Below are 44585 nucleotides of genomic sequence, written 5' to 3'. Positions count from 1 at the left end.
CGTTTTTACTGTTTTTGGTTCATCGAACCGTTCTTTTGAATGTAAAGAATTTTCGAGAATCGTATGTGTTTCACTGTTTAGTTATCAAGGTTTTCTGTCTTGCGACAGCTTTTATACTTTATCACATCTTTTTTTCTTTGTCAAGAACTTTTTCAAGTTTTTTAAAAGTTTTTTAAAAGTTTTTTAAAAGTTTTTTCGATGCATTTTCTTTTGTTGTTTTCAGCAACTCGTTTAGTATATCATATATTGAATCGCTTGTCAACAAGTTTTTTAAGTTTTTTTCAAACTTAAAACGGAGAAGGAGGGATTTGAACCCTCGCGCCGCGTAAACGACCTATACCCTTAGCAGGGGCACCTCTTCGGCCTCTTGAGTACTTCTCCAGACTCCGAACTTCATAATTCCTTATTTAATTCGAATGCGCATTTCCACAGCGCATGGATTATTATAACTAAGAAAACCCGTCTTGTCAACGGGTTTTCTAATGTTTTTTTATTTATTTTTGATTTTATTTCTGATTATTCTTCCCATCCACCATTTTCCTGGATTGTTTTTTCGATTCTTTTCTTTACTTCTGCTGCTATTTCCACTGATTTCATATCTTTATATTCTTCATATAACAGTGGCTCCAGAAAATGTACCTGTACCGTCAATGGTTTAATTGATCCTGTATCAAAAGACTTATAGGAATCAATCAATGCAACTGGAACAATTGGACATTTTGCTTTTATAGCAGCCTTAAAGCTTCCACCTTTAAATTCCTGCGGATGATTTCCATTTTTACTTCTCGTCCCTTCCGCAAAGATGAGATAATTTCTTCCCTCTTTTACTTCTTTGGTTACATTCATGATTACCTGCATAGACTGTCTGATATCTTCCCTGTCTATGATATAAGCTTTCATACAGGCAAATACCTGTTTTAAAAATGGAATATCGGCTACTTCTTTTTTGGCCACTACAGAAAATGGCACAGGACATACTGCAAGAATGGCCAGCACATCATATAAACCCTGGTGATTCGGATAGAACATAAATCCATTCTCTTTGGGTATATTTTCTACACCATGAGCGTCAATAATGAGATTTCCTCCCTTATTCGCACGGTCATCAATGTATTTCAACAGAGAATACCTCTCCTCTTCCGTATATCGGTCCACATGTGACGCATACCAGCAAAGCTTGATCCATCCATATGGAACAAACAGGAGATTTCTCAATACCATCATAATAATTCTTTTCATTTCATTATCCCCCCGCTTCCAGAACAGAATCAGCTCAGCTTGCCGGCAATTTTATCCTCATATCCCGGATTCTTTTTGGTAAATGTCTCGTATTCTTTTACATAATTTTTGTATGTATTGGTAGTCATAAATTTTGCATAATCCGAAGCCGCCTGTTTTCGCATATCATCGGTCACTTTTGAAGATGACAGAATGTAATATCTGCCATCTTCCTTGTCCGTCATATACGTATTGATACAGGGATAGGACTGACTGTTTTCAAGCTGCATATCATATGTCACATAGACATATGTGTATTTATCATTTTCCGATAACACATCACATTCTTTGATTTCCACATCTTTCAGATTATGCGCGTCAAAATATCTGATTGTAGCGTCTATTTCTTTCTGAAGAGATTCCTCCGTATCTTTTTTTGCACCGTAACAGTCTTTGATTTTTTTCTGATTTCCATTTGCATAAGCCTTAATCAGTGACCTGGCAACGCCCTCCGGCGATTTATGACTGACTCCACAGCTCCTGAGTCCAAAAATCAGAGCCAGAAAAACAATCAGGACAACGGCGCCTATGATAATATACCGCTTATATCCCATTATCTTTTTCATGACTGTTCAGCTTCCCCTTCTGTATCCTGTACGGCCGGTTCCTTTGGCTGTTCTTCATCCTTCTTCTCGCGGACTTTCGCGAAACTTGCTACTTTGACACCATCGGAAAGATTGATCAGTTTTACTCCTGAGGTAATTCTTCCAAGAATGGAAATTTCCGCACAGGATATCCGGATAATAATACCTTCCGTTGTGATGATCATGATTTCATTTTCTTCGCTGACAGCCTTTGTGCCGATTACATTTCCTGTCTTTTCTGTAATCTTATAGCACTTCACGCCTTTACCGCCACGGTTCTGACAGGTAAATTCACCCATGGAAGTACGTTTGCCCATACCATTTTCGGAAACAACCAGAAGATAATCTCCCTGAGAATTCAGCTGCATTCCCACAACTTCATCTCCATCCTCAAGATTGATTCCTCTTACACCCATGGAAACTCTTCCCGTCGTTCTCACGTCAGTTTCTTTAAACCGGATGCACATTCCGTCTTTTGTTACAAGAAGAACATCTTTCTTATTGTCCGTACATTTTACCTCAATCAGTTCATCATCGTCCCGCAGTGCAATTGCTGCAAGTCCGGTTTTGCGCACATTGACATAATCCTGAACCGGTGTTTTCTTCACAAGACCGTTTCTGGTTGCCATCATAAGATATTTGCCTTCTTCAAATTTATTCAGCGCAATTACAGCTGTAATTCTTTCTCCAGGCATAAGCTGAAGCAGATTGATAATTGCCGTTCCTCTGGCTGTTCTGCCTGCCTCCGGAATCTCATACGCTTTGAGACGATATACTCTTCCTGTATTGGTAAAGAACATCAGATAATGATGTGTTGTTGTCATCATCAGTTCTTCTATGAAGTCATCCTCCAGTGTCTGCATTCCTTTGACGCCTCTGCCTCCTCGTCCCTGACTTCTGAAATTATCTACTGTCATTCTCTTGATATAACCCAGTCTTGTCATGGCAATGACGGTATTTTCTCTTGGAATCATATCTTCTGTAGTAATATCAGAATCATCATAACCGATGGCTGTTCTTCTTTCATCGCCATATTTCTCGGCAATCTGCAGAATTTCTTCGCGGATTACACGAAGAAGGAGATTTCTGTCTGCAAGAATCGCTGTTAATTTACGGATTTTTTCCATCAATTCCGCATATTCCGCTTCCAGCTTCTCCCGTTCCAAACCGGTCAGCGCACGAAGACGCATATCTACAATTGCCTGTGCCTGAACATCTGTCAGTTCAAAACGATTCATCAATTCTTCTTTTGCAGCCTGAACATTTCTGGAATTGCGGATAATCCGGATAACTTCATCAATATTATCCAGGGCTTTCAAAAGTCCTTCCAGAATATGAGCACGTTCCTGCGCTTTGTTCAGATCATATCTGGTTCTTCTGGTAACGACCTCTTCCTGATGTTCCAGATAATATTTCAGCATGTCCAAAAGACTCAGCACCTTCGGTTCCAGTCTGCCTCCTCTGGAAACAAGACAAAGCATAATCACACCGAATGTATCCTGAAGCTGCGTATGTTTATAGAGCTGATTCAAAACCACATTGGCATTGGCATCTTTACGCAGATCAATACAGATCCGCATGCCTTCTCTGCTGGAATGATCATTCAGATCTGTGATACCATCTATCTTCTTGTCGCGGACAAGCTCGGCAATTTTTTCGATCAGCCTGGCTTTATTAACCAGATACGGAAGTTCTGTTACAATAATGCGCGATTTGCCGTTTGGCAGCGTCTCAATGTTGGTCACCGCACGCACACGGATTTTTCCACGGCCTGTACGGTAAGCTTCCTCAATTCCTCTTGTTCCGAGAATTGTAGCTCCTGTAGGAAAATCCGGTCCTTTTACAATTTCCAGAATTTCATCTATGGATGTTTCACGCTGTTCTTCAACGATATTATCAATAATTTTTACAACTGCCTTTATGACTTCCCGAAGATTATGCGGAGGAATGTTGGTTGCCATACCTACTGCAATACCTGAAGTACCGTTTACCAGAAGGTTCGGATAACGGGAAGGAAGTACAACCGGTTCCCGTTCTGTTTCATCAAAGTTCGGCTGGAAATCTACTGTATCTTTGTTGATGTCCGCAAGCATCTCCATGGAGATCTTACTCAGTCTTGCTTCTGTGTATCGCATGGCGGCAGCACCGTCTCCATCCACAGAGCCAAAATTTCCGTGGCCGTCTACCAGCGGATATCTGGTAGACCACTCCTGTGCCATATTAACCAGTGCTCCGTATATGGAACTGTCACCATGGGGATGATATTTACCCATGGTATCACCGACAATACGGGCACATTTACGATGAGGTTTATCCGGTCCATTGTTCAGCTCGATCATAGAATAAAGAACTCGACGCTGAACCGGTTTCAGACCGTCTCTTACGTCCGGCAGAGCCCTGGATGCAATAACACTCATGGCATAATCTATATAAGATCTTTCCATGGTTTTCTGCAGGTCTACCTCATGGACTTTATCAAAAATATTATCTTCCATTATGCTCTCCCCTTATTCGGATCAGATATCCAGATTTTCTACAAATCTTGCATTCTCTTCAATAAATTCACGTCTCGGTTCTACTTTATCACCCATAAGGGTCGTAAATGTAAGATCCAGTTCTGATGTGGTAGATTCGTCCATCACAACCTTCAGAAGAATTCGTTTTTCCGGATCCATTGTTGTTTCCCACAGCTGTTCTGCATCCATTTCTCCAAGACCTTTATACCGCTGTATCTTATTGTTGTTATCACGGCCAATCTCGCTGAGGATCTTATTCAATTCCGCATCATCATAGGCATACCATATTTTTTTATTTTTCTCTATTTTATAAAGAGGCGGCTGCGCAAGATATACATATCCCTGCTTGATCAGCTCCGGCATGAAACGATACAGGAATGTCAAAAGCAGCGTAGCAATATGAGCACCGTCCACATCGGCATCTGTCATAATGATAATCTTATGATAGCGCAGCTTGGAAATATCAAAATCTTCGTGAATACCTGTTCCAAATGCGGTGATCATAGCCTTAATTTCATTATTTCCATAAATTCTGTCAAGACGTGCCTTTTCTACGTTAAGAATCTTACCTCTCAGAGGAAGGATTGCCTGTGTCGCACGATTTCTCGCAGTCTTGGCAGAGCCACCCGCAGAATCTCCCTCTACGATATAAATTTCACAATTTGACGGATCCTTGTCAGAACAGTCAGCAAGTTTGCCCGGAAGCGCCATACTGTCCAGTGCGGATTTTCTTCTGGTCAATTCACGGGCTTTGCGTGCTGCCTCCCTGGCTCTCTGTGCAAGAACCGATTTCTCAACGATTACTTTTGCTACCGACGGATTCTGTTCAAGAAAAATCTCCAGTTGTCTGCTAACCACATTATCTACCGCACCTCTGGCCTCACTGTTGCCAAGTTTCTGCTTGGTCTGACCCTCAAACTGCGGTTCCTCGATTTTTACACTGACAATAGCCGTAAGTCCTTCACGAATATCTTCACCGGTAAGGTTTGGCTCACTGTCTCTGAGCAGTTTATTTTTTCTCGCATAATCGTTAAAAGTCTTGGTAATCGCATTGCGGAAACCTATAATATGAGTTCCGCCTTCCGGTGTATTAATGTTATTTACAAATCCATAGCAGTTCTCTGTATAAGAGTCGTTATGCTGCATGGCAACTTCAACTGAAACGCCGTCCTTTTCTCCTTCACAGTAAATGATTTCCGGATACAGAGCTTCTTTGCTCTTATTCAGGTAAGTAACAAATTCCCTGATACCGCCTTCATAATGGAAAATCTTCTCTCTTTCCATTCCCTCACGGGTATCCTTGAGACTGATCTTCAGACCTCTGGTGAGAAATGCCATCTCCCGGAGACGCTGTTTCAGAATATCATAATCATATATGGTATCCTCAAATATTTCTTTGTCCGGAAGGAACATAACAGTGGTTCCTGACTTATCCTGTTCACAGGTTCCGCAGACTTCCAGCGGATACATGGTATGTCCCCTCTCATATCTCTGTTTATATACCTTGCCTTCTTTATAGATTATAACTTCCAGCCATTCAGAAAGAGCATTTACAACAGATGCTCCAACTCCGTGAAGTCCTCCGGAGACTTTATAACCTCCACCGCCAAATTTGCCGCCTGCATGAAGGATGGTAAATACAACTTCTACAGCCGGCAGACCTGCTTTATGATTGATTCCTACAGGGATTCCCCGTCCATTATCAATAACTGTTATAGAATTATCAGGATTAATGATCACCTGGATTTCCGTACAAAATCCAGCCAATGCTTCATCTACTGCATTGTCTACGATTTCATACACAAGATGATGAAGTCCGCGGCTGGATGTGCTTCCAATATACATTCCCGGTCTTTTGCGCACGGCTTCCAGTCCCTCCAGAATCTGGATCTGATCGGCGCCGTACTCTGTATTTTCTACGCCCATTTGATTCCTCCTGTTATTTTCCATATATTGAACACTGCTTCACTGTTTCTCTTTTTCTCTTTTCACAAAACAGTTTCCGCAAATGTAAAGCACTATGATTGCGTATAAGTACGCCATACACGGACACACTTATACTAATTTATTATAACACAAAAACCCTGTGTTTTCCATTAAAAAAGTAGGAATTCCTTATATTTTCTACATTTCCCTTAATATAAAAAAGTACTCCCCATACGGAAAGTACTTCTGGAAATTCATTTTGTTATTCAATTTTTCTGTATCATATACTGATAGATTTCTCTCTTCGTTACACCACGATCCTTCGCCACAAGTTTCATGGCTTCTTTTCGCTGGATTCCCTGCTTCTCGTAAATTTCCATATGTTCTTCTATGGAGATTTCCTCCCAGGACTGTCTTGCCTCCTGTTCTATTTCACTGCGGCTGCGTCCTTCAATCACAAGCACACATTCGCCAAGCGGCTTTTCTTTTTCATAATAAATCAACAGATCTTCGATGGTCGTACGGAACGCAGTTTCATGTTTTTTTGTCAGCTCCCGGCACAAAGTCATCCTTCTGTTTCCAAGAGTCCCTCTTAATTCCTCCAGTGTACGGACCAGTCTGTGAGGTGCCTCATAAAGAATAATTGTTCTTGTTTCTCCGGCAAGCTCCTCCAGAATCTCTTTTCGTTCTTTTTTATCTGCCGGAAGAAAAGCCTCAAAAGTAAAACGTCTGGTCGGAAGCCCTGACAGCGTCAATGCTGTTATACATGCAGAGGGGCCCGGAAGAGAAGTCACTTCAATTCCGGCCTCCACACACATGGCTGCCAGTTCTTCTCCCGGATCTGAAATTCCAGGTGTTCCGGCGTCGGTGATCAGTGCGATATTCTGTCCCTGCTGCATTTTTTCTATAAGAACATATGCCTTGTCAATTTTATTATACTCATGATAACTTGTCATAGGCGTCTTAATATCAAAATGATTCAGAAGTTTTATACTGTTGCGGGTATCTTCTGCTGCGATAAGATCCACTTCTTTCAGCGTCCTAAGCACACGCAGCGTGATATCTTCCAGATTTCCTATGGGTGTTGCACACAAATATAATTTTCCGCTCATTTCTCTCTCCTTCTGCTGCCCAGAATTTTATAATAACCAACCATTATCATACCATTCCGTAAATATCCAGAATCGATTTTGTATATTCTCCCGGCTTCTCGTAGACGATCAGCGGCCGTTCCACGGTAATTCTTGAATTTCCGCCTTTCAGGGCTTCGATCAGTACCATGTTCGGCTCTCTGTCTATGTAGGGATATACAAGCTGCATTCTTTTTGGCTCCAGCTTGTATTTTGTCAGAACATTCATGATTTCCGTAAGCCGGAACGGTCTGTGGACCATATAAAACCGCCCTCTGTCTTTCAAAACTTTTGCCGCCTGACTCACCACATCTTCCAGCGTACACAAAACTTCATGGCGTGCAATTGCTTTTGGCATATCAGGATTACGCAGTCCATGGGCTCCGATCATGTAGGGCGGGTTACAGGTAACTACATGAAAAGAAGCTGCTCCAAAAATTTCAGCAGCCTCCTTGATATCTCCCTGCACAATCCCTATCTCTGAGTCCAGTCCATTATACGCAACACTTCGTTCTGCCATCCGGGCACATTCTTCCTGGATTTCCAGACCTGTAAAATGATCACCTTCTGTTCTGGCACGGAGCAGGATGGGTATAATGCCGGTACCGGTTCCCATGTCCAGTACCGTCTCACCCTTTTTTACCCTGGCAAAACCGGAAAGCAATACAGCATCCATTCCAAAACAGAATTTCTTCGGATCCTGTATGACAAAATAACCATTCTGCAGATCATCTACACGCTCACCCTGTTTTACCAAATCATTTCTCATTTAGTTTGGAGTCTCCTCCCTTATCTTCCAGATTCTTCAGTTCCTTCATTTCCTGTTCGGAAACTTTTATTTTTTTCTTACGCGGACGGAATTTCAGTTCGCTTACCGGATATTCCTGAATTTCCTTTTCGTCATTGACCTCCACGATTACTTTGACTCTCTGACGAAGAACATTCACACTCTGCACATTTCCCTGAAGTCCGTCAGGAAGTGTGACAGCATCACCAAGTCCCGGAAGTTTCTTGTTCAGTTCCTCATAAGTTTCCTGTTCATTTTTCAGACAGCACATCAGTCTTCCGCATACACCGGAAATTTTCGTCTGATTCAGTGACAGATTCTGTTCTTTGGCCATTTTGATGGATACCGGTGCAAATTCTGATAAATACGTATGGCAGCAGAGACATCTGCCGCAGATGCCAATTCCTCCAAGAATCTTCGTCTCATCACGGACTCCGATCTGGCGAAGTTCAATCCTCGTCTTAAAGATAGATGCAAGATCCTTTACCAGCTGACGAAAATCAATTCGTCCGTCTGCTGTAAAATAAAACAATACTTTATTGTTATCAAAGGTATATTCCGCATCGATCAGTTTCATTTCCAGACCATGTTCCCGGATTTTCTTCTGACAGATTTTGAATGCTTCTTTTTCTTTCTTACGGTTATTGGCTTCTCTTTCATCGTCCTCTCTGGTTGCTACACGAAGAACTTCCTTAAGCGGATGTACAACTTCCTCATCCGGAATTTCCTTCGTTCCAAGAACAACTCTTCCGTATTCCACACCACGGGCAGTCTCCACGATCACATGGTCACCCGGTTTCATGTTATATCCCTTCGGATTAAAATAATAAATCTTTCCTACATTTCGAAATCTTATGCCTACTACTTTTGTCATGTTATTTCTCCCTGATTGTCAGGAACAGAAGCTCCAATGCAAGCTCAAAATTGACATTCGCCCGCAGTCGGACTTTCGTCTTGGCAATGGCATCCAGAATCTTTTCCAGATTCTCATAAGAACGCTGGCTGGCCTGTTCCTTGATAAAATTAATTTCCTGCTTAAATACCAGATTATCGATTTCTCTGGTTGCCTTAAACATCAATACATCACGGAACCAGAACTGGAAAATATCCAGATAGTCATTGATGTTATGTTTTTCTTCAGAAAGCTTCTTAATCTCATCTGCAAGTTCATATACTTCCATCTTGTTGGCGTATTTCAGAAGTTTAAGAGCATTCTGGGTCATATTGGAAAATTCTTCTGATGTAGCAGCTTCTCTTGCCCTTCCTATACTTCCCTGTGCAAAAGAAGCATCTATTTCCGCCTGATAATCCGGAACATGAAGATGTTCCATCAGGTATTTCTTCACAAGACTGTCATCTACCACTTTCAGATCCAGACGCACGCATCGGGACTGAATAGTCGGAAGCAATGCATCCACGTTCTGCGTCAGAAGCATGATCACTGCATATTCCGGAGGTTCTTCGATTGTCTTGAGAAGTGCATTCTGAGCCTGCGGCGTCATCAGATCCGCATCCGGAATAATATAGATCTTATGAGGACTGTAATAAGGCTTGACTGCCACATCATGTATCACCTGTTCACGAATCTCATCAATGGTAATGGTTCCGGGCTTCTCATGATTTACCATAATAATATCGGGATGATTCTTTCCAATTGCCTTTTTACATGATTCACACTTCTGACAGGGCTCTGTACCTCCCGCTTCACACTGAAGTGTCATTGCAAAGGTTGTTGCCAGAAGTTTCTTACCGGAACCAGCTCCTCCTGTAAATATATAAGAATGAGACACTTTCCCTGTCTGCATGGCATTCTTCAGATGCCTGATAATCTCTTCATGTCCAATAATATTGTTAAAACCAATCATTAAGAATCACCTCACTTATATTCGTATTTGTATTATATCATAAATATTTTTCTTATTGTACAGATTTTATATATTTTACTATTTCTTCGACACAAATATCCAGATTCTCATTTTCAAACCTTTTCCGGATTCCTGCCCTGTAAATATTTTCTTCGGAAAAATCCTCTTCATCCGCCAGAAATCGTCTGCACATTTCCGCATATTTCGGATGATCCTGTGTTTTTTCTCTGGCAAGTGCCCGGGTCAGACGTTCCCCTGTCTCTACCTGAATATAAACAGGAATTACCGCTTCCTCGCCATAGTATTCTCTCATTTTTACAAAGGACTCCAGTGTCCCTATTCCCAGATAATCGGATTTTTCCAGATCTGCCTGGCCGTCATCTGCTGTAAAATAAGTCCAAAGCCCATGTACGGTATGATATTCTCTTTTTTCAATAACAAGTCCCTGACTCTCCAGTTCCGCCAGTTTCCTGTCATCTGTAAAAAAATACTCTCTTCCGTTTTTTTCCCCGTCCCTGATCGGCCGGGTTGTATACAAGATCAGTTTCTTAAGGGAAAGTTCCTGATTCCCTATAAGCCGGGAATAAATCTTATCTTTGCCGGCTGCACTCTTTCCCATAATGTAAAAAATTTTTCCCACAGTTACTCTCCAACAATACAAATGGTTTTATTAGTATAATCACTGAGTCCCTGTAAATCAAGACCCTGATCCATGTATAATCTCATATTTCTGACAAATTGTCCAGTAATCTGTTCTCCCGGAACCAGAATCGGAATTCCAGGGGGATAAAGATATACAAATTCCGCGGATACTCTGCCAATACTTTCTTCCAGCGGGCATCTTTTCATCGGAGCTTCCATTGCATCAGCGATTCCTGAGATCTGTTTCATGGGAATATAAGGAGAAAATTTCTCAGGAATATCTTTCTTCTTTTCTTCTCTTATTTTCAACGATTCGCGACGGTCAATTTCTTCAATTGCCTCGCACAAACGCATCAGCCCTTCTCCTGTATCTCCCACAGATGCAATGGCAGTAACATAATTCAGAGAATCCATTTCCATCTGCAGATGAAATTCACTGTTCAAAATCTCATGCAGCATTCTTCCATTCAGAGAACTCCTGTCTGTAAAAAACAAAAGCTTGGATCTGTCATAATCAAAAATCCCTGCATGTCCGATCATATCAGAAGCAGCCAGCCTGATACAGCTGCATTTCTCCAGTCTCTCACGAATTTCACCAAGATTCTTTGTAAATTCCTGGAACATTTCTCTGCCATCCCTTTTCATTTTATCCATACATGCATCCATGCTTGCCATCAGGATGTAGGAAGGACTGCTGCTCTGATAAATTCCCATAAATCTCTGCAGACTTTCTCCGGATACCCGGTCGCTGCACCGATGTAATACTGCTGTCTGTGTCATAGATGGAAGTGTTTTGTGAAAGCTCTGAACGACAAGATCGGCTCCAAGATCCACGGCTGATCCGGGAAAATAATCAGAAAACCGGAAATGAGCTCCATGAGCCTCATCCACGATCAGAGGGATATTATGTTCCGCTGTCACTCTCGCAATACCTGCAATATCAGAAACAACCCCGTCATAAGTAGGAGATGTGACCAGAACAACTTCAATATCCGGATTTTCCTCCAGCGCCCTTTTCACACGGGATGGCGTGATTCCTCCATTGATTCCAAACTCATCTACGATATGAGGATAAATATACGTTGGTTTTAAATCTCTCAAATATACCGCATGATATACGGCCTTATGACAATTACGCGCCATAAGGATCTGTCCGCCTCTTTTTACACTGGCTGAGACAGCGGAAAGTAATGCAGCTGTACTTCCGTTCACACTGAAAAAGCATTCTCTGGAACCATACAACTGCGCTGCCTCCTTCTGAGCATCAAGAATAATTCCCTGCGGATGATGAAGATTATCGAATCCATCAATCTCCGTAATATCCCTTTCAAAAGGGAAATCCGCGTCTACTGTCAGCGGATTTCTCTTATGCCCTGGCATATGAAATGGATAATCCCCATTCCTGCTGTATTTTTCTAATTCTTTATATAATCTTTCCATGCTTTCCTTTCAAATTTCCAAATATTCAAACGAGAAAAAATACCTGCCGTCCTGAATTGATCCGGACAGCAACTCCTGATTTCAGGAAATTTCTATCATTCCATCATACCTTAAACCGGTAGCCAACTCCCCAGATGGTTTCAATGTATTGCGGTTTAGCTGTATTAAATTCAATTTTCTCACGGATTTTTTTGATATGAACAGTTACTGTTGCAATATCGCCCACAGACTCCATATCCCAGATCTGACGGAACAGTTCTTCTTTCGTAAATACTCTGTTGGGATTTTCGGCAAGAAATGTCAGAAGGTCAAACTCCTTTGTGGTAAAAGTCTTTTCTTCACCGTTGATCCAGACACGCCTTGCTGTTTTGTCGATTTTGATTCCACGGATTTCTACGATATCATTTTTTACGACATTAGCACCCACAAGGCGGTTATATCTCTCCATATGTGCTTTGACACGGGCTACAAGCTCACTCGGGCTGAATGGTTTGGTCATATAGTCATCAGCTCCAAGTCCCAGTCCGCGGATCTTGTCTATGTCGTCTTTTTTGGCAGAAACCATAATGATGGGGATATTTTTTTCTTCACGCACCTGACGGCAGATATCAAAACCATCTACTTCCGGAAGCATCAGATCCAGAATAATCAGATCAAATTCTTCTTTGAGGGCGCGCACCAGTCCCTCATCTCCTCTGTTGGATATCTCCACTTCAAATCCGGAAAGTTCCAGATAATCCCTTTCAAGATCTGCAATGGCTTCTTCATCTTCTATAATCAGTATCTTACTCATCTGATAGGTACCTCCTGGTATTTTCTAAGTACAAAATACATAATTGTGCCGATTCCCTGCCTGCTGGTCGCCCAGACTTTTCCTCCGTGATCTTCCATGATTTTTCTTACAATGGAAAGTCCGATTCCGCTTCCGCCCTTGGAAGAATTTCTGGAGACATCCGTCCTGTAAAAACGATCAAAAATGTACGGAAGATCTTTCGTTGCAATTCCTTTTCCGTTATCTTCAATCTCTACCTGAATAAAATCGCCTACGTCCTTTACGCGGATCTGTATCACACCTTTGGTCTTGTCCATATATTTTACAGCGTTACTGATAATATTATGGATCACACGGCGGATCTGTTCCCCGTCGGCAATTACAAGGACATCCTTTTCTACGTAATTTGCATACAGAAGCTCAATTCCTCTGGTCTCCATTTCGATTGCCAATTCTTCTGCACAGTCACTGAAATAGTCATTCACGTTCAGTTTACTGAAGGTATAAGGAATTCGATTCGTATCGATTTTTGAATAAAATGTCAGTTCATTGATCAGATGATCCATTTCGTTCGTTTTATTATAGATTGTTCTTACATACCGGTCCATCTTTTCCGGTGTATCAGCCACACCGTCTATGATCCCCTCCACATATCCTTTTACTGCAGTGATCGGTGTCTTCAGATCATGGGAAATATTACTGATCAACTCCTTATTTTCTTTATCCATCAGGATTTTTTCTTCTGTTGATTCCTTCAGACGCCGACGCATTTCCTCAAAATCCTGGCAAAGCTCAGAAAACTCATCAGTCCCATCTACTTCAAGAACAAAATCCAGATTTCCTTCTTTGATATTCTGTGTGGCTTTTTTTAATTTTACAAGAGGTGTGGCAATGCTTCTGTAAATCCATAAACCAATTGCCAGAGCAGTAGAAATCAGAATTACAAACGCAGTCATAAGCACATCCTTCATCATAAGATGGATCCGCGCCTGACTATCGACGGACTCAGAAATAGCAATATCATAAACCGTATTTTCTCCGGTACTCTGGGATACCAGTGCCTGACTGTTCTCCTTACCTGCCTGTGTCCGCGCAAAACCATAAAGTGTAGCAGAAAAAAGCAGCAGCGGCACCATAATAATCATGGCAAATCCCACAATGATTCTTGTTTTTAATTTCATATGTATCTCCAGTCATGTTTATTTTCATTATGTCCATTATATCATAACCGTCATTCTCAATCTCTAAATTTTCTATAAAATAATCCTGCCCGGCGGGCTTCTTTATAGCATAGGAAAATACGAAGCACTTTTTTGCTATAAAGAAAATCTCCCGCAGCCGCAGGAGATTTTCTGAAGTTATCCACATTCTTTATAAATATTTTTTAAGACTATCCACTTTGTCCAGTTTTTCCCATGGAAGATCCACATCTGTACGGCCAAAATGTCCGTATGCGGCAGTCTGTTTGTAAATAGGTCTTCTCAGATCCAGCATTTTAATGATTCCTGCCGGGCGGAGATCAAAGTTTTCTCTGATGATTTCTACCAGTTTTGTATCGGAAAGTTTTCCTGTTCCGAACGTATTTACATTAATAGAAGTCGGGTGTGCAACACCGATTGCATAGGAAAGCTGAATTTCACATTTGTCAGCAAGGCCTGCTGCTACCATATTTTTTGCAACATAACGTGCTGCATATGCTGCGGAACGGTCTACTTTGGTACAGTCTTTGCCAGAGAATGCTCCACCGCCATGACGTCCTGCTCCGCCGTAGGTATCTACGATAATCTTGCGTCCGGTAAGACCGCTGTCTCCATGAGGTCCTCCGATTACAAAACGTCCGGTCGGATTAATGAAATATTTGGTATCTTCATCAACCATATCTGCAGGAATGATTTCATCAAATACATATTTTCTGATATCTGCATGAATCTGTTCCTGTGTAACATCCGGATCATGCTGTGTGGAGCATACAACTGCATCAATACGGATCGGCTTTCCATTTTCATCGTACTCAACCGTTACCTGTGTTTTTCCATCCGGTCTTAAATAGCTGAGAGTACCATCTTTGCGCACTTTTGTCAGCTGACGTGCCAGTTTGTGTGCCATATTGATGGCATATGGCATATATTCTTCTGTTTCGTTGGAAGCATATCCAAACATCATACCCTGGTCTCCGGCACCGATGGCATCGATTTCATCCTCTCCCATCTTTGCTTCCAGAGCTTTGTCAACGCCCATTGCAATATCTGCAGACTGCTCGTCAATTGCTGTGATCACACCGCAGGTATCTGCATCAAATCCGTATTTTCCACGTGTATAACCGATTTCACGAACAGTATCTCTTACAATTTTTTGAATGTCTACATAAGCATTGGTAGTAATTTCTCCCATAACCAGTACAAGACCGGTCGTTGTTGCTGTCTCACAGGCAACACGGCTCATTGGATCCTGCTCCATCAGTGCATCAAGGATGGCATCAGAAATAGCGTCACACATTTTGTCAGGATGACCTTCTGTTACAGATTCAGAGGTAAATAAAATTTTTTCCATTTTTTCTCCCTTTCTTTCGTCAAAAAAACAGCCCGAATAATCGGACTGTTCTGGTTTCTATCACAATCCTCTTATTGTTCGATCACTCGCTCAGGTTGGCACCTTCCATGATTCATCAGGGGTTGCCGTGGCTTCACAGATCCTTTGTATCTCCACCACTCTGAATAAAAGGCTATTTTTCTATGAAATTGTTGCAAGACATACAATATACTTATTTTTATCTGATGTCAAGCATTATTTATAAAAAGTACCGGACAACAAACGTTTCCGTCAGTTATTCACTACCTTCAGGCGAAATTTCTGAATTTCCTTTTCACTGGAAACCTTTTCGATTTCCGCACCAAGGCTTCTTAATTTCTCTTCAAAGTTCTCGTATCCTCTCTGGATATAAACAATATCATCTACAATCGTAATTCCTTCTGCTGCAAGTCCGGCAATTACCAGCGCTGCACCTGCACGAAGATCCGGTGCGCTTACTCTCGCTCCGGTAAGCTTCTTCACTCCGTCAATAATTGCAGAATTACCCTCTACCTTGATATTGGCACCCATACGGGAAAGCTCATCCGCATATTTGAACCGGTTTTCAAAAATACTTTCTGTAACGATACTGGTTCCTTCTGCCAAAGCCAGTGTAACTGCAATCTGCGGCTGCATATCTGTAGGATATCCCGGATAAGGAAGCGTCTTTACATGAGTACGGCGAAGTCTGCCTGCTGCGCGCACACGCACCGCATCATCAAATTCTTCCACCTCGCATCCAATTTCTTCCAGCTTGGCTGTAGTAGCTTCCAGATGTTTGGGAATTACGTTTTTTACAGTAACATCACCGCCAGTAGCAGCTGCCGCAAACATAAACGTACCTGCTTCGATCTGATCCGGAATAATAGAATATTCTGTACGGTGAAGTTTTTCCACACCTTTGATACGAATCACATCGGTACCGGCACCTTTGATATTGGCACCCATACTGTTCAGGAAGTTGGCCACATCAACAACATGCGGCTCTCTTGCTGCATTCTCAATAATAGTCCTTCCCGGAGCCAAGGATGCAGCCATCATAATATTGATCGTAGCTCCAACAGAAACCATATCCAGGAAAATATGACTTCCATGAAGGTTCTCAGCCTGTGCCACAATAGCTCCGTGAATAATATCTACCTTGGCACCAAGAGCACGAAAGCCCTTCAGATGCTGGTCGATCGGGCGGCTGCCGATATTACAGCCTCCTGGAAGCGGAACTTCCGCATGCTTATACTTGCCAAGCAGCGCTCCCAAAAGATAATAGGATGCCCGAATCTTCTTGATATATTCATAATCCACGCTCACATTGCCAATGGTAGAGCCATTGATCTTAACGGTTGACCTGTCAATACGGTTCACCTGAGCGCCAATTCCGGCAATTGCTTCCAGTAAAACATTTGTGTCTCTTACGTCGGGCAGATTTTCAATAAGGATTGTTTCATCCGTCATAATAGCAGCTGCAAGAATTGCAAGTGCCGCATTCTTGGCACCGCCAATTTCTACTTCACCTACCAGCGGATGTCCTCCTCTGATTACATACTGTTCCATAAAACACCTCTATAATTATTTTCACTCCGCAAGACGAAGCGAACGCCAGGAAAATCAATTACATTTTTCATCAAATGGCTTTCCGCCAAATATCGGTTTTATATTATAGCACATATTTCCCATTTGTAAACAAAAAATTAATGATTTATAAATAACGTTCCTGCTTCTTTCGTTTTTAATCAGTTATTTTCCCCTGAATTCTGTCTAAAAGTGACTGCAGACTTGCTTCCAGATCTTTCCCTTCTTCACTTACCACAATATCCGCATATTTCTCATACAATGGAACTCTTTCTTCGTATAAATCCTGAAGTGTCTGTCCTTCTTTCAGCAAAACACCTCTTCCCTTCAGATTCCCGAGACGTTTTGATAAAGCCTGGAGCGAAAGCTCCAGATAAACCACTTTTCCTATGGATTTCAGATGTTCCATTGCCTCTTCGCAGTAAACAACACTTCCACCGGTAGCTATGACTGTACTCTCAGTCTCAATGGATGCATTTACGCGGTTCTCTATTGCCTTAAATCCTTCGACACCTTCCTGCTCGATAATCTGCCACAGACGTCTTTTTTCTTCTTTCTGTATCAGAAGATCCGCATCCAGAAACTGGTATCCAAGAACCTTCGCAAGAACAACCCCCAATGTACTTTTTCCTACACCCGGCATTCCGATCAGTGTGATATTATTTTTATTCATCTTAATCCTCCATGCCTTGTATTTCAGTACGTGATATTCTTTATAAAACTAATATGTACATCTTTTTGCCTTATCATTCTAACACAAGTTGCTAAATCCTGCAATCCCAAACAGTTTTGCCTAATTCTGCCTGCCGGACCTGCCTGTTTTTTTCGATTTTTTTGTTTTTTTCCTTACACTGTATCCAAAAGTCCCCAGAGGTTTTCCTATGCCGGAATATTCCCCATGAGAATAAACAAGCGGTCTGGAAAGCTTCAGATCAAATTTATGATTTTCATCCATATAAGCTTCATCTGCATGAACAGCCAGTACATCTGCAAGGAACATATGATGTGACCCCAGTTCTTTTACTTCTCTCACACGGCACTCAATAGAAACCGGAGATTCCCTGATCATGGGAGCCTGCACAAATTCAGCCTTCTCTTTTGTCAGTCCGGTTTCTTTAAATTTATCCGTATCTCTTCCTGAACGAACTCCGCAGTAATCTGTCGCAAATGCCAGTTTTTCTGTAGTAAGATTGATCACAAATTCTCCTGTTTCCCGAATCATCTGATAAGAATATCTCTCCGGGCGAACAGAAATCGAAACCATGGGCGGATTGGTACATACCGTTCCCACCCATGCGATCGTAATAATATTATCTTTGCCTTTTCCGTCAGTCACACTGACCATCACCGCCGGAAGCGGATAAAGCATATTTCCGGGTTTCCATGTCTGTTTTGCCATTTTTTCACTCCTGAAAAGAATTATGCATAATCCGCACCACTAAACTGTGCAGCTTCCATCAATGCCGGAATCAGCTGTTTCTTTCGTGAAACAATTCCCTCCAGATGGAATACGCCATCCTCCGGTTCCATCTGGAACGCCAGTCTTGCCATTTCCTCGCTGCCTTCTCCGTAATAAAGAAGTTCTGTTGAACGGCCCATAATATTTGTCAGCATAAAATAAACTCTTGATATTCCATGGCGTCCGCATTCACTTACCATGAACGGAACCAGTTTTTCTTTGATTCTCTTCAGTTCCTCTTCATCCATGGAACTGATCTGACCGACACCGAAACTGATATCATCCTCTGCAATAAACTTCTTGTAATCCTGATAGAAAATTTCTTCAGGTGCTTTGTCCTCCAGACTGCTTCCGGCCTTGAACATTTCTTTTGCAAACTTTTCAATATCAATATCTGCGATCAGCGCCAGTGCACCTGCAGCCATTTTATCCTGGAGAGTACAGGTCGGTGAACGGAACATCAGAGTGTCTGAAATAATTGCTGCACAGAGAAGTCCTGCTATTTTCGGCGGAATATCCAGTCTCTGTTCTCCATACATCTGGTACATAATGGTTCCTGTACAGCCCACAGGCTGGTTACGGAAAGAAATCGGCTGCATCGTTTCCAGGGATCCCAGTTTATGATGATCGATAATTTCAAGAATTTCCGCTTTCTCGATATTATCGACAGCCTGTCCCTGTTCATTATGGTCTACAAGCACCACTTTCTTTTTCTTCATATCCAGAAAATTACGGCGTGAAATCGTACCGACACACTTTCCTCTCTTGTTGATGACCGGAAATGCGCGATGACGGTGTTTGATCATCACATCCTGGATATCATCTGTATAATCCTCGGTACTGAATGTAATCAGGTTATCTGTCTGCATGATATATTTTACAGGAATACTCTGATTGATCAGTCTCGCAATAGTAAAGGTATCATAGGGAGACGTAATAATCACAATATCTTTTTCATGGGCAAGCTTCAGCACTTTCTCGGAAACCTGGATTCCCATTCCGACAATGATGCAGCTGGCATTCTGTTTGATTGCCTGCAGGTGATCTTCTTCTCTGTCCCCCATGATAATCATATCATTCTCTTCGATATAATCTTTCATCATATCAGGATTTGCCGTTCCCACAAGAACCTTACCCTTGATAAAATATCCGTGTTCATTTCCCTCTGCCACGGTTCCCCCAATGGTCTCTGCAATTCTCTTATACTGGGTTCTGGCTCTGGACAGCAGATAACTGTCCGTTGTATCCATGTAAGTCTGGGCAATGTCACCAATCGTAATGATTCCCTCAAGTGATCCGTTTTTGTCCCTGATCGGCAGTGTAACAATGCTGTTTTCCTGCATCAGATCCCATGCATTTTTCAGTGAGATACTTTTGTCTGCATCCGGGCTTATTCGGATATCCATATCTTTTACCTGGGTTCCGATATTGCTCAGATACCCCGGCGGCTGCACTCCAAAACGATTCAGTACATACTCTGTTTCCTCGTTGATCTGGCCTGCTCTTTTTGGAATGTATTTTTTATCCTGAGTTGTACGGTTCTTAATATCTGCATATGCGATCGCCGAACAGATGGAATCTGTATCCGGGTTTTTGTGCCCGATTACAAAAATTTTCTCCTGATTTCTCATTCTTTTTTCATCCTTCTATGAATTCAGTTTGATATTTGCAAAAAGTGATCCAAGAGAAGTAGTTGCTTCTTCACCGGAATCCGGAACTTCATACACTTCTTCTTCGATTTCTTTTGCCATCATGTCAGATGCTTCTTTGATACTGAGACTCAGTTTGCCGTCTTTGACTGCAATGACTTTTACTTTTACCTTATCTCCTACCGCGATTGCTTCTGATGGTTTCTTTATTCTCTTCTCACAAATCTGTGAAATATGAACAAGTCCGGACAATCCGTTTCCAAGATTTACAAAAGCTCCATAAGGCTGCAGGCTCTCTACAGTACCTTCTGTTACCAGACCAACCTGTACATTGGATATTTTATTCTTACGCTCTTCTTCTGCCTTTTCTCTCAGAATTTCTCTTGCAGACAGGATCAGTCTGTTTTTCTCTTTATCTACATCAAATACACGTACCTGAATCCGTTTATTGAGATACTCTTCCGTATCCTCCACGTAATTGAGTGACAGTTTGGATGCCGGTACAAATCCTCTTACATCTTCCACATAGGCGATCACTCCGCCATTGACAATTCCCTTAACCACTACATCCAGAATCTCTCCTGATTCCTTCAGTTCTTTCAGTTTATCCCAGGCAAGAACATCATTGGCCTCTACGCGGGAAAGTAAAATATTTCCATGTCCGTCATCGGTCTTTACGACTGTCGCAGAGATTTCATCTCCCACATGTACTTCTTCTTTTATGTTAAATCCCGGTTCTCTGCTGTAGTCTTCTGCAGGAATGATTCCTTCCGCATAGTATTTGAGATCCAGTACTACTTCTTTTTCATCCACACTGATTACGGTTCCTGTGAGAATGTCCCCTTCTTCAATTTTTTTAAAAGAGGCTTCCAGTTCAGCCTCATAATCTTTCATTGTTTCCGACATTGTGACTGCTCCTTTTCTGAAAAATATCTTTCCGGTACAATGGTTCCGCACCGTCCTGTTTCTGTATAGTATACCATAACCGATACGATAATGGAATGAAAAATCCCCCTAAAACGAGGAGTGCCCCGGTAGTGGTTTACCGGGGCAATTATTATGAAAAAATTTATGTGTAATGAATGCCATTACAACGTCTTTTTTGTCGTTCTTTCGAACTATCCTTATCATAACAATTAATTATGAACATTTTATGAACAATCAGTTAATAATTATATTATTTGCACAATTTTTCTTAGTATTTTATGGTTTTTTTATAAAAATACCACATTCCTTTTATCACTTTAAACTGATGTAGTTGTGCATTTTGCATGCTTTAATCCAGTATATTTTTTGCAAAATCAATCAATTTCCCCAAAAAGCCTTTTACCTCTTCTTTTCCAACTCCAAGGCTGTCCAGTTTCTCATATATGGATTTGATATCTTCTCTCAGCTGCTCCTCGTCAATATCCATATCTTTGAATTTCTTTACCAGTTTCAAAATGGTATCTTTATCGGAATCAGAAATACTCACATCAAACTGATCAGCAGCCTGGTCAATGATATTTTTCATTTCTTCGTCTGAAAGCTCCTGCTGATCGATCATATTCTTTGCAAAGATAATAATATCTGCCACTTTGTCCGGATCAGACAAAAGAGAATCCATTGCGGCGTCCATTAATATTTCTTCAGCAGAACTTTCCTGCGCAAATACGGCAGATGGTGTGCTGCATGCCAGAACCCCTGCCAAAATCACTGCACTTAATTTATTTACTTTCATGTTTAATTTCCTCCTTTTTTTTAATATTTTCAGAACATTCTGTCGGTATAACCGGTCTTAAATAACTAACCATACATTTCCGTTTCTTTCAAACCCGTTATACTCAACAGGCTCTCATTATAACACAGGAAATTTCTAATCATGTAAAATTTCTGTGAAACCTGTTCTTGCGTCTGCTTATAACTTCCTGTGAAGCACGCTTTCACACTTGCTTATTCATAAATACTTTGATATACGTTCATATTTTTTTCAAAATTTAAACACGATTCTATCATATTTTAATCATATACTTAAACCATAAAAATAATACAGCCAACATTATTTTTATAATTTTCTTTTTCATATGTTGATTGCAGAAATGCAGTCAACTCTCCTTCCTTTTAAATAATAAAGTTACACAAAAAAGCATCCGTCTAGCCACCGGATGCTTTTTTCGTTTTAATAATTATTCATAATTTATTCATTAAAAAAAATGTCTGATTCCGAAAATTTCGTTGAAATCAGACATTTTTTTGAATTCATTAAACAATTCTGTTTTTTAAAGTCAGATAATTTTAGAAAATTCATTCGCCAATCCTGCAAACTGTTCCAGAGTCAGGGCCTCTCCTCTGATATTCAGCGGAAGTCCGCATTTCTCAATCACACTTTCAATCTGCTCCTTCGAATAATTCAGTTCCTGAGAATTTTTCAGACCATTGGCAAGAGTCTTTCTCCTCTGGTTAAACGAAGCACGGATCAGGCGGAACATCAGCTTTTCATCTTTTACATCTACAGGAGGATTTTCGTGTCTGGTAAGCCGGATCACGGCACTTCCAACCTTTGGCCTCGGCATGAAACAGTTTGGCGGAACATTGGCAACAATTTCCGGTTTTGCATAATACTGCACAGCCAGGGAAAGTGCACCATAATCCTTGGTACCGGGACCAACCTGCATTCTTTCCGCAACTTCCTTCTGCACCATGATTGTAATCGAATCAATCGGAACCTGATTTTCAAACAATCCCATGATGATTGGAGTCGTAATATAATATGGCAGGTTTGCCACAACCTTGATTGGCTTTCCTTCATTTTTCTCCATTGCAAGCCGGCGGATATCTGTTTTTAAAATATCTCCGTGAATAACTGTCACATTATTCCAGTCTTTCAAAGTATCCTTCAGAATCGGGATCAATGCATCATCAATTTCCACAGCAGTCACTTCTCTTGCAGCTTCTGCAAGATACTGCGTCATCGTTCCGATTCCCGGTCCGATTTCCAGTACAAAATCATCTTTCGTAATTCCGGAAGCACGGATGATCTTCTCCAGAACATGCGTATCGATCAAAAAATTTTGACCAAACCGTTTCTGGAAAACGAAATCATACTTTTGAAGGACTTCAATGGTATATTGTGGATTTCCGAGATAAGGTCTGGTCATAATTTTTTACTTCCTTTGTCTTCTATTTTTTTAACTGAAATCTTTTTCATACAGCACGATGTATCCATCATGATCTGTACGTTTTTTGGAAATATTGCGCTGGAATTTGCGGATACCTCCCTGCGATTTTGCAATAGCTGCATCGATCAGATTCTTCACAGCGCCTACATTCATCGGCTCATCTTCTTTCTGATTGGAACTGATAAGCTTATACAGTGCAAGCATTCCCATCTGATCAATGGTATATCCGTTTTCTTTTGTATAAATTTTTGCAAAAGCAACAAGTTCATCATTGGTAAATGCAGGAATGTTGATCATGGAGGTAAATTTCTTCGCAAGTTTCGGATATCTTGCAATAAATTTACGCATTCCGATCTTTTCATCTTCCACAATCACCGTCAGACCATCTGTACGGAATTCCATTGCCTTGTTCAGCTGTTCTGCTGTTTTCGGTGAAAGCTGGTTCGCATTCTCAATTACAAGGAAACCGCCCGCAAGCTTGCTTACGATTCTGGAAATATCCTTGCCATTGATCTGATCAGCAAAAACATAGGCAACCTTGGAAGCTTCCAGATGCAGTTCACTGCAGATTGCAGGAATGAGGCTGGAAATCAGTCTGGTCTTACCGGTTTCTCTTCCACCCATTACGATTACATTTCCGGTTCTGGATGTCTTGTCTGCTGCAGCCATCTGAACATCGCAAAGTGTATCGATCAGCTGTTCCTTCATCCCCGGAACTCTTACAAAATATGTAAAGAGCTTCTTCTCATTTTCAGTAAGCTCCGGCTTTCTTGGAACGAGATCATAAGGACTTCTCTTATTTTCCGGCTGGATAGAATCAATGAACTGTTCAAGTTCTTCTTCCTCTGTCAGTTCCTCCTCTTCCGGAATTTCCTCTTCTTCCAAATCTTCCAGTTCATCATAATCTTCGGATTCTGCTGCCGAACTGATTGCTTTTTTCAGTTCCTGCGAGTCTTCATCCACGAATTCTTCACTGAACATGTCTTCATTCTTTCCAAGAACCTTTTTGATTTCTTCCTGGAAATTGAACATTTCTGTGTTCATTCCCTCCGGACGTTCCGACTTTGCAGGAGTTTTTGTAATCTTTTTGGACGGACCATTCAGAAATTCCTCTTCTGCTTCACGAAGATCTTCTTCGGAAAGGAAATCTTCCTCCTCCAAAACCGGAATATTCTTTCTCTTCGGAACCGCCGGAATTTCTTCCTCCGGGTCCTCTTCCATCATTTCCTCAAATTCTTCTGTCTCTTCCTCAGCGGACTCCTCGAAATCTTCCTCCTGAGCTTCGTCTGCAGTTTCCTCGAATTCTTCTTCTGAAATTTCATCTGCGAATTCTTCGGATTCTTCCTCTGAAGTTTCTTCTGCAAATTCTTCCTCAGGCATTTCTTCTGTAAATTCTTCCACTTCTTCAGAAACTTCTGCTTTCTTCGTTTCTGCTTCCGTTTTTTTCTTCGCTTTTGCCGGTTCTTCCGGAATTTCTATTCCCTGTGCAGAAGCGGCTGCAAGAATCGTATCTTCCAGATTAAAGTTAAAATCATCTGCACTTACAGAAGGCTTCACAACCGGCATTTCTTCAGCATCCACATTTTCATCCTGAAGTTTCATGTTCTTCATGGATCTTGGAATCTTCAGCTCCGGCATTTTGATTGTCTGAGAAAGATCCTGCTGTTCAGCTTCCGGCTGTTCCTCTTCCACAGGTTTTAACAACTTCTCTTCGTTCTGACTTTCTGCCTTCTGTTCTTCATCCTCCGGTTCCAGATCCGGAACATCTACATAATCCAGCTTTGAAGAAATATCTCTGACCATCTCTTCCTGAATCTCAGGAATCTCCGGATTTTCAGGTTCTTTTTCTTCCTGTTCAAAATCCTCTTCTTCTTTTTCTTTCTTCTTGCCTCCGTTGAAAATATCACGGATGCCTTTGGAAATTTTTTCCTGAAGACTCTCAGCATTATTGATATCTTTTTCATCCATACGGATGCTTTCGATCACAGGTCCTTCTTCTTCGGATACAGGCGCCGCTTTTGTATTTTCTGCTGCCGGATCTGCAGTTTCCTCTTTTACTTCCCTGGAAGCATTCTCCTGGATTGCCTGAAGATCTCCCGGAGAAGCAAGATTCGGCTTAAACTGCTGCTCATATTTTTCTTTTTCAGCACCTGTAAGAGAACCGAGACGAAGTTTCAGTTCCAGTGCTTTCATCACATATTTGCCTTCACTGAACCAGAGCACCATTTCATCGCACAGATCAAGACATTTCTTTTTATCTCCTGCCTGATAATAAAGATTTGCCAGCTCATAAGACCACTTCTCTGTGAATTCTTTTTCCTTATACTCTTCCAGAATTCTGATCTGTTCTTCCAGAGAAGCATTTTTTGCCTTATAAATTTTATATTTCAGAATATATTTCATGTTGTCATTCGGCGCAACCTCCATATATTCTTCAAAATATTCCATTGCCTCGTTAATATCTCCCATTTTCAGGGATACCTCAATTAAACGGTACAAAATATTCTTGCCGATTGAGGATCTGTGATAAGCCAGAAGAAAAATTTCTTTACTGTCTGCATAACGTTTGTTGGCTGCATAGATTTCTCCCACAACACAGAGAGTGCGGACATTCTTCACACGACGCCAGTCAATGCTGTCAACCACGCTCATTGCACCCTTATAATCCTTCTGTTCGACAAGACGGTTAATTTCTTCCAGCTTCACTCGAAATTCTTCTTTGTCCAATGTATTCACCAACTTTCCATAGATAAAACTAGTTTAACATAAGCTATTATGCTTGTCAAAACACTTTCTCTGTTTCTTAATTTATATTTCAGGCAGGTAAACTTCCCCTTTTACCACCTGAAAGACTTTATTAATGTGAAACTGATGACTGATAAAATCATCCAGACCCGTACAGGTGACCATCGTCTGTATATCATGAATGCTGTCCAGAAGACAGGTCTGCCTGCTGGAATCCAGTTCCGAAAGAACATCATCCAGAAGAAGTACCGGTGTATCCTTGATTTTATTCTTCACCAGATAGATTTCCGAAAGTTTCAAAGAAAGAGCGGCTGTTCGCTGCTGCCCCTGCGAACCATATTTCCGGATATCAATTCCATCTGCCATCAGGCACAGATCATCTCTGTGCGGGCCGGAAGAAGTCATTTTCATCCGGATATCCCGGTCTCGGTTGCGAAAAAGAGTCTCCTCAAAATTTTCCTGCTCGGTACTTGGTTCATAAATGACTTCCAGATGTTCCAGTCCACCGGTAAGATTTCTGTGAATTTCCTGAATCACACGATTCAGTTCTTCTACAAATTCCTGCCTTTTCTGAATCACCCGGATTCCATACTGCACCATCTGCATATCCCAGATATCCAGCGTATCAAGAAGACGGGAATTTACATGAAGTTCCTTCAGAAGTTTATTCCGCTGATTGACAATGTGATTATACCCTGCCAGATCCGTCAGATACAGCGGATCCAGCTGGCAAAGCTCCATATCCATAAATCTTCTGCGTTCTCCCGGACCGCTTTTGATAATATTCAGATCTTCCGGTGAAAAAAATACAAGATTTACAATTCCAAAAAGTTCTCTTGCCTTACGGATGGGAAGCCCGTTGATCGCTACGCCTTTTGCTTTATTTTTTTTCAGATGCATGTCTATTTTGTAGGACATTCCATCCTTTTTGACATTCATCCGGATGTGAGATTCTTCTTCTCCGAAACGAATGATTTCTTTATCTTTGCTTCCTTTATGGGATTTGGTTGTCCCGCACAGATAAATGGCTTCCAGAATATTGGTCTTTCCCTGTGCGTTATTTCCGTAAAAAATATTGGTCGCCTTGTCAAAATTTAATTCCAGGTTTTCATAATTTCTGAAATTCTTTAACTGAATGGACTCGATGTACATAAATCACCTGACAACTTTAATCTCATTTCCCTCAAAAGAAATAATGTCGCCTTCATAAACCTTTCTTCCACGGCGCTCATCTACTTCTCCGTTTACTTTTACAAGTCCGTCCTGAATGACATACTTTGCCTGCACTCCGTCCTGTACTACTCCGGCCAGTTTCAGTGCCTGTCCCAGCTTGATAAATTCATCTCTTATTTTGATTTCCATAATGGTATCCCTTCTGTTTACATAATCTGATCAACAATTCTTTATCCGGATGTCTATTCACTGTTTTCAGATATTTATTCTGAATTCTTTTCCTTATGCAGTCTGAATCCTTATCTTGACTGATTCTGGTTGATATTGACCGGAAGAATCAGATACGTATAATTTTCTTCTTCATCTCTGATAAAGCACGGTGCTTTCGGATTTACCAGATAAATCGTAATTGTTTCATCGTCGATGACTTTCAGTGCATCGATCAGGAATTTCGGATTAAATCCAATCAGAATATCCTTACCTTCTTTTACAATATCAATCTCTTCGTTCATGGAGCCCATGGCAGAGTCTATTTTCAGTTCCATCCGGTTATCTGTAATATTGATAATGATCGGTTTCTTATCTCCTTCTCTGACAAGAAGAGTTGCACGATCGATACAATCCAGAAATTCTTTTTTGTTAATCGTGAGTTTTGTTTCGTAATCGCTGGAAAGCATCTGATCTATACGGAAGTATTCTCCTTCGATCAGTCTGGATACGACCATTGTCTGGTCAAATTCAAATAAAATATGATTTTTGGTAAAGAAAATACTTACCTGATCATCTACTTCTCCGGAAAGAATCTTACTGATTTCACTCAGTGTCTTCCCTGGAACGACAATCTTACGGTCTGAATAATCTTTTTTCAGAGGCATTTTTCTGATAGAAATACGATGACCGTCCAGAGAAACAATCTTCAGACAATTATCTTTAATTTCAAATAATTCTCCAGTCATCAGACGATTATTTTCGTTTACCGCAATGGAGAAAATCGTCTGACGTATCATCTCTTTCAGTGTGTACTGAGAAAGAGTGAGAGCTTCTTCTCTTTCTATGATTGGAAGATATGCAAAATCTTCTCCTGATTTTCCCGGAATATTGAATTTTGCCTTTTCACAGGTAATGGTTGCTGTATATTTTTCGTCTGTTTTGATGGTGATATCATTATCAGGAAGTCTTCTGATGATTTCATAAAATATTTTTGCATCAAGAGCGATCATTCCTCTTTCTTCAATATGACCATCCACAACTGTTTCGATTCCAAGTTCCATATCATTTGTAGTGAATTTGATCTGATTGGTTGTTGCATCTATTAAAATACACTCCAGAATCGGCATGGTCGTCTTAGATGGAACAGCTTTAAGTGAAATATTAACACTTTTTAACAAACTGTTTTTGGAACAAATAATTTTCATAATGTGTATAACTCCCTTCCTGGTTAAAGTGCTTTTTTCATATAATATATTTAAGAAGATATCCGCAGTCATAGCCGTAGGGGATGTGAATTTGTGAAAAACTCACTTAACCCCAGTAAATACGGGCAATTTTCCTTGGGATAACTTCGTGTAAAAGTGAAGGTTTCAGGTGTGAATAATTTGTGGACTATCCACATCGGCCAAAAACGGCGAAAAAATTATCCACATCAATTCACATAAAAGATGTGATTTATACACCACAAATGTGGAAAAATACGAATTCTATTGTGGATTAATTTTCTTCTTTAAAATATCCACAGTATTTCTCACATTATCATTGCTTTCGATTTCTTTTTCGATTTTTTCAATACCGTGCATGACAGTTGTATGGTCGCGGTTACCGAGACTTTTTCCGATGGTTTTGAGAGAGGTGTCGATCAGGTCTCTGCAAAGATACATGGCAATCTGTCTGGGAACGACGATTTTACTGTTTCTCTTATTACCGGACAAGTCTGCTGCAGATACATTAAAGTGTTCTGCAACAACGGAAATGATATATTCCGGAGTGATTACTTTCTTTTTGTCAGGAGAGATGATATCTTTGAGTGCCTGTTCCGCCAGTTCCAGTGTAACTTCTCTCTGTTCCAGCTTGGCAAAAGCCATGACCTTGTTGAAAGCACCTTCCAGTTCACGGATATTGGATTTGATGTTGTCTGCAATGTATTTGATTACGCTTTCATCGATATTATAGCCGTCCATTTCTTCTTTTTTATGAAGGATGGCCATTCGTGTTTCATAATCCGGAAGGGTGATATCAGCAATCAGCCCCCATTCGAAACGGGAGCGGAAGCGTTCTTCCAGGATTTCCATATCCTTCGGAGGCTTATCCGAAGATATAATAATCTGTTTCTTGGCACTGTGAAGGCTGTTAAAGGTATGAAAAAATTCTTCCTGGGTGGATTCTTTTCCTATAATAAACTGGATATCATCGACCAGAAGAACATCAATATTTCTGTATTTTTCACGGAATTTGGTCATTGCTGTATTATTTCCGTTTCGGATGGTTTCAATCAGCTCGTTCGTAAATTCCTCGCTGGTAACGTAGAGAACCTTGCTGTCCTGATTGTGTTCTATAATATAGTGTGCAATGGAATGCATCAGGTGGGTTTTGCCGAGTCCGGCGCCTCCGTAAATAAAGAGAGGATTGTAGGTGTCTCCCGGAGATTCCGCAACTGCAAGAGCTGCTGCCTGTGCAAATTTGTTATTGCTTCCCACAATAAAGGTATCAAACGTGTATTTTGGGTTCAGATGAGCTTCTTCATAACGGGAATCCTGGGTCTGATTATTATAAGAAGTTTCTTTTTGAGGAACTTCTTCCGGAAGAATGAATCTGATCTCGCAGTCAGACATTCCGCAAACTTCACAAATGGTTACCTGAAGAGGCAGTTTATATTTTTTTGTAATAATATTTATTAACACCATCTGCTCAGAAGGAACCAGGATGGTAACTGTATTTCCTTCCACCTGATAAACCTTCAGCGGCTTTAACCAGGTGTTAAAGGCTACATCAGCCACATCATATTCGGTTTTGACGATCTGCAGAATTTCGTCCCATTTTTCCATTACTTTATTCATCTTCATCATTTCTCCTGGTTTTTTAAGCTTCTTTCCTGTATCTGCCGTATTTCCACAGATATCTTTTCTCACAGTTTAAGTAAAAATAGACATAAATATCCTTTTAATATATTATAATAAATCCTCTTTTTTCGCAATGCCTAACCATAAGAAATTTATGATAAAAGTCCCGTACAAGCAGTCATAGGACGGAGCCTGACTGCCTGTTTCGTTTCCTGTAAAAGTTCCAGGCAGCAGGTATGAAATATGTGTGAAAGTCGAATGTGGATAATTGTGGATAAGTGGATAGAGGTTATTTTGTTGTCATAATGAATAAAATGTCGTCAGTTATCCACAAAATATGTGGAAAAATATATCCACCTGTCAAAATGGCTCAAATAAAGGATTTTTTTTAAGGTATGTGTAAAAAACAACCATATAAAGTGGATGAATTCCAGGAAAAAATGAGAGTTATCCACAAGTTATCCACAAATTGTGGATAATCTTACGTAAACCGCTTTTATCCACCAGGTTATCAAGATATTATCCACATAGAGAAAAAAGACGGCAAAATACGACGGGAGGTCAGGCCGCAAATGCTGATAAATACCAGAGATTTTCGCAATTTATGCTTGACGAACAGACCTTTTATGAATATAATTGAAAATGATGTTCTATGGTAATTATTCAGAAATAATTACATTCTATATGATAAGATGGATTAACAGATAGAAGGAGGTGTTTCACCTATGAAAATGACATTTCAGCCGAAAAAGAGATCCAGAGCGAAAGTACACGGATTCAGAGCCCGCATGAGCACTAAGGGAGGCCGCAAGGTATTAGCTGCCAGAAGATTAAAAGGAAGAAAGAAATTATCAGCATAAGATATATAAGACCGCATTTATGTGGTCTTTTCTTCTATGTAATTTTTGCCGGAAACAGGCAGTAAGAAGGAGGATTCGATGAAATGATATATTCGGAGTCCTTGAAAAAAAACAAAGATTTTCAACACGTTTATAGACATGGAACATCGCAGGCAAATCGGCATCTGGTGATGTATGTACTGGATAACCAGTGCAGGAAGAATCGTCTGGGAATATCAGTAAGCAAAAAAGTAGGGAATAGTGTGGTTCGCCACAGAGTCACCAGGTTGATCAGAGAAAGTTATCGTTTAAATGAAATGGTATTTAAGAAGGGTATTGATATTGTCGTGGTCGCCCGTCCGTCAGCAAAGGACAGATCCTATCGTGAGATAGAGAGCTCCCTTATGCATCTTGCGAACAGGCATCATATTACAGGTGAGAACAATGCTGAAGAAATTTCTGATTAAGATAATAAGGCTCTATCAAATTTATATTTCGCCGATGAAGAGAACAAAATGTCCGTATATTCCCACATGTTCTCAATATGGTTTAGAAGCTATCGAAAAATATGGTGCGATTAAGGGAGGATTGCTGGCAGTCTGGAGAATCCTGCGCTGCAATCCTTTTTCTCATGGAGGATACGATCCCGTACCATAAAATCTGGACAGGCTTTCCTGACAGACAGACAAATTTGAATATTTGGTTGCCGTTCACCGGGGAGTATTTCGTTATTTTGAAAAGAGTGAACAGTAACAATATCTGGACCGGTTGGAAAGAGACCTGTCAGTTCATGATTCTAGGAGGAAATGAACTTGGAAATGATTTTAGCTACAAAAAGCGGAACACCGGTCATTGGACAGATTGCAACCCTGATGGGCTGGATTATGAACGGTATTTACAAGGCTCTTGATTGTGTTGGAATTCAGAATCTGGGGCTTTGTATCATTATTTTCAGTATCATTATTTATCTGCTTATGACTCCTCTTCAGATTAAACAGCAGAAATTTTCCAAGCTGAGCGCGATTATGCAGCCGGAACTTCAGAAGATCCAGGATAAGTACAAAGGAAAAAATAATGATCAGGATGCTATGATGAAGATGCAGGAGGAAACTTCTGCAGTTTATCAGAAATACGGAGTATCTCCGACAGGAAGCTGCGTGCAGCTTTTGATTCAGATGCCTGTTTTATGGGCATTGTGGCAGGTAATTCAGAATATTCCTGCTTATGTAGGCAGTGTAAAAAACATCTTTACAGGTGTAGCTGACAAAATTGTTGCAGTAAACGGTTATACCGATCTGCTTCAGAATTTTATCACAGAAAATAATATGACCAGAGTCAGACTTGTTCTTGAGAATGAAAAGGCAACTGCCAACTCTGTCATAGACTTTTTATATGCATTATCCCCGACCCAGTGGGATAAATTATCCGAAATGAGCCAGTTTTCCGGATTTTCAGATGCGATTGAAAAAACATCAGCAGAAATTACAAAACTGCAGACATTTGGTGTATTGAATATTGCAGAACAGCCATGGAACTATATCAAGGCAGCAATGGCAGGCGGAGCAATTATTCTTGCTGTGGCAGCACTTGCTATTCCGATTCTTTCCTGGGCAACACAGATGCTGAATATTAAACTGATGCCGCAGGCAGGATCAAATGATGATAAGAACAATCAGATGGCAAACTCCATGAAGACCATGAATACGGTTATGCCTCTGATGTCTGCAGTATTCTGTTTTACATTCCCGGTAGGTCTTGGTATTTACTGGATTTCCAGTGCGGTTGTACGAAGCATTCAGCAGTATGTCATCAACCGTTATATGGACAAAATGAACATCGATGATCTTGTAAATGAGAATATGAAAAAGATGGAGAAGAAACGCGAAAAAGCAGGACTTCCTCCACAGAAGATTACAAATCAGGCTCATCAGAGTGTAAAGAATATCAACAAAGTTACCAAGGGTCAGAGTAATACCGATGCGGAAGCGAGAGCAAAGAAGGTAGAAGAAGCCTATCAGAAGGCCGCTGGTGCAAAAACGGATAGTATTACAGCAAAAGCCAATATGGTAAGAGATTACAATGAAAGAAATAAGAAGAAGTAAGAAGGAACGGAGGGGTAAATGATGGAGGATTATATCCAGTTTTCAGCAAAAACAAAAAGTGAAGCGATCACAAAAGCATGTATTGAGCTTGGTACTTCCAGTGATCAGCTGGAAATCCAGGTAGTTACCGAAGGAAGTTCCGGATTTTTTGGAATCGGAAGCAAACCGGCAGTCATCAAGGTTCGCAAAAAAGAAGAAGTTTCTGAAGAAGTAGAAATCGAAAAGATGGTTGAGTCTGTAAAGATGGATTCCATCAAACCGGAAAAGAAAAAAGAAACTCCAAAACCTGCGCCGAAGCCTGAACGTGCAAAAGAGCAGAAAGAAATCAAAGAAGCAAGAGAAGTAAAAGAGCCAAGAGAACCAAAAGAAAAAGCTCCGAAACCAGTAAAAGAAAAACAGCCGAAAGAACGTCCGGCCAAAGAAAAACCTGTGAAAGAAGCCAGAGAGCCAAAAGAAAGAGCTCCGAAGGAAAAACCTGTAAAAGAGAAACCTGCAAAGGTTACCAAACCGGTTGAAATCATCACAGATCCGGCAGAAATCAAAGAAATTGAAGAGAGAGCAACAGTTTTTCTCCGTGATGTATTTGCTTCCATGGAGCTTGGTGAAGTGGAAATTACATCCAAATATAATACAGCAGACGGATGTCTGGAAGTGGATTTTGAAGGTGAGGATATGGGAATCCTTATCGGAAAAAGAGGACAGACTCTGGATTCCCTGCAGTATCTGACAAGCCTTGTAGTAAACAAAGGCAAAAACAATTATATCCGTGTGAAACTGGATACGGAAGACTACAGAAGACGCAGAAAAGAAACACTGGAAAATCTTGCAAGAGGAATTGCCTACAAGGTAAAGAAAACAAGAAAACCGGTCGTTCTGGAACCGATGAATCCATATGAAAGAAGAATTATTCACTCTGCACTTCAGGGGAATAAATATGTGGAGACAGTCAGTGAAGGTGAAGAACCGTACCGTCATGTAGTAGTAAAATTAAAAAGATGGTGATTTGACTTTAAATCATACCCTAAAAATGTTATTCTAGGTGAAAGCATGAATAACACGTGTGATCGTGTGCTTTTACCGGAATAACATTTTTTTTCGGACAGGAGGAGTTATGGAAACGACAATTGCGGCTATTTCAACAGCTATGAGTGCTTCCGGAATTGGAATCGTGAGAATCAGCGGACCGGATTCCATGGATGTAATTTCCAGAATTTATCGTTCCAAGGGAGGCAAAAAGAAAATAAAAGAGGTGCCTACACATACGATTCATTATGGATATATTTATGATGAAGAGGAGCTGGTTGATGAAGTACTTGTCATGATCATGAGAGCACCGCGTACATTTACAGGGGAAGATACGGTTGAGATCGACTGCCATGGAGGCGTTTATGCCATGAAAAAAGTACTGGAAACCGTTCTGAAAAACGGTGCCAGAATTGCAGAACCGGGAGAGTTTACCAAGCGTGCTTTTCTGAATGGAAGACTGGATCTGTCTCAGGCAGAGGCCGTGATCGATGTTATCAACTCTCAGAATGAATATGCATTAAAGAGCTCCATGGAACAGCTTCGCGGTTCTGTCAGAAAGTCTGTAAAAGAAATCCGAAGCCATCTGATCTATCATATTGCATATATTGAATCTGCACTGGATGATCCGGAGCATTATGATCTTACCGGATATCCACAGGAACTTCTGGAAGTTGTGGAAAAAGAGCAGCAGGAGATTCTTCGTCTGTTGAAAACTGCAGACGACGGAAAGATTATCCGGGAGGGAATCAAGACCGTAATCCTTGGAAAACCCAATGCAGGAAAATCCTCTCTTCTGAATCTTCTCCTGGGAGAAAATCGTGCGATCGTTACGGATATTGCAGGAACTACCAGAGATATCCTGGAGGAATATATCAATCTTCACGGTGTAACTCTGAGGATGATTGATACTGCGGGAATTCGTGAAACGAAAGATATTGTGGAAAAAATAGGAGTGGAAAAAGCCAGAGAAATGGCAAAAGATGCGGATCTGATTCTTTATGTTGTGGATTCATCCACTCCCCTTGATGAGAATGATGAAGAGATTATTTCCATGCTTTCTGACAGGAAAGCCATTGTATTATATAATAAAACAGACCTTTCCTCAGCAGTGGATATGGAAAATCTGAAGGAAAAAACAGGACATAAAGTGATACCGATGTCAGCAGTAGAAGAAACAGGAATTCAGGAGCTGGAAGAGGAAATCAAAAACCTGTTTTTCAGCGGAAATTTATCGTTTAATAATGAAGTTTACATTACAAATGCCCGTCATAAAGAAGCACTGGAAGAGGCAAAAAACAGTCTTGAACTGGTGAAAAAAAGTATTGAGGCAGGCATGCCGGAGGATTTCTTTTCCATTGATCTGATGAATGCGTATGAGAGCCTTGGCCGGATTATCGGAGAGGCTGTGGGAGAGGATCTTGTGAATGAAATATTCAGTAAGTTCTGTATGGGAAAATAATGCACTATGGAGGATATTATGAATTATTTGACAGAAGATTATGATATTGTGGTAGTAGGTGCAGGCCATGCGGGATGCGAGGCAGCACTTGCAGGAGCAAGGCTTGGACTTCAGACCATTATGTTTACCGTCAGTGTGGACAGTATTGCACTGATGCCCTGCAATCCCAATGTAGGAGGCAGTTCCAAGGGCCATCTGGTAAGAGAACTGGATGCACTTGGCGGAGAAATGGGGAAAAATATTGACAAGACATTTATTCAGTCAAAGATGCTGAACCAGTCCAAGGGACCTGCGGTTCATTCCCTCCGTGCCCAGGCAGATAAGCAGGCTTACAGCACAGAAATGAGAAAAACGCTGGAAAATACCGAAAATCTGACCATTAAACAGGGAGAGGTTACGAAGCTTCTCGTAGAGGATGGACGCATTACGGGTGTAAAAACGTATTCGGGCGCTGTATACCGCTGTAAAGCCGTTGTATTATGTACAGGTACTTACCTGAAGGCACGCTGCATTTATGGGGATGTGAGCAATTATACAGGCCCTAACGGGCTTCAGGCGGCTAATTATCTGACCGATTCACTGAAGGAGCTTGGTATCGAAATGTTTCGTTTCAAAACAGGAACACCGGCCAGAATTGCGGGAAATACTATTGATTATTCTAAGATGGAAGAACAGTTTGGTGATGAGAGAGTCGTGCCGTTTTCTTTTTCTACAGATCCTGAAGATGTGCAGATTGAACAGAAATCCTGCTGGCTTACTTATACGAACGAAAAGACCCATGAAATCATCCGGGCGAATCTGGATCGTTCTCCGCTTTTTTCCGGGGCAATCGAGGGAACAGGACCGAGATACTGCCCTTCTATTGAGGATAAAGTAGTACGTTTTGCCGACAAAAACCGTCATCAGGTTTTTATTGAACCTGAAGGATTATACACAAATGAAATGTATATCGGTGGTATGTCCAGCTCTCTTCCGGAGGATGTTCAGGAGGCGATGTATCATTCTGTTCCTGGTCTGGAGCATGCAAAAATTGTAAAAAATGCCTATGCGATCGAGTATGACTGTATCAATCCGAGACAGCTTTATCCAACACTGGAGTTTAAAAAGATCAAAGGACTTTTCAGTGCCGGACAGTTTAACGGAAGTTCCGGATATGAAGAGGCAGCAGCACAGGGATTGATCGCCGGAATCAATGCGGCGATGGAAATCCAAGGGAAAGAGATGCTGGTTCTTGACCGTTCTGAGGCTTATATCGGCGTTCTGATCGATGATCTGGTAACCAAAGAAAACCATGAACCATATCGAATGATGACCAGCCGTGCGGAATACAGACTGCTTCTGAGACAGGATAATGCGGATCTCAGACTGCGCAGAAAAGGATATGAAGTGGGCCTGATCGATGAAGAAACATATCAGAAAGTACTGGAAAAAGAGGAGGCAATCAAAAGAGAAATTCACCGTGTGGAGCATACGAATATTGGTGCATCCAAAGAAATTCAGGGGTTTCTGGAAGCCCATGAAAGCACTGTTCTGAAATCGGGAACTACACTTGCAGAACTGATCAGAAGACCGGAATTATCTTATGAACGGATTGCTTCGATTGATCCGGAAAGACCGGAACTTCCCTGGGATGTACAGGAGCAGGTAAACATTAATATCAAATATGACGGATATATCCGCCGCCAGTTAAAGCAGGTAGAACAGTTCAAAAAGATGGAAATGAAGAAAATTCCGGAAGATCTTGATTATGAAAAAGTAGGAAGTCTTCGCATTGAAGCACGTCAGAAACTGGAATTATACCGACCGGTTTCCATCGGACAGGCATCCAGGATTTCCGGTGTATCTCCGGCGGATATTTCGGTGCTTCTGGTGTATCTGGAGCAATATAAAAAGAACAATGAAAAGTAAGTAATGGAAGAAATAATACAGACAGGGAGAGAAAGTGGAATGGCATATGATTTAACGGTATTCAGAAAAGGCTGCGAATCACTTGGAATCACGCTGGATGAGACGCAGGAAAAGCAGTTTACGGACTTTTATGAATACCTTATTGAGAAGAACAAGGTCATGAATCTGACTGGTATTACAGAGTTTCAGGAAGTCATTGTAAAGCATTTTCTGGACAGTCTGGCATGCGTAAAAGTAGTTCCTGTAGAAAAAATATCGAACATGATTGATATAGGGACAGGTGCCGGTTTTCCGGGAGTACCACTGAAAATCGCATTCCCGCATGTGGATGCGTGTCTTCTGGATTCACTGAAAAAACGAGTAGGTTTTCTGGAGGAGACCTTTCAGCTTTTGAAGATGGATCATATCCGGGCGATCCATGGAAGAGCAGAGGAATTTGCAAAAAATAAAGAGTATCGTGAGCAATATGATCTGTGTGTATCCAGAGCAGTATCCAATCTGGCGACATTAAGTGAATATTGTCTGCCGTATGTAAAGTGCGGAGGAATGTTTGTTTCCTATAAATCCGGAAAAGTCCAGGAGGAAGTGCAGCAGGCAGAAAAAGCAATCAAAATCCTTGGAGGAAAGGTGAAGGATATTCATTATTTCCAGCTCCCGGATTCTGAAATCGAGCGATCTCTTGTTGTGATTGAAAAAGTAAAGAATACACCTGCCAGGTATCCAAGAAAGGCAGGAACCCCATTGAAAGAGCCCTTATCCTAGGATAAGGGCTCTTTTGTATCATAAAAAAATGCTTTGCATTTTCCTATGATACAAAAAAGTGAGTTGGTATTTCTTTTATACACTTCATAGGTATTTCACATAATTCTCACATAATAATCCCAGTTTTATCACATATTTTTCATAAAATTTTTACAGCGGAAAAGGCAACTGTAAGCAAGTATGATGTTGATCTTTTGCATAAATTGTATCAGGCATGTAAAGGGAGTTTACCTGCCTGATGAATCCGCAAAGAAACCTTAAGGAGGAGTGAAAATTGATAGAAGTAAAAAATCTGGTCAAACGTTATGGAGATCATACAGCGGTTGATCACCTTTCTTTTCAAATTGAAAAGGGAAAAATTTATGGTTTTCTTGGACCAAATGGAGCCGGAAAATCTACGACAATGAACATGATCACCGGCTATATTGCATCTACAGAGGGCCAGGTGCTCATTGACGGACATGATATTCTGGATGAACCGGAAGCAGCGAAAAAATGTATTGGTTATCTTCCTGAACAGCCGCCTCTTTATTTTGATATGACCGTTCTGGAGTATCTGAAATTTGTGGCTGATCTCAAAAAAATTCCCAAAGATAAAAAAAGTTCCATGATAGAAGAAGTCATGGATATGGTAAAAATAACAGACATGAAGAATCGTCTGATCAAGAATCTTTCCAAAGGTTATCGTCAGAGAGTCGGGCTTGCGCAGGCAATTCTCGGATATCCGGAAGTGATCATTCTGGATGAACCGACAGTAGGTCTGGACCCCAAGCAGATCATTGAAATCCGATCTCTGATCAAAAATCTGAAGAAGAAGCATACGGTTATTTTAAGTTCTCATATTTTGTCGGAAGTCAGTGCAATTTGTGACTACGTTCTGATTATTTCTCATGGAAAACTGGTTGCAAGTGATACACCGGATAACCTTGGAAAACTGGCAGCAGGTTCCAACAACCTGAATATGCTGATTAAGGGTTCCAGGACGCAGATCTGCCAAAGCCTTGAAGCAGTGGAGGGAATCCGAGAAGTTTCCATTTCCCGGGCAGAAGAACAGAATGTATGGAATGTAAAAGTATCTTCCGAAGAAAATACAGATATTCGTGAAAAAGTATTCTATAAGATGGCAGAAACAGGATGCCCTATTCTGGAGATGCAGTCGAAAAAAGTATCACTTGAAGAAATCTTCCTGGAACTGACGGACAGTGAAAACCAGAAAGAGGATTCTGTGAAATCTCAAGATGGAGAAGAGGGGGAGGAGAAAAATGACAGCGATTTATAAAAGAGAACTGAAAAGTTATTTGACATCCATGATCGGATATCTGTTTATCTTTTTTGTACTTATTCTGACAGGTATTTATTTTTCAGCATATCAGCTTGCAGCGGCGTATCCCAAATTTGAGTATACCTTAAGTTCATTAACGTTTGTATTTCTGATTGGAGTGCCGGTTTTATCCATGCGCGTGCTGGCAGAAGAACGGAAGCAAAAAACAGATCAGCTTCTCCTTACAGCACCAGTGACAGTTGCAGATATTGTTATTGGAAAATATCTGGCTCTTGTGACAGTTTTTGCAGTACCTGTTCTGATCATGTGTACGTATCCACTGATCATGTCAGGGTTTGGTGAGATATCTTTTGGAGCTGCATATACAGCGATTCTGGGATTTTTCCTTCTTGGCTGTGCGAATCTGGCTATCGGAGTATTTATTTCGTCTATTACAGAAAGCCAGGTAATTGCAGCTGTGCTGACTTTTGTTATTTTGTTTGCGTTTTTTATGATGAACGGAATTTCTTCTTTCTTTTCCGAATCATCAATGTCCACCTGTATAACATTTGCGCTTTTGATTTTTGCAGTGGCACTCATTCTTTATACAATGATCAAAAATTTTATGATTTCTGCCATTGTGGGTATTGTCGGGGAGATTATCCTGATTATTATTTACCTTATGAAATCCAGCTTTTTTGAAGGGGGAATTCAAAAGGTACTGCAGGTGTTTAATCTGAGTGGTCACTTTGAAAATTTTACAAACAGTATTTTTGATCTTACAGGAGTTGTTTATTTCCTTTCTGTCATTGTGGTCTGTATGTTCCTTACAGTACAGTCTATTTCAAAGAGAAGATGGAATTAAGGAGGTGGGAAGCATGAATTTTGGGGAAAACAAAGAAAACAAACGAAAAATGGAAGAAGAAAAGAAAACAGAAGATGTGAAGAAGATAGAAAATGAGCAGAAAATAGAAGATGTAGAAAATGAGAGGAAAACAGGATATGAGGAAAATATAGAAAATGACCAGAAAATAGAAAGAGAGAAAAAGATAGAAGATGAGCAGAAGACCAAAAATGGACAGAAAATTGGAAAAAAGAAGATAAAAAATAATCGAAAAGGGATAAAGTTTTCTATAAAAGATTATGCGAAAAATATCAACAGAAAGCATTTAAAAAATGGAAGCTACAGCATGATAATCAGTGCGATTTTTATTGTGATTGTAGTTGTAATCAATCTGATTGTGGGAGAAATCCCTTCAAAATATACGCAGATTGATATCAGTGAAAGTAAAGTATATAGTATAGGAGAACAAACCAAGTCCTTTTTAAAGGACTTAAATAAAGATGTGTCCATTTATCAGGTCACACAAAGCGGCTCTGAAGATGAGACAATTACCAATCTTCTTCAGAAATATGAAGAGGAATCAAACCATATTGAAGTAGTTCAGAAAGATCCCGTGGTGAATCCTCAGTTTGTTTCAGAATATACCAGTGAAAATGTTTCATCCAACAGTCTGATCGTAGTCTGCGGAGAAAGAAGTAAAGTTGTTGAATACAGCAGCATGTATGAACAGAGTATTGATTATAACACATATAGTTATACGACTACCGGATTTGACGGTGAGGGTCAGATTACCAGTGCAATTGCATATGTTACTTCAGATAATCTTCCGGTTTTATATACACTGGAAGGACACGGGGAACTGGAACTGAATTCCACTATTAAAGAAGATATTGAAAAAGCCAACATTGAAATCAAATCATTAAATCTTCTTACAGAGAACAGTGTGCCGGAAGATGCCGATTGCCTGCTGATCAATGCGCCGGGTACAGATATTTCTGAGGATGAAAAAGAAGCAATTTTAGATTATCTGGAAAATGGCGGAAAAGCGATGATTTTCTCTGATTATACAGAGGAATCAATGGATAACTTTAATGAGATTCTTGAAAACTATGGAATAAGCCGTGTAGAGGGACTTGTTTTTGAAGGAGATCCTTCCCATTATGCGATGCAGACACCATATTATCTGGTACCGACCATCAATAATACGGATGCAGTTTCTGATGCAGCATCATCCGGATATTATATTCTTACTCCTTATGCACAAGGAATAAAAAAATCTGAGGATGTGAGAGATACCGTAACGATTGAAAGTCTTTTGACTACATCAGACAGCGCATATGCAAAAGCAAATCTGAATAGTGATACTCTGGAAAAAGCTTCGGAAGATGAAGAAGGACCTTTTGATCTGGGAGTAAGTATTACAGAGACCGTTGATGATGACAAAACAACACAAATTGTATATTATACAACATCCTATTTATTGGACAGCAATGTGAATCAGATGGTATCAGGAGGAAATGAACAATTAATTATGGCATCCCTGAACTGGATGTGCAGTTCTGATGAGACCAGTACAACTTCGATTCCGTCCAAGAGCCTTGAGATTTCTTACCTGACATTGACTGCTTATGATGTAAGCTTCTGGCAGATTTGTACGATTGGTCTGATTCCTGGATTTTTCCTGGTTGCCGGATTTGTGGTATGGTTGAAGAGGAGAAAGGCATAATGAAAAATAAAAGTGTAAGATTGATTCTTTCTCTGGCAGCATTGGGAATGCTGCTGGGGGGATATCTGGGATTAAAGGTTTCTGTTTCAAAACAGGAAGAATCGGATGAAGAAAATTTGGAAGAAAAAAAGACAAATGTCTTTGATGTGGAGACAGATGCAATAGAGGCTCTGAAATTCACAATTGATGATAAAGAAGTGACCTTTGATAAAAAAGATGGAACCTGGATAAAGAAAGATGAAACAGATTTTCCTGTAGATCAGGATACGCTGGAAAGCGCGGCTTCTTCTATCTCATCCGTGAGCGCGGATCGTGTGCTGGAAGACGTAGAGGATTTAAGTGAATATGGACTAGATGATCCTTCCAATACAATTACGGTTATCACGAATGATGACAATGATGATGAATCTGAAACGGTATTTAGGGTTGGTATAGAAAATGATTCTACCAGCCAGTATTATCTCTGCAAAGATGGAGATGAAAAAACAGTATATGTTGTAGCAAATTCTGTGATCAGTCCATTTATGGATTCACTTTACGATTATGCAGCGATGGATACTTTTCCATACATTGATTCCTCCACAATTTCCAAAGTAGATGTGGAACAGGAGGATAAATCTTATGAGGCTGTAAAGGATAACGATACAGGTTTGTGGGAAATCGGAAATGATGAATATGATCCGGAAAAAGCAGATTCATCATTGATGAGCAGCCTTACATACGGAGTGTCTTCGCTGCAATATGATGCTTTTGTTGATTACAATTGTACAGATAAGAGCGAATATGGCCTGGATGATCCATATGCAGTGATAACGGTTGATTATCAGGAAGAAGAGGCGGAAGAAACGGATGCAGAGGAGAATGATGCAGAAGAGAACGATACGGAAGAAACGGATGTAGAAGATGTGAATGCAGAAGGAACCGATGCAGAAGGAATGGATACAGAAGAAACCGATGCAGAAGGCACAGATGTAGAAGAAACTGATGCAGAAGGCACAGATGAGGAAGAAGCAGATGCAGAAGCGGTAGATGTGGAAGAAACTGATGTAGAAGACACAGATGAGGAAGAAGCAGATGTGGAAGAGGTGGATGTAGAAGAAACAGATACAGAAGACGAAAATCAGGATAAACTGAATATAGAAGAAAATGAAAATAAAAATACAGAAAATTCTTCTAAAAATACAGAATTATCAGAAGACAGTAAAGAATCTGAAAGCGAAACTACTACAATGATTGATTGTCAGATTAAAATTCTTGTGGGAAGTGAGGCTGATGAAGAATCCAGATATGTTATGATCGATGGCAATAATGAGGTTTATACAATGACCACAGAAATCCTTTCTACTGTGATGGATAAAGATGTTTCTTCTATGTGGGATATGACGGTAAATTATATTTCTAAAGATGATTTGGACAGTCTCGACGTGAAAATTGACGGGCAGGAAAATACAATAAATGTTTCACGTGAAACATTAATCGTAGAAAACGATGAATCAGAGGAAGACGACGAAACAGAAGAGTCAGATGAAACAGTTGATGCAGAGACAGAAGATAATTTAGATGAAGAAACGACAACTGAAACAATTGTGACTTATACATTGAATGGTGAAGAAATAGAAGATCTGAATTTCTCATCATTTTATAATAAGCTGACCAATATTACTGCACAGAAACGTCTTACTGAAGAATATAAACCGGAAAACGAACCAGAAATGTCTGTTGTTTTCAACAAAGTGGATAAAGAAAGTGTAAATGTAGATTTCTACCAGTATGATGTAAATTATTATGCAGCTATTGTGGATAACGATAAAATATATCTTGTAAATAAGATGACATTTAAAGAATTGAGAAATTCCTTTGAAGATTTGTCTGGAGAAGAAGAGACGGAGGATGAAGAAACTGACGAAGCGCAGGAAAGCTGATTGTGCGTTGTAAGAGCTTTGAACCAGTAGAAATTTAGATTGAAATGAAAGAGCGGGGAGCAGATAAGTTTATTTAAACTTGGTTATGCTTTTCTGAGATGCTGAAAGTGCCTGTTGATATTGGGAAATGGTCTTGGAAATGATATCTATGTGATGATTTGGCAAAAAGGATTGTGGAACTGTTGAATTATTATAGCATATCATGTGATAGATTTACCTAATGATAAAGTTCAACAGGCACTTTTATTTTTGGATGGTAATTTGGAAAGACAGTCTTCCTTTTGTTATCAAGGTTTAGTGAATTAAAGTGCGCTTTAGTTCAGCAACTGTATGTGAGAATTCTTCGAGTTTTACTATGCGTATGGTTTTCTCCGGAACTTTGGTTCAGTGCGAAACACTGTGAAGTGTGATGTGAAAAACCG

General features: G+C 40.5%; 36 protein-coding genes, 1 tRNA gene, 1 pseudogene and 1 riboswitch. Of the genes and pseudogenes, 12 read left to right on the top strand and 26 right to left on the bottom strand.

The window, feature by feature from the left end; translation table 11 throughout:
- Window positions 1–293: 293 nt before the first annotated feature.
- From ACTNEW_RS13650 to dnaA, 26 genes are all read right to left on the bottom strand, one after another.
- A tRNA-Ser gene (locus ACTNEW_RS13650) sits at window positions 294–381 on the bottom strand.
- A 135-nt stretch (window positions 382–516) separates the two neighbouring features.
- A complete protein-coding gene (locus ACTNEW_RS13645) occupies window positions 517–1239 on the bottom strand; it encodes a lysophospholipid acyltransferase family protein (protein ID WP_441062015.1) in 723 nt (240 codons plus the stop codon).
- Window positions 1240–1268: 29 nt separating this feature from the next.
- Window positions 1269–1844, bottom strand: coding sequence for a hypothetical protein (locus ACTNEW_RS13640; protein WP_441062014.1), 576 nt, complete (start codon window positions 1842–1844; stop codon window positions 1269–1271).
- On the bottom strand, window positions 1841–4357 hold the full coding sequence (gyrA, locus tag ACTNEW_RS13635; protein WP_441062012.1) for a DNA gyrase subunit A: 2517 nt from the start codon (window positions 4355–4357) through the stop codon (window positions 1841–1843). Before gyrA ends, ACTNEW_RS13640 begins: the two co-directional genes overlap by 4 nt.
- Before the next feature lie 21 nt (window positions 4358–4378).
- On the bottom strand, window positions 4379–6304 hold the full coding sequence (gene gyrB / locus ACTNEW_RS13630; protein WP_441062010.1) for a DNA topoisomerase (ATP-hydrolyzing) subunit B: 1926 nt from the start codon (window positions 6302–6304) through the stop codon (window positions 4379–4381).
- Between the two features lie 266 nt (window positions 6305–6570).
- Entirely contained in the window at window positions 6571–7416 is an 846-nt protein-coding gene (gene rsmI, locus ACTNEW_RS13625) for a 16S rRNA (cytidine(1402)-2'-O)-methyltransferase (protein WP_441062008.1), read from the bottom strand.
- 46 nt (window positions 7417–7462) lie between these two features.
- Window positions 7463–8203 (bottom strand): tRNA1(Val) (adenine(37)-N6)-methyltransferase, encoded by a 741-nt coding sequence (locus ACTNEW_RS13620; protein WP_441062006.1) that lies wholly within the window; start codon window positions 8201–8203, stop codon window positions 7463–7465.
- Complete coding sequence (locus ACTNEW_RS13615; RefSeq protein ID WP_441062004.1) at window positions 8193–9095, bottom strand: PSP1 domain-containing protein; 903 nt, start codon at window positions 9093–9095, stop codon at window positions 8193–8195. Before ACTNEW_RS13615 ends, ACTNEW_RS13620 begins: the two co-directional genes overlap by 11 nt.
- A 1-nt stretch (window position 9096) precedes the next feature.
- Entirely contained in the window at window positions 9097–10086 is a 990-nt protein-coding gene (gene holB, locus ACTNEW_RS13610; protein ID WP_441062003.1) for a DNA polymerase III subunit delta', read from the bottom strand.
- Window positions 10087–10138: 52 nt separating this feature from the next.
- The gene (locus ACTNEW_RS13605) at window positions 10139–10726 is read right to left on the bottom strand and encodes a guanylate kinase (protein WP_441062002.1); all 588 of its coding nucleotides are present in this window, start codon (window positions 10724–10726) and stop codon (window positions 10139–10141) included.
- Between the two features lie 2 nt (window positions 10727–10728).
- Window positions 10729–12168, bottom strand: a complete 1440-nt coding sequence (locus ACTNEW_RS13600; RefSeq protein ID WP_441062001.1) for an aminotransferase class I/II-fold pyridoxal phosphate-dependent enzyme — start codon at window positions 12166–12168, stop codon at window positions 10729–10731.
- A 103-nt stretch (window positions 12169–12271) separates the two neighbouring features.
- Window positions 12272–12961 carry a response regulator transcription factor gene (locus ACTNEW_RS13595; protein ID WP_441062000.1) on the bottom strand — a complete coding sequence of 230 codons (690 nt, stop codon included), beginning with the start codon at window positions 12959–12961 and terminating at the stop codon, window positions 12272–12274.
- Window positions 12958–14121 carry a sensor histidine kinase gene (locus tag ACTNEW_RS13590; RefSeq protein WP_441061999.1) on the bottom strand — a complete coding sequence of 388 codons (1164 nt, stop codon included), beginning with the start codon at window positions 14119–14121 and terminating at the stop codon, window positions 12958–12960. The genes ACTNEW_RS13595 and ACTNEW_RS13590 overlap by 4 nt, the downstream gene beginning before the upstream one ends.
- A 190-nt stretch (window positions 14122–14311) precedes the next feature.
- On the bottom strand, window positions 14312–15490 hold the full coding sequence (metK, locus tag ACTNEW_RS13585; protein ID WP_441061997.1) for a methionine adenosyltransferase: 1179 nt from the start codon (window positions 15488–15490) through the stop codon (window positions 14312–14314).
- 68 nt (window positions 15491–15558) lie between these two features.
- Window positions 15559–15661: riboswitch (SAM riboswitch) on the bottom strand.
- 99 nt (window positions 15662–15760) lie between these two features.
- Window positions 15761–17059 (bottom strand): UDP-N-acetylglucosamine 1-carboxyvinyltransferase, encoded by a 1299-nt coding sequence (locus tag ACTNEW_RS13580; protein WP_441061995.1) that lies wholly within the window; start codon window positions 17057–17059, stop codon window positions 15761–15763.
- A 175-nt stretch (window positions 17060–17234) separates the two neighbouring features.
- Entirely contained in the window at window positions 17235–17750 is a 516-nt protein-coding gene (locus tag ACTNEW_RS13575) for a shikimate kinase (protein ID WP_441061994.1), read from the bottom strand.
- Between the two features lie 120 nt (window positions 17751–17870).
- Window positions 17871–18476 carry a flavin reductase family protein gene (locus tag ACTNEW_RS13570; RefSeq protein ID WP_441061992.1) on the bottom strand — a complete coding sequence of 202 codons (606 nt, stop codon included), beginning with the start codon at window positions 18474–18476 and terminating at the stop codon, window positions 17871–17873.
- 20 nt (window positions 18477–18496) lie between these two features.
- Window positions 18497–20167: a putative manganese-dependent inorganic diphosphatase gene (locus ACTNEW_RS13565; RefSeq protein ID WP_441061990.1), complete on the bottom strand. Its 1671-nt coding sequence runs from the start codon at window positions 20165–20167 to the stop codon at window positions 18497–18499.
- Between the two features lie 15 nt (window positions 20168–20182).
- Window positions 20183–21091 (bottom strand): S1 RNA-binding domain-containing protein, encoded by a 909-nt coding sequence (locus ACTNEW_RS13560; RefSeq protein WP_441061989.1) that lies wholly within the window; start codon window positions 21089–21091, stop codon window positions 20183–20185.
- 370 nt (window positions 21092–21461) lie between these two features.
- Complete coding sequence (locus tag ACTNEW_RS13555; RefSeq protein WP_441061987.1) at window positions 21462–21905, bottom strand: DUF1002 domain-containing protein; 444 nt, start codon at window positions 21903–21905, stop codon at window positions 21462–21464.
- Window positions 21906–22449: 544 nt separating this feature from the next.
- Window positions 22450–23322 (bottom strand): 16S rRNA (adenine(1518)-N(6)/adenine(1519)-N(6))-dimethyltransferase RsmA, encoded by an 873-nt coding sequence (rsmA, locus tag ACTNEW_RS13550; RefSeq protein WP_441061986.1) that lies wholly within the window; start codon window positions 23320–23322, stop codon window positions 22450–22452.
- 30 nt (window positions 23323–23352) lie between these two features.
- Window positions 23353–26049 carry a hypothetical protein gene (locus tag ACTNEW_RS13545; RefSeq protein WP_441061985.1) on the bottom strand — a complete coding sequence of 899 codons (2697 nt, stop codon included), beginning with the start codon at window positions 26047–26049 and terminating at the stop codon, window positions 23353–23355.
- 102 nt (window positions 26050–26151) lie between these two features.
- Window positions 26152–27240: a DNA replication/repair protein RecF gene (gene recF, locus ACTNEW_RS13540; RefSeq protein WP_441061983.1), complete on the bottom strand. Its 1089-nt coding sequence runs from the start codon at window positions 27238–27240 to the stop codon at window positions 26152–26154.
- A 3-nt stretch (window positions 27241–27243) separates the two neighbouring features.
- Window positions 27244–27450 carry an RNA-binding S4 domain-containing protein gene (locus tag ACTNEW_RS13535; RefSeq protein ID WP_441061981.1) on the bottom strand — a complete coding sequence of 69 codons (207 nt, stop codon included), beginning with the start codon at window positions 27448–27450 and terminating at the stop codon, window positions 27244–27246.
- A gap of 110 nt (window positions 27451–27560) precedes the next feature.
- Window positions 27561–28676 (bottom strand): DNA polymerase III subunit beta, encoded by a 1116-nt coding sequence (gene dnaN, locus ACTNEW_RS13530; protein WP_441061979.1) that lies wholly within the window; start codon window positions 28674–28676, stop codon window positions 27561–27563.
- 282 nt (window positions 28677–28958) lie between these two features.
- Window positions 28959–30311 (bottom strand): chromosomal replication initiator protein DnaA, encoded by a 1353-nt coding sequence (gene dnaA / locus ACTNEW_RS13525; RefSeq protein ID WP_441061977.1) that lies wholly within the window; start codon window positions 30309–30311, stop codon window positions 28959–28961.
- Between the two features lie 728 nt (window positions 30312–31039).
- Here dnaA and rpmH point away from each other — a divergent pair.
- From rpmH to ACTNEW_RS13465, 12 genes and pseudogenes are all read left to right on the top strand, one after another.
- Complete coding sequence (gene rpmH, locus ACTNEW_RS13520) at window positions 31040–31174, top strand: 50S ribosomal protein L34 (protein WP_005952426.1); 135 nt, start codon at window positions 31040–31042, stop codon at window positions 31172–31174.
- 83 nt (window positions 31175–31257) lie between these two features.
- A complete protein-coding gene (gene rnpA / locus ACTNEW_RS13515) occupies window positions 31258–31620 on the top strand; it encodes a ribonuclease P protein component (protein WP_441061974.1) in 363 nt (120 codons plus the stop codon).
- Entirely contained in the window at window positions 31598–31810 is a 213-nt protein-coding gene (gene yidD / locus ACTNEW_RS13510; protein WP_441061972.1) for a membrane protein insertion efficiency factor YidD, read from the top strand. The genes rnpA and yidD overlap by 23 nt, the downstream gene beginning before the upstream one ends.
- Before the next feature lie 149 nt (window positions 31811–31959).
- A complete protein-coding gene (locus ACTNEW_RS13505; RefSeq protein ID WP_441061970.1) occupies window positions 31960–33255 on the top strand; it encodes a YidC/Oxa1 family membrane protein insertase in 1296 nt (431 codons plus the stop codon).
- A 21-nt stretch (window positions 33256–33276) separates the two neighbouring features.
- Complete coding sequence (jag, locus tag ACTNEW_RS13500) at window positions 33277–34257, top strand: RNA-binding cell elongation regulator Jag/EloR (protein WP_441062017.1); 981 nt, start codon at window positions 33277–33279, stop codon at window positions 34255–34257.
- Between the two features lie 109 nt (window positions 34258–34366).
- Window positions 34367–35740 carry a tRNA uridine-5-carboxymethylaminomethyl(34) synthesis GTPase MnmE gene (gene mnmE / locus ACTNEW_RS13495; RefSeq protein WP_441061968.1) on the top strand — a complete coding sequence of 458 codons (1374 nt, stop codon included), beginning with the start codon at window positions 34367–34369 and terminating at the stop codon, window positions 35738–35740.
- Window positions 35706–37648: pseudogene (gene mnmG, locus ACTNEW_RS13490) on the top strand (tRNA uridine-5-carboxymethylaminomethyl(34) synthesis enzyme MnmG). Before mnmE ends, mnmG begins: the two are co-directional and overlap by 35 nt.
- Before the next feature lie 39 nt (window positions 37649–37687).
- The gene (rsmG, locus tag ACTNEW_RS13485) at window positions 37688–38410 is read left to right on the top strand and encodes a 16S rRNA (guanine(527)-N(7))-methyltransferase RsmG (RefSeq protein ID WP_441061967.1); all 723 of its coding nucleotides are present in this window, start codon (window positions 37688–37690) and stop codon (window positions 38408–38410) included.
- Window positions 38411–38684: 274 nt separating this feature from the next.
- Entirely contained in the window at window positions 38685–39689 is a 1005-nt protein-coding gene (locus ACTNEW_RS13480; RefSeq protein WP_441061965.1) for an ABC transporter ATP-binding protein, read from the top strand.
- Window positions 39673–40536 carry an ABC transporter permease subunit gene (locus ACTNEW_RS13475; protein WP_441061963.1) on the top strand — a complete coding sequence of 288 codons (864 nt, stop codon included), beginning with the start codon at window positions 39673–39675 and terminating at the stop codon, window positions 40534–40536. The genes ACTNEW_RS13480 and ACTNEW_RS13475 overlap by 17 nt, the downstream gene beginning before the upstream one ends.
- Window positions 40537–40549: 13 nt before the next feature.
- The gene (locus tag ACTNEW_RS13470; RefSeq protein WP_441061961.1) at window positions 40550–42241 is read left to right on the top strand and encodes a Gldg family protein; all 1692 of its coding nucleotides are present in this window, start codon (window positions 40550–40552) and stop codon (window positions 42239–42241) included.
- The gene (locus tag ACTNEW_RS13465; RefSeq protein ID WP_441061959.1) at window positions 42241–44163 is read left to right on the top strand and encodes a DUF4340 domain-containing protein; all 1923 of its coding nucleotides are present in this window, start codon (window positions 42241–42243) and stop codon (window positions 44161–44163) included. The genes ACTNEW_RS13470 and ACTNEW_RS13465 overlap by 1 nt, the downstream gene beginning before the upstream one ends.
- Window positions 44164–44585 lie beyond the last annotated feature (422 nt).

It is taken from the genome of Blautia sp. HCP3S3_G3 (genome assembly GCF_052063365.1).
Classification (GTDB): Bacteria; Bacillota; Clostridia; order Lachnospirales; family Lachnospiraceae; genus Blautia_A.
Note: the sequence above shows the minus strand (reverse complement) of the source record. Positions and strands in the feature narration are given on the sequence as shown.

Coding starts and splice junctions, on each gene's coding strand:
- ACTNEW_RS13645 (WP_441062015.1), bottom strand. CDS start 1,239: ATGAAAAGAATTATTATGATGGTATTGAGAAATCTCCTGTTTGTTCCA.
- ACTNEW_RS13640 (WP_441062014.1), bottom strand. CDS start 1,844: ATGAAAAAGATAATGGGATATAAGCGGTATATTATCATAGGCGCCGTT.
- gyrA (WP_441062012.1), bottom strand. CDS start 4,357: ATGGAAGATAATATTTTTGATAAAGTCCATGAGGTAGACCTGCAGAAA.
- gyrB (WP_441062010.1), bottom strand. CDS start 6,304: ATGGGCGTAGAAAATACAGAGTACGGCGCCGATCAGATCCAGATTCTG.
- rsmI (WP_441062008.1), bottom strand. CDS start 7,416: ATGAGCGGAAAATTATATTTGTGTGCAACACCCATAGGAAATCTGGAA.
- ACTNEW_RS13620 (WP_441062006.1), bottom strand. CDS start 8,203: ATGAGAAATGATTTGGTAAAACAGGGTGAGCGTGTAGATGATCTGCAG.
- ACTNEW_RS13615 (WP_441062004.1), bottom strand. CDS start 9,095: ATGACAAAAGTAGTAGGCATAAGATTTCGAAATGTAGGAAAGATTTAT.
- holB (WP_441062003.1), bottom strand. CDS start 10,086: ATGATTGGTTTTAACAATATTATTGGACATGAAGAGATTATCAGGCAT.
- ACTNEW_RS13600 (WP_441062001.1), bottom strand. CDS start 12,168: ATGGAAAGATTATATAAAGAATTAGAAAAATACAGCAGGAATGGGGAT.
- ACTNEW_RS13595 (WP_441062000.1), bottom strand. CDS start 12,961: ATGAGTAAGATACTGATTATAGAAGATGAAGAAGCCATTGCAGATCTT.
- ACTNEW_RS13590 (WP_441061999.1), bottom strand. CDS start 14,121: ATGAAATTAAAAACAAGAATCATTGTGGGATTTGCCATGATTATTATG.
- metK (WP_441061997.1), bottom strand. CDS start 15,490: ATGGAAAAAATTTTATTTACCTCTGAATCTGTAACAGAAGGTCATCCT.
- ACTNEW_RS13580 (WP_441061995.1), bottom strand. CDS start 17,059: ATGGAACAGTATGTAATCAGAGGAGGACATCCGCTGGTAGGTGAAGTA.
- ACTNEW_RS13575 (WP_441061994.1), bottom strand. CDS start 17,750: ATGAATAAAAATAATATCACACTGATCGGAATGCCGGGTGTAGGAAAA.
- ACTNEW_RS13570 (WP_441061992.1), bottom strand. CDS start 18,476: ATGGCAAAACAGACATGGAAACCCGGAAATATGCTTTATCCGCTTCCG.
- ACTNEW_RS13565 (WP_441061990.1), bottom strand. CDS start 20,167: ATGAGAAATCAGGAGAAAATTTTTGTAATCGGGCACAAAAACCCGGAT.
- ACTNEW_RS13560 (WP_441061989.1), bottom strand. CDS start 21,091: ATGTCGGAAACAATGAAAGATTATGAGGCTGAACTGGAAGCCTCTTTT.
- ACTNEW_RS13555 (WP_441061987.1), bottom strand. CDS start 21,905: ATGAAAGTAAATAAATTAAGTGCAGTGATTTTGGCAGGGGTTCTGGCA.
- rsmA (WP_441061986.1), bottom strand. CDS start 23,322: ATGACCAGACCTTATCTCGGAAATCCACAATATACCATTGAAGTCCTT.
- recF (WP_441061983.1), bottom strand. CDS start 27,240: ATGTACATCGAGTCCATTCAGTTAAAGAATTTCAGAAATTATGAAAAC.
- ACTNEW_RS13535 (WP_441061981.1), bottom strand. CDS start 27,450: ATGGAAATCAAAATAAGAGATGAATTTATCAAGCTGGGACAGGCACTG.
- dnaN (WP_441061979.1), bottom strand. CDS start 28,676: ATGAAAATTATTTGTTCCAAAAACAGTTTGTTAAAAAGTGTTAATATT.
- dnaA (WP_441061977.1), bottom strand. CDS start 30,311: ATGAATAAAGTAATGGAAAAATGGGACGAAATTCTGCAGATCGTCAAA.
- rpmH (WP_005952426.1), top strand. CDS start 31,040: ATGAAAATGACATTTCAGCCGAAAAAGAGATCCAGAGCGAAAGTACAC.
- rnpA (WP_441061974.1), top strand. CDS start 31,258: ATGATATATTCGGAGTCCTTGAAAAAAAACAAAGATTTTCAACACGTT.
- yidD (WP_441061972.1), top strand. CDS start 31,598: ATGCTGAAGAAATTTCTGATTAAGATAATAAGGCTCTATCAAATTTAT.
- ACTNEW_RS13505 (WP_441061970.1), top strand. CDS start 31,960: ATGAACTTGGAAATGATTTTAGCTACAAAAAGCGGAACACCGGTCATT.
- jag (WP_441062017.1), top strand. CDS start 33,277: ATGGAGGATTATATCCAGTTTTCAGCAAAAACAAAAAGTGAAGCGATC.
- mnmE (WP_441061968.1), top strand. CDS start 34,367: ATGGAAACGACAATTGCGGCTATTTCAACAGCTATGAGTGCTTCCGGA.
- rsmG (WP_441061967.1), top strand. CDS start 37,688: ATGGCATATGATTTAACGGTATTCAGAAAAGGCTGCGAATCACTTGGA.
- ACTNEW_RS13475 (WP_441061963.1), top strand. CDS start 39,673: ATGACAGCGATTTATAAAAGAGAACTGAAAAGTTATTTGACATCCATG.
- ACTNEW_RS13470 (WP_441061961.1), top strand. CDS start 40,550: ATGAATTTTGGGGAAAACAAAGAAAACAAACGAAAAATGGAAGAAGAA.
- ACTNEW_RS13465 (WP_441061959.1), top strand. CDS start 42,241: ATGAAAAATAAAAGTGTAAGATTGATTCTTTCTCTGGCAGCATTGGGA.